The sequence below is a fragment of the Aeromonas sp. R7-1 genome (assembly GCF_040908115.1).
Lineage (GTDB): Bacteria > Pseudomonadota > Gammaproteobacteria > Enterobacterales > Aeromonadaceae > Aeromonas > Aeromonas caviae.
In genome coordinates this window covers 1-47,538 of sequence record NZ_JBFODD010000064.1, presented here as the reverse complement: position 1 = coordinate 47,538, position 47,538 = coordinate 1, and the positions used below count along the sequence as shown (strand labels likewise).

The 47,538-nt window shown below is 61.6% G+C and carries 50 protein-coding genes and 1 pseudogene; 43 read left to right on the top strand and 8 right to left on the bottom strand.

From position 1 onward, the window contains the following. The 33 genes from AB5Y51_RS18965 to AB5Y51_RS18805 form a co-directional block, all read left to right on the top strand. A partial coding sequence (locus AB5Y51_RS18965; protein WP_368178975.1) for a flagellar hook-length control protein FliK occupies window positions 1-961 on the top strand: 961 nt, incomplete at its 5' end. A gap of 57 nt (window positions 962-1,018) precedes the next feature. After that, window positions 1,019-1,525 (top strand): flagellar basal body-associated protein FliL, encoded by a 507-nt coding sequence (fliL, locus tag AB5Y51_RS18960; protein WP_010673922.1) that lies wholly within the window; start codon window positions 1,019-1,021, stop codon window positions 1,523-1,525. A gap of 10 nt (window positions 1,526-1,535) precedes the next feature. Next, window positions 1,536-2,609 carry a flagellar motor switch protein FliM gene (gene fliM, locus AB5Y51_RS18955; protein ID WP_010673923.1) on the top strand — a complete coding sequence of 358 codons (1,074 nt, stop codon included), beginning with the start codon at window positions 1,536-1,538 and terminating at the stop codon, window positions 2,607-2,609. 42 nt (window positions 2,610-2,651) lie between these two features. Beyond that, window positions 2,652-3,047 (top strand): flagellar motor switch protein FliN, encoded by a 396-nt coding sequence (gene fliN / locus AB5Y51_RS18950; RefSeq protein WP_010673924.1) that lies wholly within the window; start codon window positions 2,652-2,654, stop codon window positions 3,045-3,047. Then, the gene (gene fliO / locus AB5Y51_RS18945) at window positions 3,044-3,427 is read left to right on the top strand and encodes a flagellar biosynthetic protein FliO (RefSeq protein ID WP_010673925.1); all 384 of its coding nucleotides are present in this window, start codon (window positions 3,044-3,046) and stop codon (window positions 3,425-3,427) included. Before fliN ends, fliO begins: the two co-directional genes overlap by 4 nt. Continuing rightward, a complete protein-coding gene (gene fliP / locus AB5Y51_RS18940; RefSeq protein WP_010673926.1) occupies window positions 3,414-4,172 on the top strand; it encodes a flagellar type III secretion system pore protein FliP in 759 nt (252 codons plus the stop codon). The genes fliO and fliP overlap by 14 nt, the downstream gene beginning before the upstream one ends. A 123-nt stretch (window positions 4,173-4,295) precedes the next feature. After that, entirely contained in the window at window positions 4,296-4,565 is a 270-nt protein-coding gene (gene fliQ, locus AB5Y51_RS18935) for a flagellar biosynthesis protein FliQ (protein ID WP_010673927.1), read from the top strand. Window positions 4,566-4,650: 85 nt separating this feature from the next. Then, on the top strand, window positions 4,651-5,448 hold the full coding sequence (gene fliR / locus AB5Y51_RS18930; RefSeq protein ID WP_010673928.1) for a flagellar biosynthetic protein FliR: 798 nt from the start codon (window positions 4,651-4,653) through the stop codon (window positions 5,446-5,448). Between the two features lie 74 nt (window positions 5,449-5,522). Beyond that, window positions 5,523-6,653, top strand: coding sequence for a flagellar biosynthesis protein FlhB (gene flhB, locus AB5Y51_RS18925; protein WP_041212629.1), 1,131 nt, complete (start codon window positions 5,523-5,525; stop codon window positions 6,651-6,653). A gap of 318 nt (window positions 6,654-6,971) precedes the next feature. Beyond that, window positions 6,972-9,074, top strand: a complete 2,103-nt coding sequence (flhA, locus tag AB5Y51_RS18920) for a flagellar biosynthesis protein FlhA (protein WP_323923011.1) — start codon at window positions 6,972-6,974, stop codon at window positions 9,072-9,074. Between the two features lie 16 nt (window positions 9,075-9,090). After that, window positions 9,091-10,587, top strand: coding sequence for a flagellar biosynthesis protein FlhF (flhF, locus tag AB5Y51_RS18915; RefSeq protein ID WP_043154482.1), 1,497 nt, complete (start codon window positions 9,091-9,093; stop codon window positions 10,585-10,587). Between the two features lies 1 nt (window position 10,588). Then, window positions 10,589-11,464: a MinD/ParA family protein gene (locus AB5Y51_RS18910; protein ID WP_010673932.1), complete on the top strand. Its 876-nt coding sequence runs from the start codon at window positions 10,589-10,591 to the stop codon at window positions 11,462-11,464. Next, window positions 11,457-12,176: an RNA polymerase sigma factor FliA gene (locus AB5Y51_RS18905; RefSeq protein ID WP_029314170.1), complete on the top strand. Its 720-nt coding sequence runs from the start codon at window positions 11,457-11,459 to the stop codon at window positions 12,174-12,176. Before AB5Y51_RS18910 ends, AB5Y51_RS18905 begins: the two co-directional genes overlap by 8 nt. Window positions 12,177-12,286: 110 nt before the next feature. Further along, window positions 12,287-12,670: a chemotaxis response regulator CheY gene (gene cheY, locus AB5Y51_RS18900; protein ID WP_010673934.1), complete on the top strand. Its 384-nt coding sequence runs from the start codon at window positions 12,287-12,289 to the stop codon at window positions 12,668-12,670. A 12-nt stretch (window positions 12,671-12,682) separates the two neighbouring features. Continuing rightward, on the top strand, window positions 12,683-13,423 hold the full coding sequence (locus AB5Y51_RS18895) for a protein phosphatase CheZ (protein WP_041212633.1): 741 nt from the start codon (window positions 12,683-12,685) through the stop codon (window positions 13,421-13,423). Between the two features lie 11 nt (window positions 13,424-13,434). Next, window positions 13,435-15,585 carry a chemotaxis protein CheA gene (locus AB5Y51_RS18890; protein WP_368178973.1) on the top strand — a complete coding sequence of 717 codons (2,151 nt, stop codon included), beginning with the start codon at window positions 13,435-13,437 and terminating at the stop codon, window positions 15,583-15,585. Window positions 15,586-15,616: 31 nt separating this feature from the next. Beyond that, window positions 15,617-16,732: a chemotaxis response regulator protein-glutamate methylesterase gene (locus AB5Y51_RS18885; RefSeq protein ID WP_368178971.1), complete on the top strand. Its 1,116-nt coding sequence runs from the start codon at window positions 15,617-15,619 to the stop codon at window positions 16,730-16,732. Window positions 16,733-16,734: 2 nt separating this feature from the next. Next, the gene (locus tag AB5Y51_RS18880; protein WP_041212636.1) at window positions 16,735-17,472 is read left to right on the top strand and encodes a flagellar motor protein; all 738 of its coding nucleotides are present in this window, start codon (window positions 16,735-16,737) and stop codon (window positions 17,470-17,472) included. A gap of 2 nt (window positions 17,473-17,474) precedes the next feature. Further along, entirely contained in the window at window positions 17,475-18,383 is a 909-nt protein-coding gene (locus AB5Y51_RS18875) for an OmpA family protein (RefSeq protein ID WP_134996662.1), read from the top strand. A 4-nt stretch (window positions 18,384-18,387) separates the two neighbouring features. Further along, the gene (locus AB5Y51_RS18870) at window positions 18,388-19,182 is read left to right on the top strand and encodes a ParA family protein (protein ID WP_010673940.1); all 795 of its coding nucleotides are present in this window, start codon (window positions 18,388-18,390) and stop codon (window positions 19,180-19,182) included. Continuing rightward, window positions 19,179-20,045: a chemotaxis protein CheW gene (locus tag AB5Y51_RS18865; RefSeq protein WP_134996663.1), complete on the top strand. Its 867-nt coding sequence runs from the start codon at window positions 19,179-19,181 to the stop codon at window positions 20,043-20,045. Before AB5Y51_RS18870 ends, AB5Y51_RS18865 begins: the two co-directional genes overlap by 4 nt. Before the next feature lie 69 nt (window positions 20,046-20,114). Beyond that, window positions 20,115-20,603: a chemotaxis protein CheW gene (locus AB5Y51_RS18860; protein WP_010673942.1), complete on the top strand. Its 489-nt coding sequence runs from the start codon at window positions 20,115-20,117 to the stop codon at window positions 20,601-20,603. A 71-nt stretch (window positions 20,604-20,674) separates the two neighbouring features. Then, on the top strand, window positions 20,675-21,061 hold the full coding sequence (locus AB5Y51_RS18855; protein ID WP_010673943.1) for a DUF2802 domain-containing protein: 387 nt from the start codon (window positions 20,675-20,677) through the stop codon (window positions 21,059-21,061). Between the two features lie 219 nt (window positions 21,062-21,280). Continuing rightward, window positions 21,281-21,916: a cytochrome c biogenesis heme-transporting ATPase CcmA gene (gene ccmA / locus AB5Y51_RS18850; RefSeq protein ID WP_039039903.1), complete on the top strand. Its 636-nt coding sequence runs from the start codon at window positions 21,281-21,283 to the stop codon at window positions 21,914-21,916. A gap of 3 nt (window positions 21,917-21,919) precedes the next feature. Further along, window positions 21,920-22,588 carry a heme exporter protein CcmB gene (gene ccmB / locus AB5Y51_RS18845; protein WP_010673945.1) on the top strand — a complete coding sequence of 223 codons (669 nt, stop codon included), beginning with the start codon at window positions 21,920-21,922 and terminating at the stop codon, window positions 22,586-22,588. Between the two features lie 166 nt (window positions 22,589-22,754). After that, on the top strand, window positions 22,755-23,495 hold the full coding sequence (locus AB5Y51_RS18840; RefSeq protein ID WP_010673946.1) for a heme ABC transporter permease: 741 nt from the start codon (window positions 22,755-22,757) through the stop codon (window positions 23,493-23,495). Window positions 23,496-23,497: 2 nt separating this feature from the next. Continuing rightward, window positions 23,498-23,704: a heme exporter protein CcmD gene (gene ccmD, locus AB5Y51_RS18835; protein WP_039039901.1), complete on the top strand. Its 207-nt coding sequence runs from the start codon at window positions 23,498-23,500 to the stop codon at window positions 23,702-23,704. Next, window positions 23,701-24,192, top strand: a complete 492-nt coding sequence (ccmE, locus tag AB5Y51_RS18830) for a cytochrome c maturation protein CcmE (protein WP_010673948.1) — start codon at window positions 23,701-23,703, stop codon at window positions 24,190-24,192. The genes ccmD and ccmE overlap by 4 nt, the downstream gene beginning before the upstream one ends. A gap of 79 nt (window positions 24,193-24,271) precedes the next feature. After that, window positions 24,272-26,227: a heme lyase CcmF/NrfE family subunit gene (locus AB5Y51_RS18825; protein WP_041212639.1), complete on the top strand. Its 1,956-nt coding sequence runs from the start codon at window positions 24,272-24,274 to the stop codon at window positions 26,225-26,227. Then, the gene (locus AB5Y51_RS18820; protein ID WP_041215578.1) at window positions 26,224-26,754 is read left to right on the top strand and encodes a DsbE family thiol:disulfide interchange protein; all 531 of its coding nucleotides are present in this window, start codon (window positions 26,224-26,226) and stop codon (window positions 26,752-26,754) included. The genes AB5Y51_RS18825 and AB5Y51_RS18820 overlap by 4 nt, the downstream gene beginning before the upstream one ends. Window positions 26,755-26,764: 10 nt before the next feature. Further along, window positions 26,765-27,247 (top strand): cytochrome c-type biogenesis protein, encoded by a 483-nt coding sequence (locus AB5Y51_RS18815; protein WP_151027477.1) that lies wholly within the window; start codon window positions 26,765-26,767, stop codon window positions 27,245-27,247. Beyond that, window positions 27,244-28,506 (top strand): c-type cytochrome biogenesis protein CcmI, encoded by a 1,263-nt coding sequence (ccmI, locus tag AB5Y51_RS18810; protein ID WP_324032086.1) that lies wholly within the window; start codon window positions 27,244-27,246, stop codon window positions 28,504-28,506. Before AB5Y51_RS18815 ends, ccmI begins: the two co-directional genes overlap by 4 nt. 78 nt (window positions 28,507-28,584) lie before the next feature. Continuing rightward, window positions 28,585-29,397, top strand: a complete 813-nt coding sequence (locus AB5Y51_RS18805; RefSeq protein ID WP_029314176.1) for a VacJ family lipoprotein — start codon at window positions 28,585-28,587, stop codon at window positions 29,395-29,397. A 99-nt stretch (window positions 29,398-29,496) separates the two neighbouring features. Here the strand turns inward: AB5Y51_RS18805 and sodB are convergent, their stop codons facing one another. After that, window positions 29,497-30,081, bottom strand: a complete 585-nt coding sequence (gene sodB, locus AB5Y51_RS18800) for a superoxide dismutase [Fe] (protein WP_010673954.1) — start codon at window positions 30,079-30,081, stop codon at window positions 29,497-29,499. Window positions 30,082-30,368: 287 nt separating this feature from the next. On the opposite strand from sodB, the gene AB5Y51_RS18795 reads away from it, so the two are divergent. Continuing rightward, the gene (locus AB5Y51_RS18795; protein WP_010673955.1) at window positions 30,369-30,713 is read left to right on the top strand and encodes a Grx4 family monothiol glutaredoxin; all 345 of its coding nucleotides are present in this window, start codon (window positions 30,369-30,371) and stop codon (window positions 30,711-30,713) included. A gap of 67 nt (window positions 30,714-30,780) precedes the next feature. Here AB5Y51_RS18795 and AB5Y51_RS18790 read toward each other — a convergent pair whose 3' ends face one another. Beyond that, window positions 30,781-31,992 carry an RsmB/NOP family class I SAM-dependent RNA methyltransferase gene (locus tag AB5Y51_RS18790; protein ID WP_368178968.1) on the bottom strand — a complete coding sequence of 404 codons (1,212 nt, stop codon included), beginning with the start codon at window positions 31,990-31,992 and terminating at the stop codon, window positions 30,781-30,783. Between the two features lie 211 nt (window positions 31,993-32,203). Here AB5Y51_RS18790 and AB5Y51_RS18785 point away from each other — a divergent pair, with 211 nt between their 5' ends. From AB5Y51_RS18785 to AB5Y51_RS18770, 4 genes are all read left to right on the top strand, one after another. Continuing rightward, complete coding sequence (locus tag AB5Y51_RS18785; protein ID WP_048207250.1) at window positions 32,204-34,171, top strand: reprolysin-like metallopeptidase; 1,968 nt, start codon at window positions 32,204-32,206, stop codon at window positions 34,169-34,171. Beyond that, the gene (locus AB5Y51_RS18780; protein ID WP_239053150.1) at window positions 34,168-34,491 is read left to right on the top strand and encodes a hypothetical protein; all 324 of its coding nucleotides are present in this window, start codon (window positions 34,168-34,170) and stop codon (window positions 34,489-34,491) included. The genes AB5Y51_RS18785 and AB5Y51_RS18780 overlap by 4 nt, the downstream gene beginning before the upstream one ends. 157 nt (window positions 34,492-34,648) lie before the next feature. Then, window positions 34,649-35,287: a pyridoxamine 5'-phosphate oxidase gene (gene pdxH, locus AB5Y51_RS18775; RefSeq protein WP_368178966.1), complete on the top strand. Its 639-nt coding sequence runs from the start codon at window positions 34,649-34,651 to the stop codon at window positions 35,285-35,287. Continuing rightward, entirely contained in the window at window positions 35,287-36,246 is a 960-nt protein-coding gene (locus AB5Y51_RS18770) for a LysR substrate-binding domain-containing protein (RefSeq protein WP_368178965.1), read from the top strand. The genes pdxH and AB5Y51_RS18770 overlap by 1 nt, the downstream gene beginning before the upstream one ends. Before the next feature lie 213 nt (window positions 36,247-36,459). On the opposite strand, the gene AB5Y51_RS18765 is transcribed toward AB5Y51_RS18770, so the two are convergent. Genes AB5Y51_RS18765 through AB5Y51_RS18755 form a run of 3 tightly spaced genes read right to left on the bottom strand, consistent with a single transcriptional unit; the run spans window position 36,460 to window position 38,905 of the window. Beyond that, window positions 36,460-37,641 (bottom strand): M20 family metallopeptidase, encoded by a 1,182-nt coding sequence (locus AB5Y51_RS18765; protein WP_368178963.1) that lies wholly within the window; start codon window positions 37,639-37,641, stop codon window positions 36,460-36,462. Further along, window positions 37,641-38,090: a hypothetical protein gene (locus AB5Y51_RS18760; protein WP_010673962.1), complete on the bottom strand. Its 450-nt coding sequence runs from the start codon at window positions 38,088-38,090 to the stop codon at window positions 37,641-37,643. The genes AB5Y51_RS18765 and AB5Y51_RS18760 overlap by 1 nt, the downstream gene beginning before the upstream one ends. Further along, complete coding sequence (locus AB5Y51_RS18755; RefSeq protein ID WP_010673963.1) at window positions 38,087-38,905, bottom strand: DUF3100 domain-containing protein; 819 nt, start codon at window positions 38,903-38,905, stop codon at window positions 38,087-38,089. The genes AB5Y51_RS18760 and AB5Y51_RS18755 overlap by 4 nt, the downstream gene beginning before the upstream one ends. A gap of 261 nt (window positions 38,906-39,166) precedes the next feature. Here AB5Y51_RS18755 and AB5Y51_RS18750 point away from each other — a divergent pair, with 261 nt between their 5' ends. Both AB5Y51_RS18750 and AB5Y51_RS18745 read left to right on the top strand, forming a co-directional pair. After that, window positions 39,167-40,357, top strand: coding sequence for a GNAT family N-acetyltransferase (locus AB5Y51_RS18750; RefSeq protein ID WP_368178961.1), 1,191 nt, complete (start codon window positions 39,167-39,169; stop codon window positions 40,355-40,357). 152 nt (window positions 40,358-40,509) lie between these two features. Further along, window positions 40,510-41,016 (top strand): GNAT family N-acetyltransferase, encoded by a 507-nt coding sequence (locus AB5Y51_RS18745; protein ID WP_010673966.1) that lies wholly within the window; start codon window positions 40,510-40,512, stop codon window positions 41,014-41,016. A gap of 72 nt (window positions 41,017-41,088) precedes the next feature. Here the strand turns inward: AB5Y51_RS18745 and AB5Y51_RS18740 are convergent, their stop codons facing one another. Beyond that, window positions 41,089-41,589 carry an SRPBCC domain-containing protein gene (locus AB5Y51_RS18740; protein ID WP_010673967.1) on the bottom strand — a complete coding sequence of 167 codons (501 nt, stop codon included), beginning with the start codon at window positions 41,587-41,589 and terminating at the stop codon, window positions 41,089-41,091. Between the two features lie 182 nt (window positions 41,590-41,771). On the opposite strand from AB5Y51_RS18740, the gene AB5Y51_RS18735 reads away from it, so the two are divergent. Beyond that, the gene (locus AB5Y51_RS18735; protein ID WP_039039888.1) at window positions 41,772-42,218 is read left to right on the top strand and encodes a GNAT family N-acetyltransferase; all 447 of its coding nucleotides are present in this window, start codon (window positions 41,772-41,774) and stop codon (window positions 42,216-42,218) included. 133 nt (window positions 42,219-42,351) lie between these two features. Here the strand turns inward: AB5Y51_RS18735 and eda are convergent. Next, a pseudogene (gene eda / locus AB5Y51_RS18730) lies at window positions 42,352-42,963 on the bottom strand (bifunctional 4-hydroxy-2-oxoglutarate aldolase/2-dehydro-3-deoxy-phosphogluconate aldolase). A gap of 56 nt (window positions 42,964-43,019) precedes the next feature. On the opposite strand from eda, the gene AB5Y51_RS18725 reads away from it, so the two are divergent. Beyond that, window positions 43,020-43,307 (top strand): FCD domain-containing protein, encoded by a 288-nt coding sequence (locus AB5Y51_RS18725; protein WP_323941800.1) that lies wholly within the window; start codon window positions 43,020-43,022, stop codon window positions 43,305-43,307. A 655-nt stretch (window positions 43,308-43,962) separates the two neighbouring features. Here the strand turns inward: AB5Y51_RS18725 and AB5Y51_RS18720 are convergent. Further along, entirely contained in the window at window positions 43,963-46,332 is a 2,370-nt protein-coding gene (locus AB5Y51_RS18720; RefSeq protein WP_368178959.1) for an ankyrin repeat domain-containing protein, read from the bottom strand. 37 nt (window positions 46,333-46,369) lie between these two features. Between AB5Y51_RS18720 and AB5Y51_RS18715 the strand changes: the two genes are divergently transcribed. After that, window positions 46,370-47,520 (top strand): IS3 family transposase gene (locus AB5Y51_RS18715; protein ID WP_319903933.1). Its coding sequence is split into 2 segments (ribosomal slippage): window positions 46,370-46,607 and window positions 46,607-47,520, totalling 1,152 coding nucleotides; the frame shifts between segments, so codons are not numbered across the junction. Window positions 47,521-47,538: the final 18 nt, after the last annotated feature.

Sequence of the window (47,538 nt, the reverse complement as noted above, 5' to 3'; positions counted from 1 at the left end):
GGGGCCGGCCCCTGCGGCCACACCGGAGTCCGCCCCGCCCGCGACGGCGGCAGGGGCAGAGAAGGGCGCCCCTGTCGCCGGTGAGGCCAGACAGGCTGAGGCCGCGAGCGGGCAGGGAGCCCGTGCAGGGGCCGAGCCTGCGGTGAATGCAGGGAGCAGCCAGCCCGTGACGACGGAGGACCCGGCCCCAGTCCAGGCGGCGCCGCAGATCCTGGCTCGTCATGAATCCCAGGGGGCACAGGCTCCCCTGACGGCCCTCTCGGCAGGCCTGGACCAGATGGAGAGCGCCCCCGTGGTGGCCGCTGGCGTTGCCGTGTCGGTGAAGCCCGCGGTGGACAAGTCCCGGCTCGAAGAGCTGGGCAAACAGTCGGGGATGGAGGTCAAGGGCAGTGAACCCGCCGAGGTGAGCCAGCCTTTGCATCAGGCACAGAGCCAGGTCGGCGAGAACAGACCGCTGGCCGAGGCGACCGTCAGACGGGAGCCTCAGAGCCTGCCCCACCTCAAGCTGGCGACCCCTGAGGCCCCCGAGCAGCTGCACCACAAGGTGAACCTGATGCTGGCGGACAAGCTGCAACAGGCGGAGATCCAGCTAGACCCCCTGGGGCTTGGCAAGATGAAGATCCAAATCCAGATGGATGCCTCCAGCCAGGCCAGCGTGCACTTCGTGGTGCAGCATGGCCAGACCCGTGAGATGCTGGAGCAGGCCATGCCGCGCCTGCGCGACATGCTGGCAGGGCAGGGGATCCAGCTCGGCCAGACCGTGGTGCAGCAACAGGCGCAGCAGCAAGCCTTCCAGCAGCAGGGGCAGTCATCCTCCCAGGGTCAGTCCGGTTTCGGTGACCAGGGGCGACAGGGGGGAAATGGCGGCGGCAGCGATGGCAGAGAGGCCGAGGGGAGCGCTCGCAACCTCACGCTGCTGGTGGAATCGGCAAACGATGCCGGAATCGATTTCTATGCTTGATGCATTCTTAAGTAAGTTTATGATACCGAACAAGTTTGAGACTAGGGTGGACAAGGGATGGCAGACGATAACGAACTGACGCTGAAGGATCCGGCGGCAGGCAAGAAAAAGAAGCTGATCATGATAGTCGCCCTGGCCGTCGTGCTCCTTGGTGGGGGTGGCGCCGGCGCCTGGTTCATGCTCGCCGGTGGGGATGAGCCCGCTGCCGAAAAGAGCGAGGCCAAGCCGGAGGCGAACACGCCCCAGCCCTCGCTCTATGTGGGCATGCCCCGTCCCTTCGTGTTCAACGTGGCGGGAGGCCAGCGGGATCGGCTGGTGCAGATCAAGATCCAGCTGATGGTGCGTGGCACCGCGGACGAGACCCTGGCCAAACAGAACATTCCCCTGATCGAAGGCACCTTGCTGCGGGTCTTCAGCTCGGCGACCGCCGAACAGCTGATGACCTTCGAGGGCAAGGAGAAGCTGCGTCAGGATTCGCTGGAAGAGTGCCGCCGGGTGCTGAACGACCTGGTCTCTTCTCCCGTAATCGAACAAGTGCTGTTTACCGGCTTTGTCATGCAATGAAAGGTGAAGCGTGAGCGATCTGTTAAGTCAGGACGAGATTGATGCCCTGCTGCACGGCGTCGACGATGTCGAGGAGGAGGAGCTGGGAGCTGCCGGGGATCCCGGTATCGCCCAGTTCGATTTCTCCTCCCAGGACCGCATCGTCCGCGGCCGCATGCCGACCCTGGAGCTGGTGAACGAACGGTTTGCCCGCCACATGCGCATCAGCCTGTTCAACATGATGCGGCGCACCGCCGAGGTCTCCATCAACGGCGTGCAGATGCTCAAGTTCGGCGAATATGTCCACACCCTGTTCGTGCCCACCAGCCTGAACATGGTGCGTTTCCGCCCCCTCAAGGGGACGGCGCTCATCACCATGGAGGCGCGGCTCGTCTTCATCCTGGTGGAGAACTTCTTTGGCGGTGATGGCCGCTACCACGCCAAGATCGAGGGGCGGGAATTCACCCCCACCGAGCGGCGCATCATCCAGATGCTGCTCAAGCTGGTGTTCGAGGACTACAAGGATGCCTGGGCACCGGTGATGGACGTGGGCTTTGAATACCTTGACTCCGAAGTGAACCCTGCCATGGCGAACATCGTCAGCCCCACCGAGGTGATCGTGGTGAGCTCCTTCCACATCGAGCTGGACGGCGGTGGCGGCGACTTCCACGTGGCCATGCCCTACTCCATGCTGGAACCCATCCGCGAACTGCTGGATGCGGGGGTGCAGAGCGACAAGGGGGATACCGACGTGCGCTGGAGCAAGGCCCTGCGCGACGAGATCATGGACGTCAAGGTGGAGCTCAAGGCCAAGCTGCTGGAGACCGAGCTCTCCTTGCGTGAGCTGATGGAGCTCAGACCCGGGGACATCATCCCGGTGGAGATGCCGGAGAACCTGCTGGTGTTCGTGGAGGACTTGCCCACCTTCCACGCCAAGATGGGGCGCACCAAGGAGAACGTGGCGCTCAAGATCACCGACAAAATCAAGCGCCCTGACGGGGTCAAGACAGAGATGCATCTGGTGACCCGCGGGGGCGTGCGCATTGATGGCGAAGCCGAGCTGGAAGAGCTCGAGCGAAGCATCTCTGACAAACACCCTGATTGATCCTCCCCCCAGGGGAGGTGTTGCAACACTGAGGAATTGAAGATGAGCGGAACCGATGACGAGCAGGATTTGATGGCTGACGCCTGGGCGGCCGCACTGGAGGAGCAGGTCACGGCCGAAGCCAAGCCTGCCCCCCTTGAGGAGTTGAAGGACGAAGCCCCCATCAGCGCCGAAGAGCGGCGCAAGCTGGACACCATTCTGGACATCCCGGTGACCATCGCCATGGAAGTGGGCCGCAGCCAGATCAGCATTCGCAACCTGCTGCAACTGAACCAGGGCTCGGTGGTGGAGCTGGATCGGGTGGCGGGTGAGCCCCTGGACGTGCTGGTCAACGGCACCCTGATCGCCCACGGCGAGGTGGTGGTGGTGAACGACAAGTTCGGTATCCGCCTCACCGACGTCATCAGCCAGATTGAAAGGATCAAGAAGCTCAAATGATCCGTGTGCTCCCGTTGTGGCTGTTTTCCCTGCCAGCCCTGGCCAACCCGGGGGTAGGGGCCAATCCCCCCAGTCTCACCTCCTGGCTGCTCTCCAGCCTGATGGTGATCGGCCTCATTCTGGTGCTCGGCTTCCTGCTCAAGAAGAGCAAGCTTTCCCAGGTGATGGGAGGGGGCCAGATGAAGGTCATCGCCACCCTGCCCCTTGGCTACAAGGAGAAGCTGATGGTGGTCAAGGTGGGCGGCCAGCAGCTGCTGGTCGGGGTGACGCCGCAGCAGGTCAACTTCCTCTATCGCCTGGAGGAGCCGCTGGACGAGAGCCAGCCCCAGGCGTTCTCCGAGCAACTGGGCAAACTGATGGGCAAGCATGAAAAACGTTAACTGGACCCGGTGGCTGGCACTGCTCTCTCTGGTGCTCTCGCCCCTGGCGATGGCCCAGGACGGCATGTCGGCACTCACCGTCAAGACCATGGCGGATGGCAGTCAGGAGTACAGCCTGACCCTGCAGGTACTGGCGCTGATGACCGCGCTCTCCTTCCTGCCGGCCATGGTGATCATGATGACCTCCTTCACCCGGATCATCGTGGTGCTCGGCATCCTGCGCCAGGCCATCGGTCTGCAGCAGAGCCCCTCCAACCAGGTGCTGATCGGCATCGCCCTCTTCATGTCGTTTTTCATCATGTCGCCAGTGCTGGATCGCATCAACAACGAGGCGTTGCAGCCCTATCTGGCCGAGACCATCGGGGCCAAGGAGGCCCTGGAGAAGGCGGAGCTGCCCATTCACCAGTTCATGCTGGCCCAGACCAGGGTCAAGGATCTCAATACTTTCATGGAGATAGCGAACGTGCAGGTGGCAGAGCCTGCGGACGTGCCGCTACGGGTGCTGATCCCGGCCTTCGTCACCAGCGAGCTCAAGACCGCTTTCCAGATAGGCTTCATGCTGTTTCTGCCCTTCCTGGTCATCGATCTGGTGGTCGCCAGTATCCTGATGGCCATGGGGATGATGATGCTCTCCCCCATGCTGGTCTCCCTGCCGTTCAAGCTGATGCTGTTCGTCATGGTGGATGGCTGGAACCTCATTCTGGGCTCCCTGGCCACCAGCTTCGGGCTGGGCTCGGGTGGTTAGGGGAGGGCAGACCCTCCCCCTGGCTCTCCCCTTCACTCGGGGAGGGCGCGAGGCCTCTCTTTCTCTCGAAGGAGGAGGCCGGGAGGATGCGGCCCTGGGCAAACCCATCACAAGGAGCGAGCAATGAGTCCTGAAACCTTCGTCGACGTCTTTCGCGAGGCGCTTTGGCTGGTGACCATCATGGTGTGCGCCGTGATCCTGCCGAGCCTGATGGTGGGGTTGGTGGTCGCCATCTTCCAGGCCGCCACCTCCATCAACGAACAGACCTTGAGCTTCCTGCCCCGTCTGGTGGTCACCCTGCTGGCCCTGGGAGCGGGGGCCCACTGGGGATTGCAGAGTCTGATGGACTTCTTCCAGCTGATGGTGAGCCAGATCCCCGAGGTGGTGGGCTGATGCCAGCCAAGGGCCACCCTTTTGCTCTGGCAGACCGGTGCCTGCGTCCTCCCGTTGGCCTGTTCCTGCCGGGAGTGTTGCTGTCATGACCTACACCACGGCGCTCATCATGGAGTGGCTCTCCTCCATCCTCTGGCCTCTGGCCCGGGTGAGCAGTCTCCTGATGGTGATGGCGGTCTTTGGCAGCCGGCTCGCCCCCGCCCATATCCGCATCGGCCTGGCGCTGGCGATCACCCTCATCATCGCCCCCCTGCTGCCCCCGATGCCGAAGATCGAGCTCTTCTCCCTCGGCAGCTTCCTGGTGCTGGGGCAGCAACTGCTCATCGGCATCGCGCTCGGCCTCATGACCCAGTTCCTGCTGGAGACCTTCGTGATGGCGGGTCAGGTCATCGCCATGCAGACCAGCCTGGGCTTTGCCACCCTGGTGGATCCCATGAACGGCCAGTCGGCTCCCGTGGTGGGCCAGTTCTACCTGATGCTGGCGACCCTGGTGTTTCTCGCGGTGGACGGCCACCTGCTGATGCTGCGCATGGTGGTGCTGAGTTTCGAAACCCTGCCGGTATCTGACAGCGGGCTCACCCTGCCTGCCATCCGCAGCCTGGTGAGCTTTCTCGGGGTCATGTATCAGGCTTCTCTGGTGATGGCGCTCTCGGCCATCATCGCCCTGCTGCTGATCAACTTCGCGTTCGGGGTGATGACCCGTGCAGCCCCCCAGCTCAACATCTTCAGCATCGGCTTTGCGGTCAGCATGATGTCGGGGCTCTTCATCCTCTGGCTTACCATAGGTGGCTTCATGGGACACTTCGACGCGCTCTGGGAGCGGGTGCAGGAGACCAGCTGCGAGCTCATCAACGTCCAGTGCTTCGGGGGCCAGCATGACTGAGGCCCTCCCGGTTGCAGCCCTTTTGCCGCCACTCTGGCGGGCCGCCAGTCGGCTGATGCCGGCAGGAGGTCAGCATGGCTGATACCGATCAGGAACGCACAGAACAACCCACGGGCAAACGACTGCAACAAGCCCGGGAAAAAGGGCAGATTGCACGTTCCAAGGAGCTGGGTACCGCCAGCGTCCTGCTGGCGACCGTGTTCGGCCTCCTGATGATCAAGGAGAGTCTGGCAGGGGCCATGATCAAGGTGCTCACCATGGGCTTTACCCTGGACCGGGATCAGGCGTTCGACCCCAATGCCATGGGGGCCATGGTGCCCGCCCTGCTGGGGGAGCTGATCCAGCCTCTGGGGCTGCTGTTCATGCTGGTGATCATCGCCGCCTTCGTCGGCAACACCCTGCTCGGCGGGATGAACTTCTCCTCCGAGGCCATGCTGCCCAAGTGGAGCAAGCTGAGCCCCCTGAGCGGCATCAAAAGGATGTTCGGGGTGCAATCCCTGGTGGAACTTGTCAAATCCATCGCAAAAGTGGTGTTTATCAGTCTGTTTGCCTGGTGGATGCTGTCGAGCCAGTTCAACCATCTGCTGAATCTCTCTCTTGAGGGCTTTCCCGGCGGCATCGTCGATGCCCTGGACCTGCTGCTCTGGATGCTGATCATCCTCTGCTGCGCCCTGATCCCCATTGTCGCCATCGATGTGCCGTTCCAGAGCTGGAACCACAATCGCCAGCTGAAGATGACCAAGCAGGAGATCAAGGACGAGTTCAAGGACAGCGAAGGCAAGCCCGAGGTCAAGGGGCGGATACGCCAGTTGCAGATGCAGATGGCCATGCGCCGCATGATGGGGGATGTCCCCAAGGCCGATGTGATCATCACCAACCCGACCCACTACTCGGTGGCGCTCAAATACGATGCGGGCAAGCCGGGGGCGGCGCCCAAGGTACTGGCCAAGGGGGTCGACGAGGTGGCGATGAAGATCCGGGAGATCGGGCGCGAATACGACATCCCCGTCATGTCCTCCCCGCCGCTCACCCGGGCCCTCTATCACGCCACCGAGATTGGCCAGGAGATCCCGGAGGGGCTCTTCGCCGCCGTCGCCCAGGTGCTGGCCTATGTCTATCAGCTCAAGAAGTTCCGCCGTGGCCGCGGCCGGCGCCCGACCCCCATCGCCAAGGATCTGCCCATTCCACCCGAGTTTCGCAAATAACGCAGTGGAGGCAGCCTGATCCCGGGTTCTCTCCCTTGCGCCCCCGCGTTTCGCAAATAAAGCGGTGGGATGTCCCCACCATCCGATCTCTCCCTTGTGTCGCAAACAAGGCCGCAATCTCCCTGTCGAGGCGTGGCGCCTCGCCCCATGGCCTTTGGCCGCTTGGTGAAGGCAGCTTCCCCCCTGTCACCATTCCCCGTGACGCCAACGACGGACTTCTGACAGCGTTAAAATAAAAACCATATAGATCAATGCATTGAATCCTTGGCTTGATATTTGCTTTAATCCGTCATTGGCAGTTTATCATTGAGAAGCATGATGGGATTCAAAACGGGACTGGGCCGTTTCAAAGAGTACAAGTGGCTGCTCAGCAGAGGGGTAGGGACGCCGCTGCTGGTATTGGCCTCTCTGGGGATGGTGGTACTCCCCATTCCGCCCCTGATGCTGGATATCCTCTTCTCCTTCAACATCGCCCTCTCCATCGTGGTGCTGCTGGTGGCGGTCTATACCCGCCGCCCCCTGGAATTTGCCGCCTTCCCCACCGTCTTGCTGATTGCCACCCTGCTGCGGCTCGCCCTCAACGTCGCCTCCACCCGGGTGGTGTTGCTGGAAGGCCACAACGGCAGCGCGGCGGCAGGCCATGTGATCGAGGCGTTCGGCAACGTGGTGATCGGCGGCAACTATGCCGTGGGCATCATCGTCTTCATGATCCTGGTGATCATCAACTTCGTGGTGGTCACCAAGGGTGCGGGCCGGATCTCCGAGGTGAGCGCCCGCTTCACCCTTGACGCCATGCCCGGCAAGCAGATGGCCATCGATGCGGACCTGAACGCCGGTCTCATCAACCAGGAAGAGGCCAAGAAGCGCCGTCAGGACGTGACTCAGGAAGCGGACTTCTACGGCTCCATGGACGGTGCCTCCAAATTCGTGAAGGGGGATGCCATCGCGGGCATCATGATCCTCTTCATCAACATCATCGGCGGCTTCATCATCGGCATGATGCAGCACCAGCTCACCTTCGGCGAAGCGGCCCAGGTCTATACCCTGCTCGCCATCGGTGACGGTCTGGTCGCCCAGATCCCCTCGCTCCTGCTCTCCATTGCCGCGGCCATCATCGTCACCCGTCAGAATACCGACCAGGACATGGGGACTGCGGTACTCGGCCAACTGTTCGAAAATCCCAAGGCGCTGGTGATCTCCGCCGGCATCCTGTTGATGATGGGCAGCGTGCCCGGCATGCCGCACCTGGCTTTCCTGAGCCTGGGGGCGGTGGCGGCGGCGGGCGCCTGGTGGCTGCTGCGCCGCGAGAAGCAGAACAAGGCGAGGGCGGCGAGCGGCGAACTCATGCCGGCCCAGGGGGATGCCCCGGTGGAGCAGAAGGATCTCAGCTGGGACGACGTCATGCCGGTGGACATCATCGGCCTGGAGGTGGGTTATCAGCTGATACCTCTGGTGGACAAGAATCAGGGGGGCGAGCTGCTCAACCGGATCAAGGGGGTGCGCAAGAAGCTCTCCCAGGAGCTGGGCTTTCTGGTGCCTGCCGTCCACATTCGCGACAACCTGGATCTTGCCCCCAACCAGTACCGCATCACCCTGATGGGGGTGAGCACGGGGGAAGCCACCGTCTATCACGACAAGGAGATGGCCATCAACCCGGGGCAGGTGTTCGGCCAGATCCACGGTATCGCTACCCAGGACCCGGCGTTCGGGCTGGAGGCGGTCTGGGTCGCCAAGGAGCAGGTCTCCCAGGCCCAGACCCTTGGCTATACCGTGGTCGATGCGGCCACCGTGGTGGCTACCCACCTGAGCCAGATCCTCTCCAACCATGCGGCGCTGCTGCTGGGTCATGACGAGGTGCAACAACTGCTCGACATGATAGGGAAGCATCAGAGCAAGCTGGTGGAAGGACTGGTTCCCGAGGTGATCAGCATGGGCAACCTGGTGAAGGTATTGCAGAATTTGCTCAATGAAGGCGTGCCAATTCGCGATATGCGCACTATCCTGCAGACCCTCGTGGAATATGCGCCCCGCAGCCCGGACCCGGAAGTGCTGACCGCAGCCTGCCGGATCGCCCTGCGCAGATTGATTGTGCAGGAGATTGCCGGCCCCGAACCCGAGCTGCCGGTGATCACCCTGTCACCAGAACTGGAACGTATATTGCATCAATCCCTGCAAGCAGGTGGGGGAGATGGCGCCGGTATCGAACCGGGACTGGCGGAGCGGATGCAACGCTCCCTGGTGGAAGCCACTCAACGACAAGAACTGGAAGGCCAGCCGGCCGTGCTTCTGACATCGGGGATATTGCGCAATACCCTGGCGAAATTTGTCAAGAATGCCATTCCTGGATTACGCGTGCTGTCCTATCAGGAAGTGCCTGACGACAAGCAGATCCGCATCGTCAGTGCGGTGGGACAGGGCTAGTTAGCGGAGATGACGGGTGAAGATTAAGCGGTTTTTTGCCAAAGACATGCGCACGGCGCTGGCCGAGGTCAAGGAGACTCTCGGACCCGATGCCGTCATCATGTCCAACAAAAAGGTCACCGGTGGGGTGGAGATAGTCGCGGCCGTCGATTATCAATCCCAGGTACCGGGGCCCAAAGACGCGCCGGTTCGCCGTCAGTTGAATGAAGAGAGCGTCAATATCTCGTCTGCGGGCAAGCAGATGACGAGGTCGGCGCCACCCAAGGAACAGAACGAATACTACGCCGATACCCTGGCGGCCCTGCTGGCACGCCAGCAGAAGCTCAATCCGGCCAACCCGGCGGGTGGCAATGGCGCCCCGGGATCATGGTCTGGCAACGGAGGCAACGGTCAGCCGGCCTCGGCCTCCTGGCCCGCCAATGGCGCTGCCGGCACCCAGTCCGCCGGACTGGCGGGCGCGGCCAGTGCTCCCAGAACCCTGGCCGAACAGGGCCAGTGGGGCGCCGCTCCCGAGCCCGCCAAGCCCAAGGCCCGTCCTGCCGCCGCCCCGCGCCAGGCCCAGTCCGCCCAGCGGGATCAGGAGATGGAGGGGATGCGCAAGGAGATGGCCAGCATCCGCAAGCTGCTGGAGCACCAGATCTCCGGCCTGATGTGGCAGGAGGTGGAGCGCCGCGAACCCATGCGCGCCCTGCTCATCAAGGAACTCAAGAAGATGGGGTTCGACGATGCCTTCGCCGATCAGCTGGCGGGCCTCATCCCCGAAGACATGCCTATCCATCAGGCCATGGCCCAGCTGGCCGAGGTGCTGACGGCCCAGCTCAAGATCAGCGAGGACGAGATCCTGCGTCAGGGGGGGGCGGTGGCCCTGCTCGGACCGACCGGGGTGGGCAAGACCACCACCATCGCCAAGCTGGCGGCCCGCTTTGCCATGAAGTATGGCGCCGAGCAGGTGGCGCTCATTACCACGGACAACTACCGGATCGGGGCCCACGAACAGCTGCAGACCTATGGTCGCATCATGGGTTGCCCGGTGCGTCAGGTGCGGGACGCCGAAGAGCTGGCCAGTGCCCTCTATCAGTTCCGCCATCGCCGGCTGGTGCTCATCGACACCGCCGGGGTGGGTCAGCGGGATATCCGCCTGACCGAACAGCTAGACACCCTGGTGAAGAATGCCAAGGTGCGTATCCGCAGTTATCTGGTCATGTCGGCCACCTCCCAGCGACGGGTGATGCAGGAGGCGGTGGATCACTTCCGGCGCATTCCGCTCTCCGGCTGCATTCTGACCAAGCTCGACGAGAGCCTGAATCTGGGTGAAGTGATCAACGTGTGCATTCAAAACGCCCTGCCCATCAGTTACATCACCGACGGGCAACGGGTGCCGGAAGATATTCAAGTTGCCAACGCGGCGCTGCTGGTCGGTGCCGCCATGGGGTCGCTGGAACGGGAAGCAGAAGATCCCTATTTCTGGGGATCGGGTTTTGGCGAATCCGAAGATTCGGAGTTTTATGAGTAACATGTATATGGATCAGGCGAGTGGTCTGCGCAAAATGCGTCAAAACAATCGAGTGAAAGTGATCGCCGTGTCCGGAGGCAAGGGGGGCGTCGGCAAGACCAACGTGACCCTGAACGTGGCGGGAGCCATGGCCGCCCAGGGCAAGCGTGTGTTGGTGCTGGACGCCGACCTTGGTCTGGCCAACGTCGACGTCATGCTGGGGCTGAGGGTGCATCGCAACCTCTCCCATGTGCTGGCCGGGGAGTGCACCCTGGACGACATCATCGTCGAGGGCCCCTACGGCATGATGATAGTGCCGGCCACCTCGGGTACCCAGTCCATGGTGGAGCTCTCTCCGGTACAACATGCCGAGCTCATCCGCGCCTTCAGCGAGATGAAGACCCAGGTGGACGTGTTGCTGGTGGACACGGCGGCGGGGATCTCCGACATGGTGCTGAGCTTCACCCGCGCCGCCCAGGACATCATGGTGGTGGTGTGCGATGAACCCACCTCCATCACGGATGCCTACGCGCTCATCAAGATCCTCTCCAAGGATCACGGTGTGTTCCGCTTCAAGGTGGTGGCCAACATGGTCCGCTCCCTGCGCGAGGGACAGGAGCTGTTCGCCAAGCTGACCCGGGTCACCGACCGCTTCCTGGATACCTCCCTGGAGCTGGTGGCCTGCGTGCCTTACGACACCAACCTGCGGGCCGCGGTGCGCAAGCAGAAACTGATAGTTGAGGCGTTTCCAAAATCCCCTGCCGCCCTGGCATTTCGTGCCCTGGCGAACAAGGCGGCGAGCTGGCCCATCCCGAATCAGCCGGGCGGCCACCTCGAATTTTTCCTGGAAAATTTGTTGCAAAAGCCGGTCATAACACAGGAAGACTCCCGTGAATAAAGCCCAAGCATACTTGCGTCATCAGGATTCCTACGTGCTGGTCGAGCGACACGCTCCGCTGGTCAAGCGGATTGCCCAGCATTTATTGGCTCGCCTGCCAAGCAGTGTCTTGCTGGATGACCTGATCCAGGCAGGTATGATTGGGCTGCTCGAAGCTTCCCGCAACTTTGACGGCAGCAAGGGCGCCAGCTTTGAAACCTATGCCGGCATCCGCATCCGTGGTGCCATGCTCGACGAGATTCGCCGTGGGGACTGGGTGCCCCGTTCGGTGCACCGCAACAGCCGTGCCATCGCAGAAGCGATCGAGAACGTGGAGCAGGCCCATGGCCGGGATGCCAGAGACACCGAGGTGGCCGCCAATATGGGGGTGTCCCTCGGGGAGTACCATGCCATGCTGCAGGATGTTTCATGCGGCAAGATCATCGGCATCGAGGATCTGGGCGTCAGCGAGGATGTCATCGGTCATCCCGATGAAGGCAACGGTCAGGGAGGATTCGACGATCTGGCGGCCGAGCGCTTCCAGGGAGCTCTGGCGGAGCACATCGCCCGTCTGCCGGAGCGGGAGGCGCTGGTGCTGTCCCTTTATTACGATGAAGAGCTGAATCTGCGCGAGATCGGTGAAGTATTGAGTGTGAGTGAGTCTCGGGTGAGCCAGATTCATAGTCAGGCCATGCACAGGCTGCGCGCCCGTTTGCGAGATTGGAATTTATAAGTGGTTGTACTGGCTACACTGGAGCACAACTCTAAGGCATAATCCGCACCATAAAACCTGCGATCTGCATCATGTAAGTGAGCCGTCTTGGCGGCTATTTAGGAGGAACTTTGGACAAGAACATGAAAATCCTCATCGTCGATGACTTTTCAACGATGCGCCGGATTATCAAGAACTTGCTGCGTGACCTGGGATACAACAATACCCATGAAGCAGACGATGGCAACACGGCGTTGCCGATGCTGAAAAATGGCGACTTCCAGTTCGTGGTCACCGACTGGAACATGCCCGGCATGCAGGGCATCGACCTGCTCAAGGCGATTCGCCTCGACGACAAGCTCAAGCACCTGCCGGTTCTGATGGTGACTGCCGAAGCCAAACGCGAGCAGATCATCGAAGCCGCCCAGGCCGGGGTCAATGGCTATATCGTCAAGCCGTTCACCGCTGCCACCCTCAAAGAGAAGCTCGACAAAATCTTTGAACGTATCGGCTAAGGAGCGGCAGGGATGAAGGCCAAAACGAGTGCCATGATCTCGCTTGACCAGGCAAGGATGCTGGTTGCCCACCTGGAGCGGGAAGAGTTTGAACAGGCCGATACCATCCTCGCCGATGTGTGCGCCCCCAATGCGGCGGCCCTGTTTGACAAGGTGGGGCAGCTGACCCGCCAATTGCACAACTCATTGCAGGATTTTCGCCTGGATCCCAGGATCCCCGACCTGGCCACCCATGAGATCCCGGATGCCCGGGAGCGTCTGAGCTATGTCATCGACATGACGGACAAGGCGGCCAATCGCACCATGGATGCGGTCGAGGCAAGCCTTCCCATCGCCGATCGACTCAACGACAACATTCAGCTGGTCATGCCCAACTGGAATGCCCTGATGAGCCGGGATCTCGAGCTGGGTCAATTCAAGGCGCTGTGCCATCAACTGAATGATTTTATTAAGGCTTCTGAGACGGATGCCGATAAGTTACGACAACTGCTGACGGAAATTCTGATGGCTCAGGATTTCCAGGACCTGACCGGTCAGATGATCCGCAAGGTGATCAAACTGGTGCAGGAAGTTGAAACGAAGTTGATAGAGATGCTGACCATGTTCGGTGAGGGCGTTAGCGACAATTCGGCACGTAGCCTGCCAGTGAGCGGCATCGAGGCGGAAGGCCCCATCATGAACCCGCAGACCCGCTCAGATGTGGTCAATGGTCAAGATGATGTGGACGATCTGCTGTCTAGCCTGGGATTCTAATGGAGTGACGCATGGCCTTCGAAGTTGATGAAGACATACTGCAAGACTTTTTGGTCGAAGCATCAGAAATATTGGAACAGTTGTCTGAACAACTGGTCGACTTGGAAAAGCGGCCCGATGACAAGAACCTGTTGAACGCCATCTTCCGCGGCTTCCACACCGTCAAGGGGGGAGCGGGCTTCCTCTCCCTCACCGAACTGGTGGATGTCTGTCACGGTGCCGAGAACCTGTTCGACATGCTGCGCAACGGCAAGCGGACCCTCAGTGCCGAGCTGATGGATGTCATCTTGCAGGCGCTGGATGCCATCAACGTCATGTTTGCCCAGGTCCAGAACCGCGAAGAGATAAGCCCCGCTTCTCCCGATCTGCTGCACGATCTGCACGAGCTGTGCAAGCCGGAAGGGCAGGAGCAGCTGCGTACCGCCAGCGTGGCGGCCCAGCCAGCACCCGAGCCTGAGCCCGAACCCGTACCAGAACCCGAGGTCATCGCCGAGGTGGCGCCTGTCGCCGTCAATGGCGGTGGCTCCATCGACGAGATCTCCGCCGACGAATTTGAACGCCTGCTCGATGAGCTGCACGGTGTCGGCAAAGCGCCGACGGTCTCTGCCGCCCCCGTGCTGAGCGGTTCAGGTGACATCACAGACGACGAATTCGAAGCCCTGCTCGACCAGCTCCATGGTCAGGGCCAGCACGGTGGTGCCCCCGATCTGGCACCTTTGCAGTCGGTCCAGAAAGAGGTGGACGAGCTCATCGACGACGATGAGTTCGAGCGCCTGCTGGATGAACTGCACGGCCGTGGCCAGGCGCCCCAGCACAGTCTGGCAACTGCTCCTGCGCCCGAACCCAAGGCCCCGGCACCCGCTGCCCCCGCAGCCCCGGTGACGCCGCCCAAGGCGCCAGTGGCCGCCAAACCTGCGCCGGCAGAGCCCCCAGCGCCAGCCAGGGCCGCCCCCGCCAAGCAGGCGGCTCCCGCCGAGAGCAGCGCGGTACAGAGCGATACCACGGTGCGGGTGGATACCAAGACCCTGGACGTCATCATGAACATGGTGGGCGAACTGGTGCTGGTGAGAAACCGCCTGGTGAGCCTCGGCATCGCCAGCAATGACGAAGAGATGTCCAAGGCTGTCGCGAACCTCGACGTCGTGACCGCCGATCTGCAGGGCGCGGTCATGAAGACCCGCATGCAGCCTATCAAGAAAGTATTCGGCCGCTTCCCGCGCGTGGTGCGCGATCTGGCTCGTACCCTCAAGAAGGAGATCGAGCTGGTGATGGTGGGTGAGGACACGGATCTGGACAAGAACCTGGTGGAGGCCCTGGCCGACCCCCTGGTTCACCTGGTGCGCAACTCCTGCGACCATGGCGTCGAGATGCCTGACGTGCGCGAGAAGGCGGGCAAACCCCGTCAGGGTACCATCACCCTGAGCGCCTCCCAGCAAGGGGACCACATTCTGCTCTGCATCGAGGATGACGGCGCAGGGATGGACCCGGAGAAGCTCAAGTCCATCGCCATCAGCCGTGGCGTGCTCGATGCTGACAGCGCGGCGCGCATGAGCGACAACGATGCCTACAACCTGATCTTCGCCCCCGGCTTCTCCACCAAGTCGGAGATCTCCGACATCTCCGGCCGTGGAGTGGGCATGGACGTGGTGAAGACCAGCATCGTCAGTCTCAATGGCTCGGTGCACATCGATTCCACCTGGGGCAAGGGCACCCGTCTCGAGATCAAGGTTCCCCTGACCCTGGCCATTCTGCCGACCCTGATGGTGGAGGTGGGTCAGCAGACCTTCGCCCTGCCCCTCGGTTGCGTGAATGAAATTTTCCACCTGGATCTGAAAAAGGCCAACGTGGTGGATGGCCAGCTCACCATCATCGTCCGTGACAAGGCGATTCCGCTGTTCTACCTGCACAAGTGGCTGGTACGGGGTGCCGGCAAGACGGCCCGCCAGGACCAGGGCCACGTGGTCATCGTCCAGATCGGCACCCAGCAGGTCGGCTTCGTGGTAGACAACCTCATCGGTCAGGAAGAGGTGGTGATAAAGCCCTTGGACAACCTGCTGCAAGGTACCCCCGGCATGGCCGGCGCCACCATCACCAGCGACGGCGGCATCGCCCTCATTCTGGATGTGCCCAGCCTGCTCAAGGCCTATGCCCGTCGCCACTGAGCGCCAGGCTCAAGGAGTTAAAAGAATAACAATGGCAGTCAAGGTATTAGTGGTCGACGATTCGAGTTTCTTCCGCCGTCGGGTCAGCGAAATCATCAATCAGGATCCCCTGATGACGGTGATTGACACGGCCCAGAACGGGCGGGAGGCGGTAGACAAGGCGCAGCAGTTGCGGCCAGACGTCATTACCATGGACATTGAAATGCCCGTGCTCGACGGCATCAGCGCCGTGCGCGAGATCATGGCCAAGTGTCCGACCCCCATCCTGATGTTCTCCTCCCTGACCCACGAGGGAGCCAAGGCAACCCTGGATGCGCTGGATGCGGGCGCCCTCGATTTTCTGCCCAAGAAGTTTGAAGACATCGCCCGGGACAAGGACGAAGCCGTCAACCTGCTGCAGCAGCGGGTCAAGGAGATCGCCCGCAAGCGCTTCCTGATGGCGACCCGGCCCCGCGCCCCCGAGCCTGCCGCCCGGCCCGCCGTCACGGGGACCCTGAATCGTCCCTTGGCCGAACGCCAGCCCGAGCCTGCGCGGGCAGCGGCGGCTCCCGCCGCGTTCAAGCGCAGTGGCAAGAGTTACCAGCTGGTTGCCATCGGTACCTCCACCGGCGGGCCGGTGGCACTGCAGAACGTGCTGACCAAGCTGCCGGGAGATTTCCCTCATCCCATCCTGCTGATCCAGCACATGCCGGCCACCTTCACCGCTGCCTTTGCCGCCCGCCTCAACGGGCTGTGCCAGATAGGGGTCAAGGAGGCGCAGGATGGCGACGTGCTCAAGCCGGGTCAGGCCTATCTTGCCCCCGGTGGCAAGCAGATGTTGCTGGAAGGGCGCGGGCCCGGTGCCCGTCTTCGCATCATCGATGGCAATGACAAGGTCAACTACAAACCCTGCGTGGACATTACCTTCGCCTCCGCCGCCAAGACCTATGGCGACAAGGTGCTGGCCATCGTCCTGACCGGCATGGGCGCGGATGGCCGCGACGGTGCCCGTCTGCTCAAGGAGCAGGGGGCGACCATCTGGGCGCAGGATGAAGCCTCCTGCGTGGTCTATGGCATGCCCCAGGCCGTTGCCAAGGCGGGCATAGCAAGCGAATCCCTGTCGCTGGATCGAGTGGCCCAGCGCATTCTGGTCGAGTTGGGTCGCTGACCATGGGCATGCTCGGCCTGGTGCTGGCGCTGGGGGCCGTCGCCATCGCCCAGTGGTGGCATGGCGGGAGCCTGCTGACCCTGCTGGATGGCCCGGCCTTTGTCATCGTCGTCGGGGGAACCTGGGGGGCGGTGATCTTGCAGACTCCCCGCAAGTACCTGCTCAGTGCCCTGAGGCAGGCAACCTGGATGCTGTTTCCGCCGCAGCTGGATCTTGCGGAGCAGGCCGAGCGCCTGAAGGCGTGGGCCCAGTTCGCCCGCCAGCAAGGCTTGCTGGCGCTGGAAAACCAGGCCGAGGCCGAGCCCGATCCCTTCACCCGCCAGGGGCTTTCCATGATTGTGGATGGCGTCTCCATCGAGGATATCCGCAGCTTGCTGGAGGCGGACATCGACATCGAGCAGGAGCGCAACGAGCACTCGGCCAGGGTGTTCGAGTCCATGGGGGGGTACAGTCCCACCATCGGCATCATCGGGGCCGTGATTGGCCTCATCCAGGCCATGTTTCATCTGGAGGAGCCAGGCACCCTGGGGGCGGGCATTGCCGTGGCCTTCGTCGCCACCATCTACGGGGTGGGCTTTGCCAACTTGCTCTATCTGCCGATTGCGAATCGGCTGCGCGCCTTCCACTACCATTACGGCCTCTATCAGGAGATGACCCTGGAGGGGCTTCTGGCCATCGCCCACGGGGAGAACGGCCCGCAGGTTGAAAGGCGGTTACGGGCTTATCTGAAAGGGGAGTAGCCATGCGCAAGCGCTATCGTTTGCACCTGCAAGGGCGAGAGCATCTCGATCGCTGGCTGGTCTCCTATGCCGATTACATGACGCTCATCTTTGCCCTTTTTGTGGTGCTCTACTCCGTTGCCATCGTCAACAAGGAGGAGTACCGCGCCGTCATCGAGGGCATGACCCAGGCCTTCAACCAGGCGCCGCGCAGCGATGGCCTGCTGGAAGGGCGGGGCAATTCCTTGCTGGACAACCCGGTCTCGGCCGCCCCCAGCCTGCTGGAGAGCCAGGCATCTGCGTCCCCTTCGCGGGCCCCCATCACGGGTACGCCCGTCTCGCAAGATGGCACGGCTCTTGCGCAGATCGACATGCAGATCCAGGAGTCCATGGGCGCCCTGGTCGATGCGGGGGTGGTGAAGCTTGCGCAGGATGACAACTGGCTGACGGTGGAGCTGAGTTCAGGTCTCCTGTTCAACAGTGGCAGCGCTTTTCTGGGGAACAATGCCGCACCCGTGCTCGATACGCTTTCAGGTATTCTCAAACCGGTCGATAACTATGTCAGGGTGCGGGGCTACACGGATAACCAACCGATAAACAACGAAATTTTCCGCTCCAACTGGACATTGTCAGCGGCCCGCGCCGAGGCAGTGCTCAATGCCCTGGTGGGCAAAGGGGTGGCTCCCGGTCGGCTCGCCTACGAGGCGTACGGAGAGTTTTCCCCCTTCGTCGACAATGGCACCGAGCAGGGACGATTACAGAATCGCAAGGTGGTGGTCGCCATATCCAGGTTCGCCTGGGTGCCGCCAGCCCCCGTCAAACCGCTGACGGTGGCACCGGTGCAGGACGCACCGCAGAGTGTCGACAGTGAAAAGATCAGGGTGATCGCGCTGCCCGGTGGGGGCATACGCATAACAACAAGGCAGGATTGATACAGTGATTGTTTGGACGGTTGCCAATCAGAAAGGTGGAGTCGGTAAAACCACCACGGTCGTCTCCCTGGCGGGCATTCTGGCCCAGCGTGGCCAGCGGGTACTGCTGATCGACACCGACCCACACGCCTCCCTGACCTCCTATCTCGATTTCGACTCGGACAGGCTGGAAGGCACCCTGTACGAGTTGTTCCAGGCGGCCAAACCCAGCGCCGAGCTGGTCAACCGGATGACCCTCAAGACCCGATTCGAGAACATCAGCCTGCTGCCCGCCTCGATTACCCTGGCCACGCTGGATCGGGTGATGGGCAACCGGGAAGGGATGGGGCTGGTGCTCAAGCGCGCTCTGCTGCGGGTGCAGGATCAGTTCGACTACGTGCTCATCGACTGCCCGCCGGTGCTGGGGGTGATGATGGTGAACGCGCTGGCGGCCTGCGATCGCATCCTGGTGCCGGTGCAGACCGAATTCCTGGCCCTCAAGGGGCTGGAGCGGATGATGAAGACCTTCGAGATCATGCAGCGCTCCAAGCGGGAGAAGTTCCGCTACACCATCATTCCGACCATGTTTGACAAGCGTACCCGCGCCTCCCTGATGACATTGCAGTCCATCAAGGAACAGTATGGGGAGGCGGTGTGGAATGCGGTCATTCCCATCGACACCAAATTCAGGGATGCCAGTCTGGTGCACATTCCTCCCTCCATCTATGCACCGGGCAGCCGGGGCACCTATGCCTATGAGACCCTGCTCAACCATCTCGACGCGCTGGAGCGTCAACGGACCCAGGAGGTGATGCCGTGAGAGAGACCACCCAGGTTCGGGCCATGGACGACTATTTCCACTCCCTGCTGCTGGACGATGCCCTGCTGCGGGAAGATCCCGAAGACGAAGCACCGGCCCCTGCGTTGCAACGTCAGACCGTCGCCGTGCCGGAGGTGGCTGCCACCCCCTATCTTGAAGCCGATACCCGACTGGCCCAGCTGAGCGAGCTGCTTGCCCAGGTGGGACAGGTCCAGTTCGAGATGGATGCCCTGAGCCACGAAGAGGTGCATGTCGAGCCATTCCAGCTCGAGGCGGAGGTGGTTGACAGTGAGCCTCTGGTCGCCCTGGCAGAGCCGGTGGTGGAAGCCGTGGCGGAGGAGGTCGAGCCCGTCGCCCTCGCGGTGGCAGAACCTGCGCCCGCCCTTGAGGCGGCGCCCGCACCGTCGACCTGGGAGAACCTGGATACCGGCAACGAGTTTCAGGCGCTCTTCTTCGACGTGGCCGGGGTGACGTTTGCTGTGCCTCTGACCGAGTTGGGGGGCATCCATCAACTGGGGGAGGTGACCTCTCTCTTCGGCCAGCCGGGCTGGTACAAGGGGATCATGACCTCCCGCGAGCAGAAGATGAACGTGGTGGACACGGCCCAGTGGGTCATGCCGGGTCAGCATCTGGAGATGGACGATTACAAATATCTGATTATGCTGGGAGAATCACCCTGGGGATTGGCCTGTCACCAGTTGAAGGGCACAGAACTGCTGCACCGGGACCAGGTGAAGTGGCGCCATCAGGAGGGCAAGCGCCCCTGGTTGGCCGGCATGGTCAAGGAGAAGATGTGTGCCCTGCTGCACGTCAGGGAGCTCTTGCTGCTGCTTGGCCGGGGCGTGAACATCGAAGGCCGCTGACAACATCGGCATCGCCATGGTTTTATTGCTAATTTTACCCGTTGACGGGTTCATACAAGGATCAAGAAGATGACAGAGAAGCGCAATATTGCACAGAATCTGGCCGAAGACGAAGTGCTGCAGTGGGTGACCTTCCAGTTGGAAAACGAGACCTATGGCATCAACGTGATGCAGGTTCAGGAAGTGTTGCGCTACACCGAGATCGCTCCGGTCCCGGGTGCACCTGACTACGTGCTGGGTATCATCAACCTGCGTGGCAACGTGGTGACAGTCATCGATACCCGCTCCCGTTTCGGCCTGCCGGCCGGGGACGTGAGCGAGAACTCCCGCATCGTCATCATCGAGGCGGAGAAGCAGGTGATCGGCATCATGGTGGACAGCGTGGCCGAGGTGGTCTATCTGCGCTCCTCCGAGATCGATGCCGCCCCGGCGGTGGGCACCGAGGAGAGCGCCAAGTTCATCCAGGGCGTCAGCAACCGTGACGGCCAACTGCTGATCCTGGTGGATCTCAACAAGCTGCTCTCCGACGAAGAGTGGGAAGACATTGGTTCCCTGTAACAGGGACGGGAACGTGCGGACGGGGGCGATGGCACCTGTCCGCCTCCCTGTGACGGTAAGGTGATGGTTTGATGATTGAATTTGCAGCCTTGGGGTTGTCCTTGCTCGCACTGGTGCTGGCCCTTTACGGGATCCTGGGGCACCGTCGTCGCCAGCGAGAGTCCGAGGCCAGGGTGGAAGCGCTGCAGGGGCAGCTCGAGAGTCTGCGCAAGCAGATGATGGAGTTGCACACGGGCGCCATCGGCATGGGTCAGCGTCTGCAAGCCGCAGAAGGGGCCATGCAGAAGATCCACGACAGCCAGCAGGAGCTGACGTTGCAGGATCCGGAGCGCCGCCTCTACAGCCGCGCCGCCAAGATGGTGGAGCTTGGTGCCGATCTGGACGAGGTGATGAGCGAGTGCGAGTTGCCCCAGGCGGAAGCGGAGCTGCTTATTTCCCTGCGAAAGGGACGCAGCTGACGGATGTGTCGCGGGGAGGCCGGTGCCTCCCCGCTTTCTGTTCGGCCCGTGGCCACCTCTTTCTCGATGCCGGGACGGTGGATAATCCTTTGGCATCAATCTCTTTGGTGGGGGCGCGATCTTCCCCACAAATCCTGTTGATTATTGGCATCTTTGAAAAGACGCCTCCGGATCCTGTGTTAAGATGCAGGCCGCCTCATTTTCAACGATTACATCCCCATGCTGCTTCAAGCGAACAATCTGAGCTGCGTGCGTGAAGATCGCACCCTGTTTGAACATCTCTCCTTCGCGGTGCGTGCCGGGGATTTGATGCAGATTGAGGGTCCCAACGGGGTGGGCAAGACCAGCCTGTTGCGCCTGCTCACCGGCCTCTCCCAGCCCTTTGCTGGCGAGGTGTGCTGGAATGGGGAGAATATCCGCCATTGCCGGGATGAATACCACGCCAGCCTGCTTTACCTGGGCCATCAGCCCGGCGTCAAGGCGACCCTGACCCCCCTTGAGAATCTCTCCTTCTACCAGAAGCTCCATGGTCCTGCCGGGGACGGCGTGGATCTCTGGCGGGTGCTGGCCCAGGTCGGCCTCGCCGGTTTCGAAGACTATCCCGCGGGGCAGCTCTCCGCCGGGCAGCAGCGACGGGTGGCGCTGGCCAGGCTGTGGCTGAGCGAGCGACCGGCGCTCTGGATCCTGGACGAGCCCTTCACCGCCATCGACAAGCAGGGGGTCAGGGTGCTGGAGCAGTTGTTCCTCGCCCACGCGGACAGGGGGGGCATGGTGGTCCTTACGACCCACCAGGATCTGACCCTGATGCAGGGGCGGCTCAAGACCCTCTCCCTGACCTCGCTGTTGCAGGAGTAGCCCATGCTGCGCGCCGTCATACACCTTATTCACCGCGAGTTGCTGATGGCCCTGCGCCAGCGCGCCGACATCTTCAACCCGCTCTGGTTCTTCCTCATCGTCATCACCCTGTTTCCATTGGGGATCGGGCCCGAGCCCCAGTTGCTGGCCCGCATCGCTCCCGGCATCATCTGGGTGGCGGCCCTGCTGGCGGCCATGCTCTCCCTGGAGCGGCTGTTTCGTGACGACTTCAGTGACGGCGCCCTGGAGCAGATGATGCTGATGCCCCATCCCCTGGGGTTGCTGGCCCTGGCCAAAGTGATCGCTCACTGGTTGCTGACCGGTCTGCCGCTGTTGCTGGTCTCCCCCTTGCTCGCCATCCTGCTCTCCCTGGAGCTGAAGACCTATCTGGCCGTGGTGGCCACCCTGGCGCTCGGTACGCCGGTGCTGAGCCTGCTCGGGGCGGTCGGAGTAGCGCTGACCGCAGGGCTGCGCAAGGGGGGCGTGCTGCTCAGCCTGTTGCTGCTGCCGCTCTATATTCCGGTGCTTATCTTCGCCACGTCCGCCATCGACGCGGCCAGCATGGGACTGCCCTATGCCGGTCAGCTCGCCATCCTGGGGGCCATGCTGGTGGGGGCATTGACCCTGACGCCCCTGGCCATCTCGGCGGCGTTGCGGGTGAGTGTCAACTGATTGATTTGGTGAAAAGGTTTTCGTTTGAAGCCTTGTTAGGGGCGAGATAGTTGAGATAGATCAAGGGGATGGCTGCTTATTGCTTTCGGGGGATATGATGTTTTTCCCCCATGGGTATGGTAGCCCTCGCCACTTAAAAATTAATAACTGAAAGGTTTCGTGAGCTATGTGGAAATGGTTGCACCCTTATGCCAAACCCGAGCGCGCCTATGGGCTGGCCGGCACCCTGCTGCCCTGGTTTGCCGTGACAAGCCTGCTTGCCTTCATCATCGGCACCGTCTGGGGGCTGGCTTTCGCACCCGCCGATTACCAGCAGGGCGACTCTTTCAGGATCATCTATATCCATGTGCCCTCCGCCATCCTCTCCATGGGCGCCTACTCCACCATGGCGGTGGCCGCCTTCATTGGCCTGGTGTGGCAACTGCGCATGGCAGACATGACGGTGGCGGCCATCGCCCCGGTGGGGGCCGTCTTCACCTTCATCGCCCTCTTTACCGGCGCCGCCTGGGGCAAACCCATGTGGGGCACCTGGTGGGTGTGGGATGCCCGGCTCACCTCCGAGCTCATCCTGCTGTTCCTCTATCTGGGTGTCATCGCCCTCTACAACGCCTTCAGCGACAAGGTGGTGGCGGGCCGCGCCGCCGGCATCCTGGCGCTGGTCGGGGTGATCAACCTGCCCATCATCCACTACTCGGTGGAGTGGTGGAACACCCTGCACCAGGGGGCCACCATCACCAAGTTTGACAAACCCTCCATCTCCCCCGAGATGCTGTGGCCGCTGCTCATCATGATCCTGGCGTTCGCCGCGTTTCTCGGTGCCCTGACCCTGATGCGTTTTCGCAATGAGCTGCTGATGCGGGAGTGGCACCGCCCTTGGGTCGCCGACATCGCCAGGCAGGAGAAGTAAGCATGCACTTTGCCTCGTTCAGTGATTTCATGGCCATGGGAGGCTATGCCTTCTACGTCTGGCTCTCCTTCGGTCTGACCCTGCTCTGCCTGGTCGGCATCGTCATTTCCACCCGGTTGAAGACCCGCAGCCTGCTTGGCGAACTGCGCAACAAGCAGGCTCGGGAGGCACGCCGCAAGGCGGCCCAGCAGATGGAGAACACCCTATGAACCCGCGCCGCAAGAAACGCCTCACCATCATCCTGGCCATCAGCCTGGGCCTTGCCAGCGTGACTGGCCTGGTGCTTTATGCCCTGAGCCAGAACATCGACCTCTTCTACACCCCGAGCGAGCTGGTGGAAGGGAAGGGGCCGGAGAAGATCAAGCCCGAGGAGGGGCAGCGCCTGCGCATCGGTGGCCTGGTAGTGCCGGGGTCTGTGGTGCGGGATCCCCAGAGCCTCAAGGTAGCCTTCAAGCTGGTGGACAACGGCGGCCATCTGGTGACGGTGGAGTTTGACGGCATTCTGCCGGACCTGTTCCGCGAGGGGCAGGGCATTGTCGCTCAGGGCACCCTCAAGGATGCCACCACGGTCGCCGCCTTCGAGGTGCTGGCCAAGCACGACGAGAACTACATGCCGCCGGAAGTGGCCGACGCCACCAACGGCATGCACTTCAAGCCCGAATACACAGAGGCGCAGTTGCAGGGAGCCAAGCAATGATGCCGGTATGCGCCAAGAATTCACTTCTTTATGCCGCCAAATCGGCAGGTTTCTCCGTGCAATCGAGAGGGAATAGTCAATGATCCCGGAATTAGGGCAGTTCTCACTGATCCTGGCCTTCGCCACCGCCCTGCTGCTGGGCAGTTACCCGCTGATCGGGGCCCATCTCGGTCGTCTTGGCATGATGTCGGCGGCCCGCCCGCTCGCCTACAGCCAGTTCCTGCTGCTGCTGCTGTCGTTTCTGTGCCTCACCTGGGCCTTTATCGACAACGACTTCACCGTGCAGTACGTGGCCACCAACTCCAACAGCCTGCTGCCCCTGCAATACCGCATCTCGGCGGTGTGGGGAGCCCATGAAGGCTCACTGCTGCTCTGGGTACTGACCCTGGGAGGCTGGACGGCGGCGGTGGCCCTCTTCAGCCGCCGCCTGCCGCTCGATGCAGTGGCGCGGGTACTCGGGGTGCTCGGCCTTATCTCGGTGGGCTTCACCGCCTTCGTGCTGTTCACCTCGGATCCTTTCACCCGCACTCTGCCGTATTTCCCGGTGGACGGGCGGGATCTCAATCCGCTGCTGCAGGATCCCGGTCTCATCTTCCACCCCCCCATGCTCTACATGGGCTACGTGGGCTTCTCGGTGGCCTTCGCCTTCGCCATCGCCTCCCTGATGACGGGGCGTCTGGACGCCACCTGGGCGCGCTGGTCCCGTCCCTGGACCATGGCGGCCTGGGTCTTCCTGACGCTGGGCATCGTGCTCGGCTCCTGGTGGGCCTATTACGAACTTGGCTGGGGTGGCTGGTGGTTCTGGGACCCGGTGGAAAACGCCTCCTTCATGCCCTGGCTGGCGGGCACGGCCCTGCTCCACTCCCTCGCGGTGAGCGAGAAGCGCGCCACCTTCAAGGCCTGGACCGTGCTGCTGGCGCTCTCGGCCTTCTCCCTGAGCCTGCTCGGCACCTTCCTGGTGCGTTCCGGCGTGCTGGTGTCGGTCCATGCGTTTGCCTCGGACCCGACTCGGGGTCTGTTCATCCTGGGCTTCCTGCTGGCGGTGATAGGCAGCTCCCTATTGCTGTTCGCCTTCAAGGGCTCCCAGGTGAAGAGCCACGGCAAGCATGAGCTGTGGAGCCGCGAGACCCTGCTCCTTGGCAACAACATCCTGCTGGTGGCGGGCCTGCTCACCGTGCTGCTCGGTACCCTGTTGCCCCTGGTGCACAAGGAGCTGGGGCTTGGCAGCATCTCCATCGGCACCCCCTTCTTCAACCACATCTACAGCTGGCTCATCATCCCCTTCGCCCTGCTGCTGGGGGTGGGCCCCCTGTTCCGCTGGCGCCGCCAGGATCTCGGTGAGCTCAAGGGCAAGGTGATGCTCGCCCTGGTGCTGAGCCTGGCCGCGGCTCTGCTGTTGCCCAAACTCTTTGCCGAGGCGTTCAAACCCTGGGCTGCGCTCGGTATCGGGCTTGGCGTCTGGATCATCGTCACCAGCGTGCAGGAGACCTGGGCGCGGGCCACCCACAAACACGGTTTTGCCACCGGCGTGCGCAAGCTTGGCAACAGCCACTGGGCCATGATCCTGGGGCACGTGGGGCTCGCGGTCAGCATCATCGGCATCGCCTGCACCCAGAACTACAGCATCGAGAAGGACCTGCGGATGCAGGCCGGCGATCGCGTCCAGTTCGCCGATTACGAGTTCGTCTTCACCGGCATCAAGGAGAAGAACGGCCCCAACTACGACGGTTTCAAGGGTGTGCTGGAAGTGCACCGGGATGGCAAGCAGGTTGCCCTGCTCAAACCCGAGAAGCGGATGTACACCGTGAGCCGCATGCCGATGACCGAGGCGGCTATCGATGCGGGGGTTACCCGGGATCTCTATGCGGCGCTCGGCGAGCAGCTCGACAACGGCGCCTGGGCGGTACGGATCTACTACAAACCCTTCGTGCGCTGGATCTGGTTCGGCGGCGTCTTCATGGCCCTCGGCGGCGTGCTGGCCATGCTGGACAAGCGCTACCGCTTCGGACGTCGTGACGAGGAGGCCAAGGCATGAGCAAGAAGACCTGGCTCTATCTGCTGCCCTTCATCATCTTCCTGATGGGGGCCGTGTTTCTGTTCAAGGGGCTCTACTCCGATCCCACCAAGCTCGAATCCGTGATGGTGGACAAGGAGGTGCCCGTGTTCACCCTGCAGGACATCTATGACCTGGGCAAGCAGCACGACAGGAGCATCCTCAAGGGGCGCCCCATGCTGCTCAACGTCTGGGCCACCTGGTGCCCGACCTGTTACGGGGAACATACCTACCTCAAGGAGCTGGCGGGGCAGGGGATCTACATCGTCGGCATGAACTACAAGGACGAGCGTGACAAGGCCATCAAGTGGCTGGCGGAGCTTGGCAATCCCTACCAGGTCAACCTCTACGATCCGGACGGCATGCTGGGGCTGGATCTCGGTGTCTATGGCGCGCCCGAGACCTTCTTCATCGACAGCCAGGGCATCATCCGCTATCGCCACGTGGGGGACATCAACCCAGACGTCTGGGCCAGTACCCTCAAACCCATCTTCGATGCCATGAAGTGAGGCCTCCCCGATGAAAACACTGATTGCATCCCTGTTGCTGCTGGCCGGTCTCGTCTGTGCCGGACAGGCCCGCGCCGCCATCGATGTCTACACCTTCGAGAGCGACGCCCAGGAGCAGACCTTTCGCGAGCTGACCCGCGAGCTGCGCTGCCCCAAGTGCCAGAACCAGGACATCGCGGATTCCAACGCCGGGCTTGCCAAGGATCTGCGGGACAAGACCTACCAGATGGTGCGCGAGGGCAAGGAGAAGCAGGAAGTGGTGGACTACATGGTGGCCCGCTACGGCAACTTCATTCTCTATGATCCCCCCCTGATGGCATCCACCCTGATCCTCTGGCTTGGCCCCTTGCTGGTCATCGTGATTGGCGTCGTCACCGTGGTGGTGCGAAGCCGCCGCCATGCCCCTGCTCCCTTGCAACAGCCTGAAGGCACCCTGAGTGCAGAAGAGCAGGCCAGGCTGTCCGCCCTGCTCAAAGAGGAAGAGAAACCATGACCCCATTCTGGATACTGGGTGCGGCCCTGCTGGTGCTGGCGAGCCTGGCGCTGATCGTGCCGCTGTGGCGCGGCGAGGGCAGGCAGAGCATCAGTCGCTCGGCCCTCAACAAGCAGCTCTATCGCCAGCGCCTGCTGGAGATAGGGGAAGAGCGGGAGCAGGGGATACTGGCGGAGGAGCCGGAATCCCTGGTGGAGCTGCAGCGCAGCCTCCTGGACGACATTCCCGACGTGGAGCAGACCGCCCGTGGCGGCAAGAGCCTGATCTGGATCCCCGGTGTGCTGGTGCTGGCGGTGGTGAGCATCGGCCTCTACGCCAAGCTCGGCGCCTGGCAGGAGGTGAGCCGCTGGCAGGATGCCAGCAGCCGGTTGGGGGAGCTCAGCAATCGCATCCTGGTGGAGCGCGACACCCGGGTGACCGAGCAGGATCTGCTGGACTTCACCCTGGCCCTGCGAACCCGGCTGAAAGAAGAACCGAACGACTACCGTGGCTGGCTGCTGCTGGGGCGCCTGACCCTGGATGGCAATGATCCCGAGATGGCCCGCGAGGCGCTGGAGCGTGCCTACGCCCTCGCGCCCCAGAAGGCCATGGTGGCGGTGCCCTATGCCCAGGCCCTGATGATGACGGGGGAGGAAGCCCGTGCGGATCAGCTGTTGCAGGCGGTCATTGCCGAGGACCCGGCCAACATCGAGGCTCGCTCCGTCCACGCCTTCATGGCCCTGCAAAAAGAGGATTTCCAGACCGCCCTCGACCGCTGGCAGGGGATGTTGCCGCTGCTGGAGCCGGGCTCGGCCCGCTACACCATGGTGGAGCGCTCCATGGAGTACGCCAGGCAGCAGCTTGGCCAGCGTGGCATCGCCGTGACCACCCCGTCTGCCGAAGGCCAGGCACAAGCCGGGGTGCTGGCGGTGAAAGAGGGGGAGTTCCCCCTGCACATCACCCTGGCGCCGGGCATCAAGATGCCGGAAGATGCCCATCTGTTCGTCTTTGCGGTGATCCCCAACGGTCCGCCCATGCCCATCGCGGTCAAGCGCATTGCTGGCCCGCATCTCCCGCTCACCCTCTCCCTGGGGGACGGGGATGCCATGATGGAGGGGAGCAAGCTGGCGGCCCATGCCGAGCTGCAGTTTAAGGCGCGCCTCTCCCGGGGCGGCAACGTCATGAACAAGGAAGGCGCCTTTGAAGGGGTTTCGGTCACCGTGCCGACCAGCACCATCCCCACAGCGCCGATTGACATCCGCATCGATCACGCCCTCTAATACGCTTTTGGCCCACCCCATGGGGTGGGCCCCCTGTATAATTCATATCAATACCCAAAAAAATCTTAGGACTTTCATATGTATCTGCGTTCAGGAGCATTGGCGGTGGCATTGCTGCTCGCGGGCTGTGCGGGCGGCCCTCCCAAGCCGGGCCCGGAGAGCCTGGATCTCGGCGAGACCCCGAGCCGCCCCGGGGCATCCAGCACGGCCAGCGATCCTCGCGACCCCTTCCAGGGGCCCAACCGTGCCATGTGGGCCGTCAACTATGACGTGCTGGAGCCCTATGTGGCGCGCCCCGTGGTACACGGCTATGCCCGCTATGTCCCGCAAGGAGTGAGGGACAGCATCGAGAATTTCGTGGACAACTTCGACGAGCCGAGCAGCATGGTAAACCACCTGCTGGTGGGTGATCTGAAAGGGGCCGGTACCAACCTGGGCCGCTTCACCCTCAACACCACTGTGGGCCTGCTCGGTCTGTTCGACGTGGCCAAGCATGCGGGCCTGGCTCGCAACACACTGGAGATGGACACTGTGCTCGGCAAGGCCGACATCGGGGATGGCGCCTATCTGATGGTGCCGGTCTACGGTCCCACCACCACCCGGCAACTGGTAGGGGATACCATCGATACCATCTACTTCCCCTATGCCCTGCTGACCTTCCCGCTGAAGGTGGTGCACTGGGCGCTGGATGGCCTCGGTACCCGCTCCAAGCTGATCGATCAGGAGCGCATCATCGACAACGCGCTGGATCCTTACGCCCTGACCAAGGACTTCTACTTGCAGTACAACGATGGCAAGGTGACGGGCCGTAAACCCGAGCTCCAGGAGCAGAAGCCAGAGGCGGCGGATGATGGCAACCTCGACGATTACATGGACGAGATAGACCAGTAAGCACGGTCATTTTCCACAAGGCGCCTGCGGGCGCCTTTGTTGTCGATGGCAGATAAAAAACGCCCCGCAAGTGCGGGGCGTTTTGGCAAGAAAGGCTTATCAGGCAGCCAGGTTCTTGGCCACGAATTCCCAGTTTACCAGGGCCCAGAAGGTTTCCATGTACTTCGGACGCAGGTTGCGGAAATCGATGTAGTAGGCGTGTTCCCACAGGTCGACGGTCAGCAGCGGGGTGGTACCGGCTTCGGTCAGCGGGCAACCGGCGTTGGAGGTGTTGACGATGGCCAGGGAGCCGTCAGCCTTTTTCACCAGCCAGGTCCAGCTGGAGCCGAAGTTGCCGATGGCAGACTTGGTGAACGCATCCTTGAACTCGGCGAAGGAGCCGAAGGCCTTGGTGATGGCATCGGCCAGGGCGCCAGTGGGCTCGCCACCGCCGTTCGGGGAGAGGCAGTGCCAGTAGAAGGTGTGGTTCCAGATCTGGGCAGCGTTGTTGAAGACGCCACCAGTGGAGGTCTTGATGATCTCTTCCAGAGACTTGCCTTCAAACTCGGTACCCGGCACCAGGTTGTTCAGGTTGACCACGTAGGTGTTGTGGTGCTTGCCATGGTGGTATTCCAGGGTTTCCTGGGAGATGTGCGGTTCCAGAGCATTGATTGCATAGGGCAGAGCGGGAAGTTCGAAAGCCATTTTCTACTCTCCATTGGCTGGTCCGTGCGAAGGCGACGGTTGCAAGACATTGCGTACTCTTTTCTATCTTGAAAAGAATTGTTCTTGAAATGAGGGGGCCAGACGGCCCAAAGCCCGTCGATTGTAGCAGTATCAAAGATGGGCGAACAACCCTTGATTCTTGCCATGATCCGGATCAAGCTGCGGCGTATTGATGCATGACTTCTTTCATTCGCAACGGTTTGCCAGTTTGTGGTCTGCCCGGATTGCAGTAGAATGGCCGCCGAAATCGCTCCAGTGAGGCATTTATGGAAACTATTGAAAAGATCAAACAGCAGTTGGCTGAGAATCCCATCATCCTCTACATGAAGGGATCCCCCAAGCTGCCCAGCTGCGGTTTCTCTGCCCAGGCCTCCCAGGCCCTGATGTCCTGCGGCGAGCCTTTCGCCTATGTCGACATCCTGCAGAACCCGGACATCCGCGCCGAGCTGCCGAAATTCGCCAACTGGCCCACCTTCCCGCAACTGTGGGTCGAGGGCGAGCTGGTCGGTGGTTGCGACATCATGATCGAGATGTTCCAGGCCGGCGAGCTGCAGACCCTGATCAAGGAAACTGCCGCCAAGCACAAGCAGGATGACGCTGCCGCCGAATAAGGCCGCATCCATACCATGCAAAAAGGGGAGCCACTGGCTCCCCTTTTCTTTGTGCCCACGACAGACATCAGGCGATGCGTTCGAGACGCGCCATGTAGAAGCCGTCGAAGCCGGTCTCGGCCGGGCTGACGTTGTGATCGCTGATCAGGCGGAAGTGCTCGTTGGCGGCGAGGAACTTGTCCACCTGCTGGCGGTTCTCCTCGGGCAGGATGGAGCAGGTGGCGTAGACCAGCAGGCCGCCCACCTTCACCATCTGGCTGTAGCGCTGCAGGATCTCCTCTTGCAGGGCGACCAGCACCGGCAGGCGCTCGGCGGTGTCGCGCCACTTGGCATCCGGGTTGCGCTTGAGCACGCCAAGGCCGGAGCAGGGGACGTCCAGCAGCACGCGATCGGCGCTTTCTTTCAGGCGCTTGACGGTCTTGCTGCTGGTGATGACCCGGGTCTCCACGTTGTGGGCACCGGCGCGGCGGGCGCGCTGCTTGAGGTTCTCCAGTTTCCACTCTTCCACGTCCATGGCCAGCAGACGGCCCTTGCCCTGCATCATGGCGGCCAGGTGCAGGGTCTTGCCGCCGGCACCGGCACAGGCGTCGATGACCCGCATGCCGGGCTTGACGTCGAGGGCCGCGGCCACCAGCTGGGAGCCGGCATCCTGCTGCTCGAAGCAGCCATCGGCAAAGGCCTGGGTACGGAACAGGGCGGCGTCCGAGGTCACTTGCAAGGCAGTCTCCACTCCGTCGACGAGCACTGTGGTGACATGCTCTTTGGCCAGCATGGCTTGCAGCTCGTCCCGGGTGCACTTGAGGGTGTTGACCCGCAGGTAACGCTTGGGCATCCAGGCCAGGGCGGCACGCTCGGCCGGCCAGGCGTCGCCCAGTTGCTCGCTGCCGAGCTTTTCCAGCCAGGCAGGGCAGCCGTCCATCAGCACCGGGTTCTTCTTGGCCTCGGTCAGGCGGCGGCGGAACGCCTCCTCGTTGAAGCGATCCAGGGTCGGGTGGTTGGGCTGATCTATCTTGTGGAAGGCGTGCCAGCTGTGCAGCAGCGGCCAGACATTCTTCTCCGCCTGACGGACCTGGATGCCGGTGAGGAAGCAGTAGAGGCTGAGGCGGCGCAGCAGATCGCCGGTGACCAGGGCAATCCTTGCCTGTTCTTGCGGTTTGAGTTCGATGCCGGAGAAGTGACGTGCATAGGAGCGGTCGAGGGTAAGACCCTGACCCAGCACATCGTCAACGATGGCAACGACCAGATCCCCGAAACGGGGCAACAGTGGGGACTTGAGCATGAGATTAACCTTGGCCAAAGAAAGAGTGAACCGGCCCCGTCGAAGAGGGGTTCTGGAACGGACAAATCCGCGCCATGATAGGGGCTAGTCTGCATTGGTGCAACCTTCCCCATTCGGGGAATGTACAGAGGATGTTGCTGGACTAATCGGACCAGCGGGCAAATGATGCCGTGGCAGTTCAGGTGAATCCGTTTAAAAAGGAATTAAAAAGATGCAGTTGATGAAATATTCTCCGCTGGCGGTGCTGGTGGCGGGTCTGATGACGTCCGGCAACCTGATGGCCGGCGAGTGGCATACGGTCACGGCGCGGGCCACCGCCGCCGATGGGTACGAGGTGAGGGCCAGCCAGTATCGCATCGTCACCGTCTCCACCGATTACCTGGCTGCCCTGAAGGGGGGCGAGCGCCGCCTGACCCTGCCCCTGCCGGATGGCAAGGAGGTGACCTTCAGCCTGCAACCCTATGATCTGCTGCCGGCGGATCTGGCCGCCAAATATCCCGATATCCTGGCCTTCAAGGGGTACAACGAAGCGGCGCCGGGCGAGACCGGGCGCTTCGATCTCGGTCCCCAGGGATTCCACGCCATGTTCAGCCATGAAGGGAAGATGGTGTTCGTCGATCCCCTTCGCAATGGGGAAGGCTATGCCGTCTATTACCAGCAAGATGCCCACAGCCGGCTGGAAGAAGAGGCGGACAAGGTGATCGGGGGCGAGGCCAAAAAGCTGGCCCGCCAGGTGCTGGTGGATGGCAACGAGCGCAAGCGCTATGTCATCGCCATCTCGGCGGCGGGGGAGTACACCCAGTATCACGGCGGCACCGTGGAGGCGGGTCTTGGCGCCATCACCACCCTGCTCAACCGGGTCAACGAGGTCTACCAGCGTGACGTGGCGGCCGAATTCCAGCTCGCCAGCGGCAACGACACCATCATCTTCACCGACGTGGCGAACGATCCCTTCAACAATGATGACGGCGATATCGATGCCAACATGCAGGTGCAGGCCGATGCCCTGACCAAGGGGCTGGGGGCCTTCGACATCGGCCATGTGGTCAACACCGGTGGCGGCGGCCTGGCGGGACTGGGCGTACTCTGCACCCCTGACAAATCGGCGGGGATGACGGGCTCCTCCGAGCCGGTGGGGGATGCCTTCTTCATCGACTACGTAGCCCACGAGATTGGTCACCAGTTCGGGGCAGACCACACCTTCAACGGCACCACAGGCAGTTGTGGCGGCGGCAACCGGGAACCAAGCCAGGCCTGGGAGCCGGGCAGCGGCAGCTCCATCATGGCCTATGCAGGGATCTGCGGAGACGAAGATCTGCAGCCCCACAGCGAGCCCTATTTCCACAGCAAGTCCATCGAGCAGATGCGGGCCCACATGGCCACGGAGCCAAATTGCGGCACCCCGTTGGCGCTGGTCAACAATGCGCCCCAGGTGGCGGCAGGCAATGACTACGTCATCCCTGCCAACACCCCCTTCGTGCTCAAGGGGGCGGGGGCCGATCTTGACAGCGATCCGCTGAATTACACCTGGGAGCAGATCGATCTGGGGACGGAGTCGAGCAGCCCGGCCACCATGGTGGACGACGGCAGCCGCCCGCTGTTCCGTTTCGTGGCGCCCACCAGCGTGCCGGAGCGCACCCTGCCGAGTCTCACCTCCCTGCTCACCAACACCCTGGCGATAGGGGAGGCCTGGCCTGCCACCAACCGGGACCTGAACTTCCGCCTCACGGCGCGGGACGGCAAGGGGGGTGTCGCCAGCGATGACATGAAGATCCAGGTGGTCAACACCGGCAAGGCCTTTGCCCTGACCAGCCCGGTGGTGACCCCCCTGGGGGCGGGCAAGACGCAGACCATCAGTTGGGAAGTGGCCGGCACCAATGCCGCCCCCATCAACTGCAGCAAGGTGGATCTCTTCATGACCCGGGACGAGGGGGCAAACTGGACTCCCCTTGCCAGCGGCAAACCCAACTCGGGCTCGGCGAGCGTCACCATCCCGGCGGGCCAGGACGGCACTGCCCGCTTGAAGGTGGCGTGCAGCGACAACATCTTCTTCGCCATCAGTCCCCTCAAGCTCTCGGTCACCCAGCGCGGTGAAGAGGGGGGAAGCGGTGGCGGCGGTGCCCTCGGCTTCTGGACCCTGGCTCTGGCGTTGCTGGGCTGGCAGCGGAGGCGGGCATGAGACTGGCCGGGGTGCTGCTGCTCACCCTGCTCGGCGGTTGTCAGGCCGATGCAGACACCCTGGATCAGGCGGTCAGCGCCAGCCTTGCCAGGCAGGATTACCGGCTGATCGTGCGGGCCGGGCGCGGCGAGGTGGCGCCCGGGATCGCGGCGGATCAGCAGGCGGCGGCCAAGGCGCGCTGCGGCGTGCGCTATCTCGATGGATTCGGGGATGTCATCAAGCCGGATCAGAAGGAGGCCCATGCCAGGCTGAGCGCCTATGCGGCGGACTACAACCGGCGCATGCTGGCCCATTGCCCGTCGGTTGACGGCAAGCAGTAGGCTGACGGTCATCGGCATAAAGAGGGAGGCATGAGCCTCCCTCTTTTTTTGCTCCGCCATTTGGCCGCCCCGAGGCTTGTACCCATGGCGCGCTCGTCGCACAATGCCTGCACCCATCGCCGCACGGGCGGCAGAGAAAGAGAGAAGGAAAATCAAGATGATGGATGTGGCTGATCTGCGTCGCGAATACACCAGGGGTGGACTGCACCGGGCCGATCTGCCGGCCGAGCCCCTCGCCTTGTTCGAGAAGTGGCTGGCCCAGGCGTGCGAGGCCAAACTGACCGATCCCACCGCCATGGTGGTGGGCACCGTGGATGCCGATGGCCAGCCCTGGCAGCGCACCGTGCTGCTCAAGCACTACGATGCCGAAGGCATGGTGTTCTACACCAACATGGGCAGCCGCAAGGCGCATCAGCTGGAGGGCAACCCCCGTATCAGCCTGCTCTTCCCCTGGCACACCCTGGACAGACAGGTACACGTGACCGGTCGGGTGGAGAAGATGAGCACCTTCGAGGTGATGAAGTATTTCCACAGCCGTCCCAAGGACAGCCAGATCGCCGCCTGGGTCTCCAAACAGTCGACCCGCATCTCGGCCCGTGGCGTGCTCGAGGCCAAGTTCCTCGAACTCAAGCAGAAGTTTGCCAATGGCGAGGTGCCGCTGCCGAGCTTCTGGGGTGGTTTCCGGGTGCGCATCGACACCGTCGAGTTCTGGCAGGGCGGGGAGCATCGTCTGCACGATCGCTTCTATTACAGCCGCGAGGGGGACGGCTGGCACATCGAGCGCCTGGCGCCCTGATGAACATCGCCCGGCTCAAGAATTTCACCGAGATAGTGAAGAACAACTTCAACATCTCGGCGACGGCGGAGAAGCTCTATACCTCCCAGCCGACCCTCAGCAAGCAGATGAAGATGCTGGAAGAGGAGCTGGGGCTGGCGCTGTTTACCCGCAAGGGCAAGAACCCGGCGGGCCTGACCCCCATGGGGGAGCAGGTGATGGAGCTGGCCAGGGGAGTGGTGGCCCAGGTGGAGCAGATTGGTCAGCTTTCCCTCGGGGATCAGCTGGCCACCAGCGGGGTGCTGCGCATCGCCACCACCCACACCATGGCCCGCTACAAGCTGCCGGCGGTCATTACCGAATTCTCCCGCCGCTACCCCGAGGTGAGCATCCAGCTGCATCAGGGAGCCCCTGCCCAACTGGCGCAGATGGCGCAAAACGGGGATGTGGAGATGGCCATCGCCACCGAGTCCATGCACCTGTTCGACGAGCTGGCGACCGTGCCCTGCTATCGCTGGGGGCGCAGCGTGGTGGTGCCCCACGGCCATCCGCTGCTGGACTGCCAGCCGCTGGCCATGGCGGATCTGGCCCGGTATCCCCTGATCACCTATGTGTTCGGCTTCACCGGCCGCTCCAAGATGGACAAGGCGTTCGGTCGCCATGGCCTCAGCCCCCGCATCGTGCTGACGGCCACCGACAGCGACATCATCAAGCACTATGTGCGCCTGGGCATGGGGGTCGGGGTGATCGCCACCTCGGCGTTCGACGAAGGGGACAGGGAGAGCCTGGTCTGCCTCAACATCGATCATCTGATTGCCTCGAGCGTGGCCCATGTGTGCCTGCGCAGGCACGCCCACCTGCGGGACTACATGTACGACTTCATCCACCTCTATGCCCCCCATGTGAGCCGGGAGACGGTGCAGCTGGCGCTGCTCAACCAGGGAACGCCCGCTCCGTCTGCGACCCTGCCCTGGCTCTGAAGGCCGTCAGGGGAAGTCAGATGTGCTGCATAGATGCAAAAAAGAGAGGCCAGTAGCCTCTCTTTTTTGTGATAAGTGGTGTCCTGTGCTGCCTTTTCCCGGTGATCCCTCTCTCCCGGCTGTCGTGGCCACCAGATTGACGGCGCTCCGGGTGCCGAGCAGCAGATCGCCATCATCCAGCAGGGCCTCGGGGTGCGGCAGCCCCCTTGCTGCTTAGGGGGTACGGGTCGCCAGATTGACGAAGATCTGGGCTCCCACCAGCAGGCAGTCGTCGTCCAGGTAATAGGGGTTCGCGTGCAGGTAGTTACAGATCCCCTTGGCCTGATTGCCGCTGCCGAGGAAGAACATGGCCCCCATGCGGCTTGGCGTGGCGTTGATCATGTAGCTGAAGTCCTCGCTGCCGGTCATGGGCTGGCCCTTTGCGTTGATCCCGTCGCTGGACAACACCTCCGAGGCGGCTTGTTGCAGGCGCTCGCAGGCCTGGGGGTGGTTCTCCACTGCCGGGTAGCCGGCATGGACCATGGTGGTCTTGAAGCCGCGCAGCTCGCTCTGGGCGATGATGTCCCTGAAGCTGTTTTTCAGGATCTGGTCGGTTTCGGCATCCATGGCGCGGATGGTGCCACGGGCCTGCACATGATCGGCGATGGCGTTGGGAATGGTGCCGCCGTTGATCATGCCGCAACCAAAGACCGCCGGGCTGAACGGGCTGGTGCGCTTGGCGACGATGTAGTCCATGTCCTCGATGATCCGCACCGCCTCCCGGATGGCATCCAGCCCCTTGTGGGGGGTGGAGCCGTGGGCGGAGATGCCGTGCACATCAAGCGTCCAGGCAGACCCCCAGGAGGACATGACCCCCTGGTTGAACTTGATGGTGCCCGTCTCCATGGCGCCGTCGTTGTGCAGGGCATAGACCTCGTCCACCCCCTTCATGCAGCCAAGCTCAACCATCTTTTCGGCACCGGGGACGCGCATGTCCTCTTCCGCCATCTGGAAGATGAAGCGGACGTTGTACCGCAGGCGCTCGCGGTTGGCGGCCAGAAACCTGGCGGCGGTCAGAGCGATCGCCATGTGGGAGTCGTGGCCGCAGTTGTGGGCCATCCCCTCATGGGTGGATTTGAACGCCACCTCGCTCATGTCGTGCATCTCCAGGCCATCCATGTCGGCACGAAAGGCAATGGTGGGCAGGGTGGGGTCGACCGCCAGATCCCCGTGAAAACCGGTGAAACCGGGGTACAGGGTGATCCTGTAGCCGAACTCTTCCATCAACCCACGGCAGTAGGCAGAGGTCTTGAACTCGGCCCCCGAGTATTCCGGGATGCGGTGCAGGTGGTGGCGCACTTCGTAGCTGAAGTCGCGCAGTGCCAACAGGTCAGGTTCGATATGGTAGTGGTTCATCAGATGATCCCTTGAATGGAGAAACCGAGCTGGGCAACCAGGGAGGCGCCAAAGAAGCAGCAGGTGGAGACGATCATGAAGATGAGGATCACCTTCCACGACATCTTCTTGAGCTCCTCCAGCTGACCGCCCACCGAGAGGCCGGCGAAGGCCAGGAGCGGCACGCAGCAGGAGAGGAAGGAGATCTTGGCCACGGCATCGATGAAGAGGCCGCGCACCGGGGTCTCGGGCAGGCAGATGAGAATGCCGATGATGGTGGCATAGGCAAAGGCCGGCAGGGAGGAGGGCAGGTAGCGCTTGGTCACCAGGGAGGCGAACACTACCAGGGACATGGCGATGAAGCTGTCCCCCATCTGCCACAGCGGCAGGCCCGAGGTCAGGGTCTGGGTGAACATGGCCAGCAGGATCGCCAGGAAGACGAAGCGCATATCCATCACGATGCTTTTCATGCTTTCTCTCCTTTGGCGGTCAGGGCATAGATTTTTTCAGCGAGCGGCAGACCCAGATAGGTGAGGGAGAGCGCCCCCAGGGCCGACGAGAGCAGGTTCGAGGCGGCGGCGATGCTGAGCACCTGCTGGGCCATCGCCTCGTCCAGGCCGTTGATGAGGGCACCGGAGGCGGCGCTCAGCATGGAGCCGGATCCCACGCCGGAACCGGCGGCCAGGGCCAGGGGGTGCAGCCCCGTGAGGGGGGCGATGCTGCCGAGCACGCTGAACCAGAGGGTGCCGATGACGGAGCCGCACAGGTAGATGGCGAGCACGCCGATGTACTCCTGGGAGCCGGTGCCGAACTTGCCCTGGATCACCGCGACCGAGGGTTCACGGCTGATGGAGGAGCAGGCCCCGATGGCACGGCGGCCAAAGCCGAACTTCACCGCCAGCGGAATGGCGATGAGGATGGGCAGGAGGTTGCCTATTTCCTGCAGGAAGAGCGGCACGCCGACGCTCAGGATCATCTTGAGGTTGGGGATGATCATGCCCGCATACTGGGTCCCGAGGATCAGCAGGCTGAAACCCACCATCTTGCCGCAGAAGCCCTCTTCTCGCTCGGTGAAGAGCCTCTTCCAGCCGGGGATGCGATCCTTGACGGGCTTGGCGGAGACGATCATGCCGATGATGACGGCAAAGAGCATGGGCAGGATGGGGATGATGGCGATGCCGAGTCTGATCTCCTGCTTCCCGATGAGGGATTGGGCCACGAAGATCAGCAGGGCGGTCGCCAGGGTACTGACTACTACCGTTTTGAGTGGGCTGGTTGGCTGCATAGTGTGTTCTCTTGTTATCCGTTGTCCTTCATGGGCGTCTTTGGTCGCGCCATGATGGGGGCATGATAGGAAGCGAGGAGGGGAAGGAATGTGACCGCCATCAAGTCAGCCATATGGCATTTTTTCATGGGGTATGCCGTTTAACCATGGTAAACATATGGTTTAACAACTCATTGGCAGCTGCTTATGCTGCCTCAGACAGGAGTGTGGTGCCGCCCGGGCACCCGGTGCCTGATCCGGGGGACGGATGTGGGGGAAGGAATGGATCTGTTGATCGAGGGTGCGCTCTGGCGCCCCTCCTGGCAAGCGGCGTTGCAGGCCTGGCAGCACCGGGGAAACCGCTGGTGGCTGCTGCTTGGCAAAGGGGAGGCGAGGGAGATGGCACCCTGGTCGGTCAGCCCGCCAGATGGCATTCTCCTTGCCCGCGACCTGCTTGCCGCCTGGCTGGGGGAGGCCGCCTCCCCGCTGATGGCGACACAGCCGGACCGGCAGATCCTGATCGCTGCCTCCGGCTCCCTGCTGACCCTGGCCAGAGAGAGCGGCTTGCTCACCCTGGGGCCCGTGGGGGCGGATCACCGCCTCGGTGCCGATGACGACCTCGGGGTTGCCCTGCAACGCCTGCTTGCCCGCCGCCTGATGACCCCGGTGCTGCGCGAGCCTGGCGGGCAGGACGCGCTGGTGCTGCGCCCCCTGCTGCCCGGCGATGAGAGCGCCATCCTGCGTTATTGTTCGGATGCGGCGCTCGCCCGCTATACCCTCAACATCCCCCACCCCTATTCGCCGGAGGCGGCGCGGGACTGGCTTGCCCTGAGCGGGCGCAAGGCTGCTCTCGGGCTGGGATGCACCTGGGCCCTGACTCTGCCCCAGGGGCGTGAAGACGAGCCCGCTCCCTTGGTCGGCTCTCTCTCCCTGCACTGGCACGGGGAGCTGGCATGGTGGGTCGGCGTGCCCTGGCAGAACAGGGGGCTGGCCACCCGGGCCGCGAGCCTGGTCAGGGCGTTTGCCTTCGAGCAGTGGCACCTGCCTGCCCTCACCGCCCGCCACATGCCGGGCAACCTCGCCTCAGGCCGGGTGATGGAAAAGACTGGCATGCACCATGACGGGCGTCGGCCAGATCCGGCCGATGGCGCCCTCGAGCTCGATCACTGGCGGCTGGATCGCCCGGCGCGCCTGACGGATGCACGCAAAGAGGCGTTGGCCCCCTGGCTGGATGACGAGGACGTGGTCGTGGCCATACTGCACGGTGAGGGGGTGGCGCTCTTCATGGCGGGGGAGGCGACAGAGGGCGAGCAGACACTCAGCGGGCTGACGGTGCGGCGCTATCCCCTGGCCATGCTGGCGCCAGAGGCGCCCGGGGTACAGGCCCATGGGGGTGGCGCCCTGCTCAAGGAGTGCGGGGATCTGGGCCTCGCCTATCTGCGGCGATTGCGACAGCCTGACGACGGACGCTGATGGCTTGCCCAGGGGCGTTCATCGCGAAGCCTGGTGCGGGGTCTGTCAGGCGTTTTCCTGAGTCCGTCCTCCCATTTTCAGACAAAGGCAGTGAAGTGGCGCCCCACTTCTGTGGAATAATGGCCGCCCTGCTGTACGAGGAGTAACGCTGTATGTTGAGAACCGAGCGTCCCGGCGACATGCTGCCAGTCTATGAGCTGGTGAGTGCCGCCTTTGGTCGTCCCGACGAGGCCGAACTGGTCAACCGCCTGCGAGAATGTGGGGCCGCCGTGGTCACCATGGTCGAGGAGGAAGAGTACGAGTTCATGGGGCACCTGATGCTGAGCCCGATCACCATTGAGGGACAGGAAGGGCCCTGGCTGGGACTGGCACCCGTGGCCGTGCATCCCGACTGGCAGGGGCAGGGCATTGGCTCGGATCTGGTGCGGGAAGGGCTGGACACGGCACTGGAGATGGACTGGAAGGCGGTGGTGGTGCTCGGGGATCCCGCCTACTACGCCCGTTTCGGGTTTCGGCCTGCCAGCGACTTCGGCCTGCACTGCATCTACGAGGTGCCGACGGAGTGTTTCATGGCGATGGAGTTGCAACCCGGCGGGCTCGACGGGGTAAGGGGCGAGGTGCTCTATCACCCCCTGTTCGATGAAGAGCCGGTGGAGTGACCGCCTGCCCATCCATGAAAAAGGACCCTGAGCGGGTCCTTTTTCATGCCATGCCCATCGCTTGAATGGACGTCACTGGGCCAGTGATTTCAGCTGCTGCTTGCCCGGCGGGTTGTTCCAGTCGATGGGGCCGTGGGTGAAACGGTACTGAAGCCTCGGCAGACTCAGTTCCAGCCACTCCTCCCGGAAGTAGGCATAACCCTGGTCCCAGTCTGGATCCTGCGCCCAGCCGGTTTGCAGGAAGTGGAGCCGGGTGCCCTGGCCCTCCGGCACGAAGCGCAGGCTGACCTGGGTCTTCTGCTGACGAATGTGGGGAAACTGGGGAGGGAAATTCCAGCTGAAGCTGAGCAGATCATGGGGCATGACCGCCATCACCCGGCACCCTTCGCTGCCACGCTCGCCGAGGGGAGCATCGGGTCTGAAATAGATCTCGAACGGTCCGTTGGGTTCCGGGACCATGAGACACTCCGGCGCCAGAAAACTGCGCAGCCCGCTCTCCGTGGTCCAGGCCCGCCAGACATCGTCAATGTGGGCGGGTACCAGAATACTGCCTTCAATTTGCTTGTTATCCATAAATCAGTGAACCTCAAACCAGTCATGGACGGGACCTCGGCAGTATAGCCCCTGAGGCGATAAAATAGGCAGCCCTGTGTCACACGGTTACGTATTCAAGAGGGTCCACATTGCCGATTTGACAGCACGGCGGGATCCATCGAGAGTGGGAAGCGACAAGCACGCAACGCAAGGATGGTGTCATGATCAGAATGATGACGGAAGCTGACGAGCCCATGCTGGCGCAGCTCTTCCTCAAGGGAAGGCGCCAGGCCTTCCATTGGGTTGATCCCGCCCTGTTCCGGCTCGAGGATTTTGCCGAGCAGACCCGGGGCGAGGAGATCTGGGTGGCGGAGAAAGGGGGCAGCCCGTGCGGATTCGTCTCCATCTGGGGGGCCGAGAGCTTCGTGCATCATCTCTACGTGGTGGCGGACTGGCACGGGCAGGGCATGGGGCGGGCCTTGCTTGCCGCCGGCTTGGCCGGATACCCTTCCCCGGCCTCCCTCAAGGTGGCCATGCGCAACACCACGGCGATGGCTTTCTATCATCGCCTGGGCTGGGAGAACACCGAAGAGACGGGTCATTGCGACATCACGGGGCCCTGGCGCAGGCTCAGGCTGGTGTTGACGCCCGATGACGCAGGGGAATAAGCCGCTGGCAGACTGCGGCAACCGCACCGCACATTGATCTCCAGCCCTGGCAGGGCATAAAAAAGCCACTTCGCGGGAAGTGGCTCTTCAACACATCCGGGGGAGGGCAGACCTTCCCCCGCTCAACCGATGATCACAGGGCCGCCACGGCCTCTCTTACCAGGGCGGCCAGCTCTTCCCACCTGCCCTCGTCGATGAGCTTGGCCGGCACCATCCAGGTGCCGCCGCAGGCGATCACGGCATTCAGCCCCAGATACTCCTTCAGATTGGCCGGCGTCACGCCGCCGGTGGGCATGAAGCGCACCGGATAGACGGCGCCCAGGGCCTTGAGCATGGCGGTGCCGCCAGACTGCTCGGCCGGGAAGAACTTGAGGTGGCGCAGCCCCATCTCCATGGCCTGCTCCACCAGGCTGGGGTTGTTGACCCCGGGGATGATGGTGACGTCCTTGTCCAGTCAGTACTGCACCGTGGTCGGGTTGAAGCCGGGGCTGACGATGAAGTCGGCGCCCGCCGCAACGGTCGCATCCACCTGCTCGCGGTTGAGCACGGTGCCGGCCCCGATCAGCAGATCCGGGTAGGCCGCGCGCATCTGGCGGATGGCCTCTACGGCGGCGTCGGCGACGTCGGCCCCTTGCAGGCGTGCGGCGAGATAACCGGCGCTGAAGGAGTCGCCCGCCGCCGTGGTGTCGATCACCTGTTCGGCGGACAACCGCAGGGCGGCGATTTCGATCCGCTGCGTTGCCATGACCACCAGGCAACCTCAGAGCCGCGTTTGACGACGATCTCGCCCACCCCGAAGCCCTGGCTCCCTGGCTGCATTGCGAGCGCAACCCCTACTGGCGCAAGCTCCACGAGCATATCGACGACAAGGCCATCTCCAGCTGGTGCGACGATCACGACCAGATCCTCAAGGCCCTGATGCGCAAGGATCCGCAGGCGGCCAAGCTGGCCATGTGGCAGCACCTGGAGAACACCAAGCAGATGCGCTTCCAGGCCACCATCTTCGATGACGAAATGGAGGATGACCGCTACCTCTTCTCCGAAAATCCCGTCGTTCATCTGACCCAGCCTTCCACTGCCAACGGCTAGTGGAAGGTTCTCGGGGGCGAACCCTCGAGGTTGTTTCAACCCCATGGAAGCGCTGGGCTGATGGCGTGGCCCACAGCTCCCGGGCAAATTGCTGCTCCACTCGCCGGTTTTTGCTGGCGACGCCACCTGGAGCTGGCCCATGTCAAATGCAGCCCCCCCGCAGAGCCTTTGGCCTCAGGTCTGGTCATGCTCTGTGCTCTTGGGGCGGTTACATCCTCTGAAAGCCAGAAAAAGGATACAAAAAGGGCCACTTCTTGCGAAGTGGCCCTTTCCAAACGTTTGGTGCTGGGGGAGGTTGAACTGGATAGTTAATTTATTGATTTAAAATTAAAATAACCAATTCAGAAAATTTTAATATGCCTAACCGTATGCCTAACATCAGAACTTCTGCAGTAACATAGTGTTATCTGGGTTGGCATGGCCATATGTGGTTAATTGGCAGTGGAGGAAATGTTAACTCTTACCTTTCTCAAAAGGTAACTGCCTCTTTCGAAAGCCTGCGCTCTCTGTTGTATCAGTTCCTCGATTGGAAAAAAATTCCCCGTCCAAATTTGCCTATTCATAGAACCCGGAATCGTTCGTTCAACTTCAGATGGCAAATCACAGGAGAACGCTATATCAGTGTCCCCATCCTTCGATGCGCTTTAGGTTCGCTCTATTTCTGTAACACAGACATCGCTTGTGCAAGCAAGTCTGCAGTTACGAGCAACTCTTGCTTGGTGGCACAACGCAGCCCATTTTGAGCCAGCTGGTTAGCTAAGAGGCTTAACGCCTCTGGGTTGTCGATCAAGTGGTTAATCAGTTCTAGGGGGGTCATTCCCTGAGAGTTGCGCTGCCGTGCGAGTTTGGGGGATAGCTGCAGCAAGCGCCTGACGGCATGCAAATTGGCAGTCCAACTCGCCGTGTGCAGTGGTGATTGCCCGTCATCCGTGAGATTGCCTCGCTTGCACGGGTGATCGAGGAGTATATCCACACAACTATCTACCCCAGACTTGATCGCCGAATGTAGAGCAGTCATTCCGTTACTGCTTTGTATTTCTGGATCAGCGCCAGCTTTGAGCATGATGGTTACTAACTCGGTATCTCCTTTCTCAGCCATCAGCATCAAGGGGGTTTGCCCTTTAATATCGGGGATATTTAGTTGTTTAGGGCTCTCTTGTGCCAGTTGGCCGATAAACGAGCGCCAATGCGCCAACATGGCCTCGAACCGACGCGTTTCACTTTGCAGCTCGAGTGGAACAATTAACTTCATTGGAGGCATTATCTGCATAAAAGAAGAATGCATCTTGAGAAGAGCCATCAATACGGAATTTCCATCGACATCAGGCAGGCTAGATTTCAACAATGAACGATTGGCTTTGATCCATTTTTGCAATCCTTCTTCATCACCAGCTTGGAACAATGGCAGCAGGTCGTTAAGTAACTTATCCATCGTACTTTGTATGCTACGGATTTCGGCCTCAATACCTGGATAGGGTTTGTATAGGTCATCCCAAAAGTAATCTGATGCCCAGCGTGCAATATCCTCGATAGATGGAATCGTATCGCACTCGGCCATCATTCCTCCGGCCAGCATCTCCCGATAGTATTTTTCGTGGTTATTGGTGATTAGTTTCTGGTTGGCAACTTCTAAGGCCAGACCATCCCTCGCGATCTCACCACGCACTGGGCCATAATTTCGTTCCAAAGCAGCGTCCAGCGCCTCTCTGAACAGTCTGATTGCCCCCTCAAAATCATTACTGGCAAGCAGGTGCTTGGCTTTGTATTGCAAAATTGGGGCTTTCCATAACTCATACCCTGAGCTGGCTTCAGCTTCATCGAGTAGGATTTGTACCTTGGTTATTGTGTCTTTTGGCCTTTGTTTGCGATCACCATTCAGGTAGCCGTCCAGCCCGAACAGAATTGTTTGGACGGTTTCGGCTGGTGTTGCTGCTATCTCTTGCAAACGCTGGACAGCTGCCTCTTTGGCTCGTGGAGTTAGGGACGGATGCTGCGCGACCTGACTGAGGACCCAATATCGATGCTCTGCCTGCAAGGCGCGCCAAGGTGATGAGGTTCTCATCCGGTCAATCAACCGATAGGTAGCTTGTGTCTCATCAGCATGCGCCTTGAGGAGTTCCAACTTTTTTTGAATGATGGGCATAGCGGATGCAGCGTCGAGTGCAAAGTGATCTTCAAGCATCGCCCCAGGCTGCAAATGGTAGAAATGATGAGTCAATAACTGAGCGAGTTCTAGGTTTGCAGTTTCCCAACGAGAAGGAAGGATCGAAAGGAATATGCCGTTTTTGTCCCATTCAGGCAGATGTGCTTCGAACCACACATTTTCAGCGGCTTCCCCCTGCTCTCTACAATATCGGTATGCATCGATAGTCAGGTTGTAGATAGACTTATAGATGGCGAATAGTTGAAGTAATTTATTTTGCTGGGGATCTGCACACAACTTGTCAATATTGGGAAATAGGTATTTGAGTAGCCGTACATAACCATCCTGCACCGTCCGAGCAAGTAACAAGCGTTGGCGGATAGTGTTGGGTAAAGGTGCTGCATAACGCTCTGCGATGCATTTAACGAAGGTGGCTTGCTCGTCTTCATCTGCCTGCCCGGCCAGAATTGACTCTATGCGACCAGGTTGAGTCATGGGGATTTCCAACAGCAGCTTATCGGCACTCAGCCCTTTTTTTTCCAAAAAACTCAGAACGTTGTTGAATTGTGCAGAAGGGCTGCAATCGTTGTGGAGTAATATCGCGCCGTCAAAACGTAGTTTTATCTTGTCAGAAAAGTACTTATCGATGGTCTCTGGGCGAATCGTGGTTCCATTACGCCAGTTATATAAGGATCGGCGTAAACCATCATTGCCATCCTCGATCAATCCACTATGTTGCTCTGCGAATGCCTCTAGAGGCATACCCAGCAGGTCCAACAGCCAATCGACCACTTGGGCAACCGGCATATATAGGCTAGGTTTGCCATTCACCTCGAAGGGCTCTGGAAGATACCAGTGAATCGCTCCCAGTTCCCTAGACACCTCACAGCCTTAAAATGAGGCAACTATTGGAGGTGTTATGACCCGTCAGCGTTATCCAGAAACATTCAAAATCGAAGCCGTTAAACAAATCACCGAGCGCGGGCGGCCGGTGGCTGACGTTGCACGTGCCATCGGGGTATCCAGCCACAGCCTGTATGCATGGCTCAAGCAGTACGGTAAGCCTGCTGACCAGCAAATAGAAGAGTCTGCCTTGCAAGCCGAGATCCGCCGCCTGAAAACTGAACTGCGCCAGGTCACCGAGGAGCGCAATATTCTAAAGGAGGCCGCCGCGTACTTTGCCAGCGAGTCAAGGAAAGGTACGCGTTCATAACCTCCCGACTCGACCGGTACAGTGTCGTTACCCTGTGCCAAACCCTGGGGGTTCACCGAAGTGGCTTCTACGCGTGGTTGAAACAGCCCACATCGCCACGACAGCAGGAGGACGAACGACTGACCGGATTGGTCAAGCAATCCTGGCTGGAAAGTGGTGCTGTCTACGGTTATCGCAAGATCCATCGCGACCTTCGTGACGCAGGGGAAGCCTGCGGCAAGCACCGTGTGGCCAAATTAATGAAGCGGGAGGGACTGCGTTCGCAAACGGGCTATCAACGCCGCAAGGGGCATTATGGAGGCAAGAGCACGCAAGCTGCCCCAAACACGCTGGCACGTCAGTTTAAGGTGCCAGCCCCCAACATCACCTGGGTGACTGACATTACCTACATTCGCACTCAAGAAGGGTGGCTGTACCTGGCGGTGGTGCTCGACCTGTTCTCTCGCCAGATCGTCGGCTGGGCGATGAAGTCACGCATGACGGCAGACTTGGCGGTTGATGCGTTATTGATGGCCGTCTGGCGGCGTAAACCCAAGCAGCCGGTACTGGTGCATTCGGATCAGGGCAGCCAGTTTACCGGTGGTGAATGGCAGGACTTTCTGAAGGCCCACAACCTGCGTTGCAGCATGAGCCGACGGGGTAACTGTCACGACAACGCGGTCGCCGAGAGCTTCTTTCAGTTGCTCAAACGGGAGCGGATCAAGCGCAGGATTTACGCGACAAGAGACGAAGCCCGCAGCGATGTGTTTGATTATATCGAGATGTTTTACAACCCAATCAGGCGTCATGGTTCCAATGATGGGCTGTCGCCGGTAGAGTTTGAAAGGCAGTTTATTTTTCAGCAACAAAGTGTCTAGAAAACCAGGGGCGATTCA

What these genes read in the sequence shown, in the direction of transcription:
- AB5Y51_RS18755 (WP_010673963.1), bottom strand. Translation starts at nt 38,905, where the DNA reads ATGCAGCCAACCAGCCCACTCAAAACGGTAGTAGTCAGTACCCTGGCG.
- AB5Y51_RS18795 (WP_010673955.1), top strand. Translation starts at nt 30,369, where the DNA reads ATGGAAACTATTGAAAAGATCAAACAGCAGTTGGCTGAGAATCCCATC.
- AB5Y51_RS18910 (WP_010673932.1), top strand. Translation starts at nt 10,589, where the DNA reads ATGTATATGGATCAGGCGAGTGGTCTGCGCAAAATGCGTCAAAACAAT.
- AB5Y51_RS18785 (WP_048207250.1), top strand. Translation starts at nt 32,204, where the DNA reads ATGCAGTTGATGAAATATTCTCCGCTGGCGGTGCTGGTGGCGGGTCTG.
- sodB (WP_010673954.1), bottom strand. Translation starts at nt 30,081, where the DNA reads ATGGCTTTCGAACTTCCCGCTCTGCCCTATGCAATCAATGCTCTGGAA.
- AB5Y51_RS18740 (WP_010673967.1), bottom strand. Translation starts at nt 41,589, where the DNA reads ATGGATAACAAGCAAATTGAAGGCAGTATTCTGGTACCCGCCCACATT.
- AB5Y51_RS18825 (WP_041212639.1), top strand. Translation starts at nt 24,272, where the DNA reads ATGATCCCGGAATTAGGGCAGTTCTCACTGATCCTGGCCTTCGCCACC.
- AB5Y51_RS18790 (WP_368178968.1), bottom strand. Translation starts at nt 31,992, where the DNA reads ATGCTCAAGTCCCCACTGTTGCCCCGTTTCGGGGATCTGGTCGTTGCC.
- ccmD (WP_039039901.1), top strand. Translation starts at nt 23,498, where the DNA reads ATGCACTTTGCCTCGTTCAGTGATTTCATGGCCATGGGAGGCTATGCC.
- AB5Y51_RS18735 (WP_039039888.1), top strand. Translation starts at nt 41,772, where the DNA reads ATGATCAGAATGATGACGGAAGCTGACGAGCCCATGCTGGCGCAGCTC.
- AB5Y51_RS18760 (WP_010673962.1), bottom strand. Translation starts at nt 38,090, where the DNA reads ATGAAAAGCATCGTGATGGATATGCGCTTCGTCTTCCTGGCGATCCTG.
- ccmE (WP_010673948.1), top strand. Translation starts at nt 23,701, where the DNA reads ATGAACCCGCGCCGCAAGAAACGCCTCACCATCATCCTGGCCATCAGC.
- AB5Y51_RS18750 (WP_368178961.1), top strand. Translation starts at nt 39,167, where the DNA reads ATGGATCTGTTGATCGAGGGTGCGCTCTGGCGCCCCTCCTGGCAAGCG.
- fliN (WP_010673924.1), top strand. Translation starts at nt 2,652, where the DNA reads ATGAGCGGAACCGATGACGAGCAGGATTTGATGGCTGACGCCTGGGCG.
- AB5Y51_RS18780 (WP_239053150.1), top strand. Translation starts at nt 34,168, where the DNA reads ATGAGACTGGCCGGGGTGCTGCTGCTCACCCTGCTCGGCGGTTGTCAG.
- fliQ (WP_010673927.1), top strand. Translation starts at nt 4,296, where the DNA reads ATGAGTCCTGAAACCTTCGTCGACGTCTTTCGCGAGGCGCTTTGGCTG.
- AB5Y51_RS18820 (WP_041215578.1), top strand. Translation starts at nt 26,224, where the DNA reads ATGAGCAAGAAGACCTGGCTCTATCTGCTGCCCTTCATCATCTTCCTG.
- AB5Y51_RS18885 (WP_368178971.1), top strand. Translation starts at nt 15,617, where the DNA reads ATGGCAGTCAAGGTATTAGTGGTCGACGATTCGAGTTTCTTCCGCCGT.
- flhA (WP_323923011.1), top strand. Translation starts at nt 6,972, where the DNA reads ATGGGATTCAAAACGGGACTGGGCCGTTTCAAAGAGTACAAGTGGCTG.
- fliP (WP_010673926.1), top strand. Translation starts at nt 3,414, where the DNA reads ATGAAAAACGTTAACTGGACCCGGTGGCTGGCACTGCTCTCTCTGGTG.
- AB5Y51_RS18805 (WP_029314176.1), top strand. Translation starts at nt 28,585, where the DNA reads ATGTATCTGCGTTCAGGAGCATTGGCGGTGGCATTGCTGCTCGCGGGC.
- AB5Y51_RS18855 (WP_010673943.1), top strand. Translation starts at nt 20,675, where the DNA reads ATGATTGAATTTGCAGCCTTGGGGTTGTCCTTGCTCGCACTGGTGCTG.
- fliO (WP_010673925.1), top strand. Translation starts at nt 3,044, where the DNA reads ATGATCCGTGTGCTCCCGTTGTGGCTGTTTTCCCTGCCAGCCCTGGCC.
- flhB (WP_041212629.1), top strand. Translation starts at nt 5,523, where the DNA reads ATGGCTGATACCGATCAGGAACGCACAGAACAACCCACGGGCAAACGA.
- fliL (WP_010673922.1), top strand. Translation starts at nt 1,019, where the DNA reads ATGGCAGACGATAACGAACTGACGCTGAAGGATCCGGCGGCAGGCAAG.
- fliR (WP_010673928.1), top strand. Translation starts at nt 4,651, where the DNA reads ATGACCTACACCACGGCGCTCATCATGGAGTGGCTCTCCTCCATCCTC.
- AB5Y51_RS18840 (WP_010673946.1), top strand. Translation starts at nt 22,755, where the DNA reads ATGTGGAAATGGTTGCACCCTTATGCCAAACCCGAGCGCGCCTATGGG.
- ccmA (WP_039039903.1), top strand. Translation starts at nt 21,281, where the DNA reads ATGCTGCTTCAAGCGAACAATCTGAGCTGCGTGCGTGAAGATCGCACC.
- AB5Y51_RS18890 (WP_368178973.1), top strand. Translation starts at nt 13,435, where the DNA reads ATGGCCTTCGAAGTTGATGAAGACATACTGCAAGACTTTTTGGTCGAA.
- AB5Y51_RS18765 (WP_368178963.1), bottom strand. Translation starts at nt 37,641, where the DNA reads ATGAACCACTACCATATCGAACCTGACCTGTTGGCACTGCGCGACTTC.
- AB5Y51_RS18815 (WP_151027477.1), top strand. Translation starts at nt 26,765, where the DNA reads ATGAAAACACTGATTGCATCCCTGTTGCTGCTGGCCGGTCTCGTCTGT.
- AB5Y51_RS18880 (WP_041212636.1), top strand. Translation starts at nt 16,735, where the DNA reads ATGGGCATGCTCGGCCTGGTGCTGGCGCTGGGGGCCGTCGCCATCGCC.
- pdxH (WP_368178966.1), top strand. Translation starts at nt 34,649, where the DNA reads ATGATGGATGTGGCTGATCTGCGTCGCGAATACACCAGGGGTGGACTG.
- AB5Y51_RS18895 (WP_041212633.1), top strand. Translation starts at nt 12,683, where the DNA reads ATGAAGGCCAAAACGAGTGCCATGATCTCGCTTGACCAGGCAAGGATG.
- AB5Y51_RS18860 (WP_010673942.1), top strand. Translation starts at nt 20,115, where the DNA reads ATGACAGAGAAGCGCAATATTGCACAGAATCTGGCCGAAGACGAAGTG.
- AB5Y51_RS18875 (WP_134996662.1), top strand. Translation starts at nt 17,475, where the DNA reads ATGCGCAAGCGCTATCGTTTGCACCTGCAAGGGCGAGAGCATCTCGAT.
- ccmI (WP_324032086.1), top strand. Translation starts at nt 27,244, where the DNA reads ATGACCCCATTCTGGATACTGGGTGCGGCCCTGCTGGTGCTGGCGAGC.
- AB5Y51_RS18770 (WP_368178965.1), top strand. Translation starts at nt 35,287, where the DNA reads ATGAACATCGCCCGGCTCAAGAATTTCACCGAGATAGTGAAGAACAAC.
- ccmB (WP_010673945.1), top strand. Translation starts at nt 21,920, where the DNA reads ATGCTGCGCGCCGTCATACACCTTATTCACCGCGAGTTGCTGATGGCC.
- AB5Y51_RS18745 (WP_010673966.1), top strand. Translation starts at nt 40,510, where the DNA reads ATGTTGAGAACCGAGCGTCCCGGCGACATGCTGCCAGTCTATGAGCTG.